Consider the following 55,491-nt stretch of genomic DNA (forward strand, 5'->3'; position numbering starts at 1 on the left):
TACCCGCGGGGGGCAATTATCGAGATCTCGCGGAGCACCTGCAGCGGCGTTACCTGACTGGCCAAAAGTGGGGTCCTTCCAACGGCACCGAGATGCTGTCTCGCAAGCATTACTACGCTTATCGCCGTCTGCACCCTGCGTTCTGGGCTTGGACGCTGAACACGAAGGCCGACGCTGTTTACCACTACTCCGAGCCGCGGGCGCTGAGCGTCCGCGAGTTCTGCCGGTTGCAGTCCTTTCCTGACGCCTTTGAAGTCACCACGGATCCCCGCCGCGGCGAACTGGAGGGCCGGCAGCCCAACGGCGCGACGCATAGCCGCTATCGTCAGATTGGAAACGCCGTCCCACCCCTGCTTGCAGCGGCGGTGGCGGGAAGCCTCAAGCGGGTGCTGGTGAATGAAAGAAGTCGTATTCAGGTGTAGGCATGCCTGAGCCGCGGGAGTCGGACGCGATCTCGCGTGCCTTCGGGGCAGAGAATCGGTATCGGCTTCTTGACCAGTACTTTCGCGATTCACTCGGGGAAATTGTCACTCCTGAGAGCGCGTGGCGGCATGTTTACCGCCTCCTGCTCTGGATCGATCGCACAACCGGGCTTGCCCATTGCTACGAGAGTGACAAGTGTCAGCCAGGGCGTCCGTGGTACGCGAGGTCACTGCAGTTCCATAGCTGGCTAAGTGAGCAGTATGAAATCTCGCCACGAGACCTGGGCGAACGAATAGATTGGCTCTTCTCGGCGGCTGTACGAGATCTGTCGATTGCTACCGAGGCAGCGCGGGCCCAACGGCTTGAACGTGCAGACTCTCAGCGGCGACCATTTGTGGGCAAAGACATGCCTCGCCCGGACGAGGATCTGGAGCTTGAGGCCATAGTTAGTGATGCGATCGAAAGTCACCTCGGCTCGGCGCCCGCCGAGGACTTCATTCGCGATCTCCTGGTTCGCATCAAGGGTCATATCGGCAGTGAGAATAAGCGAAAAAATCTTGTCGGCGAGGGGTTCGAAGATACTCTCGCTGGACTACTCCGTCGGTGGGAACCGACTGTTCGTAGCTACGACATCAGAGTCAGGCCAGCGTTACACGACTTGCCTGGCTTCTATGCGCCGCGCGGAAGTGACAAGACGAAGAAGGTGGATCTCGCGCTTGTGAATCGCGCCACAGGTCATCGTGTTCTGGTGAGTTGCAAGTGGAGCGTGAGAAGTGATCGCGAAGAGCAATTCATGACCGACTTCGACGCGTACTCCAAGCTGGAGAGCAGCGGTAAGAGCTTCGACTACGTCCTGGTGACGAATGAGTTTGATCCGGCACGGCTGGCGGCCGCCTGCGAAAACCGGAGCGGAAATGCCGAGATTTTCACTCGTGTAGTGCACGTCAACCCGGACGGTCCGCGAGAAGCATACGCGGCCCCGAACTCAGGATCGAGAGCTAGGGCTGGGGGTATGGAACGAGCCATTGGTCACATGGCCTCCGGGCGGCTGGAGTCTCTTCAAAGGTGGTTCGAGTCGTTGTCCGCTTAGAGCTACGAGTCGCCTATGCAGAACGCAGTGAACGCGACACGCGAAGCCGTGGTGCTCCATGCCTGATTCTGTCTCGTTGCGCCGTTGACTTCTTGATTCGGGAACCCACTGCCTGCGACAGCAGGTGAGCGCGGATCGCCGCCGCGCCCGCGACCGCATCCCTTACCCATCGCTTCACGTCTTCAGGATCGAGTTCCTCGGCAATTGCGGTGACTTTTGTGGAGAAGGGCGAAAGATGACTAGAGCTGCCCCGCTTCGTTCCGAAAGTCGAGAGGTCGGCGATCGCAGTCCCAAGCGCCTGCTCGAAAGCAGCCCAGTTCACACCGACGGCCTTCGCCAGCTTCGCTAGGTTTTCCTCCTTCAAGCCGTTGTTGGCTGCGATCGCTTTCTCGAGAACTTTGCGTCCGGGGCCCCGTATGAAAGCTGCCGTGTCACGCCTTCGGTGAGCGACCTTCAACTCATCGGGGATCTGCTCCGCGACGGCGAACGCAAGCGAAACGGCCGCCGACGGTACGACCTCTCCCGCAAGCTGAGGGCCGAGGAGGTCGAAGAACTCCTCAAAAACGCTCTCGATGTCCTCTTCGAGGACGGAGTGTGACAAGACGAGGTAGGCGTGCAGGTTGGCCTTCTCGGACTTGGTCAGCCGCCCGGGAAACTCCGTCGTGATGGAGGACAAGAACGCGACCTCGAGCGTCGAGATCTGCGTGCGTGCATCCATCTCAGGCCCTCAAGAGCGGTGCTGGCAGGTCGTACGTAACCCCAGTGACTCTTTGAACGGCGTCGCGCCACGCGCGGTGACGCGTGGTGAACGCGTCTGCGGTCTTGGTGGTTGCTGATATCGATCGAATGAATGCATCGTTTGTTCCAGAGAGCAACTTGAACTCCTGAAGTACGTCGTCCGCACGACTCACGATCGCATCTCGAACTCGCGGGATAGCGAACGAGAAACCCTGCACATCAAACACAGCTCTATTTAGCGCACGCTCGAACCGCGGGGGTTTTCCATCGCCGGTCGTCCATTTTCGAGCGAAAGCGTCGGCGCCAAATGCCGTCATTCCCGCGATGACGCCGTGCTCGAACTCCTGCAGTGCGATGTCGAGCTGGCGCTCTTGAACGTCCCAGTCGCGATTGAAGAGTCGCGACGTGTCGTCCAGGAAGGACTTCAGGTTTCCGCGGTACGTGACCGGCGACCTGGAAAACGCGAGGTGACGAAGGAGGAGCTCTGCGTCCACCATCCGACGGTCCGGGTTGCGGTTGTTCAACAGTTGCTGAAGCGCGAGTGAGTCGCCCGAGCTGCGATCAAGCCACTTGATGAAGTCGCCGTGGATGAGGGCTTGACGCAGCTCCTGCGGCGACAGCGGTACGCTTCCCGTATTGAGGCGCAGAAACAGTGACAAGAGCATGCGCTCGGAGTTCCAGTCTCCGAGTACGACGGTCCGGATACTGTGATTCTCGATAGTCGCGATCAGGTCTGGGCGCTTCTCTTCGAGCCCGGCGATCGTGAGGCGATTGAGTTCCGGCAACACCTCGAGGCCCGTCAGCCGTAAGCCTTCGAACTTCTCGTCGCGGTCTTCTTCTTTGCGCACGAAGAACTGGCGGAGGGCGAGCAGTCGTTGCTTTCCATCGAGCACGAAGAAGTGACCGGGTCGGTGCGGCTCCTCCGCGAGCACGATCTGCGGGATGGGGAACTGGAGCATGATGGACTCGATGAGCTTGCTCTTACGGCTCCCTAACCACGCATTACGTCGTTGAAACGATGGCGCCAGATCGATTCGACCCTTCCGCATTTGCGAGACAAGGGTTTCAACTGTCCAGTCCTTGCTGCTTACGGATGCGACGAAGGTAGAGGGTGGGTCGTCGAGGTCCGCTTCGTCCTCGCCCTGGCCCGGGACGAGAGGGATGCTCTCCTCAAGGAGAAAGTCCGAGTCCTGGGCATCGGCCATGGAGGTCTGTCCTTTCGCGCGGCCCGGTGGGTCCGGACTTTCGCGATCATATCGGCTGACTAGACTCGGTGCTCGCTTGCCGAGGAGCGCCCGGACCGCAGCGAAGCGAGGACCGGACGCACCGCAGGCTGGCGAGAGCCGCCGGCCGTTAGGCCGGCCTTGAACGAGTAGAGAAAGTTCTCACAGCTCGTCGTCCGCGAGGCTTTGCAGCACTCGGCTCGTGGCGCGAGCCTTGTCGGCCGACGGCAGCCACGGTCGGAAGTGCCGGTCGGTCTCCGCGGTGGCCATCGCTTGGTCGAGTGCGTCGGAGATGCCGCGAAGATCCTCGAAGCCTAGGGCGCGGATGCCTACACGGATCGCGTCGAGGTCCGGCTCAGGTGAGAGCAACGCCTCGATCGCCTCCACAGTCTTCGGTGTGTACCGCTTTGCGAAGGACTGAGTGATCGCTCCCTGCATTGCAGCGAGCTCGCCGATCGGCGGCTTCGGCTGGTGAAACTTGTGCGTGTAGGCGTTGAAGACGCTGCGATAGTCCCGTGTGGCGCGATCGGCGGCCTCCGCTGCCCACGACATCTGCAAGAACGCTTCGTCGTGGTTCTGGGGGGTCTCGCCGCTGATCTTCTGAGTGTCCATTGCCTCGACCCCGGCAGCCGCTCGCTCTTTGAGCCGCTGGAGGACGTTGCGAACCGGGTCGGGAACGACGCCCCACGTCGGCAGCGCCGGCAGTTCGTTCATGGTGACTCCTCCACGGCTCCGAGCTTACTCGTGTGCGGTTTTTCTGCTCGTAGAACACGAAGCCTCTTAAGTGAGAAAAAGGTTGACTACCTCAGCGCAAAGGGTGATGCTGTTTCTGTGAGCAAAAAGTTCACCAGTTGAGAGGAACTAGTAATGGCAATCCAGTCAGCAATCCCAGTCAGCTTCGACGCGTTCTTCCCGCGGGGTGCGTTCGTCGTCGGCGAGGTCGAGCCGATCGTCAAGTGGTCCGACGACGGCGAGCGGCAGGGGCAGGACCTCGACAAGAACTCCGGTCACCCGCTCTGGCAGGTGCGCGTGATCGACGCCGACCCCGACGCCAAGAAGGGCCAGGGCGAGGTCACCGTCAAGATCGCGAGCATCTCGGAGCCGCAACTGCCGCCGGAGCTGAACGGTCTGCCGTTCCGCCCGGCTGTCTTCGAGGGTCTCACGGTGACGCCGTACGTCAAGGAGGGGCAGGGGCGGCCGCGCGTCGCCTACTCGCTCCGCGCCCGTGAGATGAAGCCGGCACCGAAGCCGCGGGGTGCCGAGTAATGCGGATCACCGTGCCGCGCGGACTGCGTAGCTGGGGCGACGAGATCGGCATCCTCCTGCGTCGCTGGTGGTGGGCCGCGGCGATCGTCGTAGTCATCTCATGGTTGCCGCCGGTGCCGGCCGTGCAGCTTGCGTTCAACGCCGGATGCCTGGCGCTTGTCCTCCTGGCCGGCCTTTGGCTGACGGTGACGGCGCTCCGGATGCCGCGCAGTGCCGAGGACAAGTGGAGGCGCGATGTCTCGCGCAACATCCTCGCGAACTGGCCCGGGGTAGCGTCGCGCGTCGGCCTCGGTGTCCCCGGCTACGGCACGCGCGGCATGGTGGTCCCCGCAATCAGCACCCCCGTGTGGGAAGGGTGGACCTGCGCCGTCGGCGTTGTCCTCCCGCAAGGACTCGGCCGTGAGCACCTGCAGGCGCAGGCAGATTTACTCGCGCAGGCCTTCGGCGCACGCCGCGCGACGGTCCACGGTGAGCACATCGGCGCGATGGCGTTGCGGCTCGAGTTCGTGGATGCGCTTGAGTTCGCGTTCTCCCTCGACCTGCCCGTGGCGTGGGACGGCAAGACGGTCCCGATGGGCAGAGACGCAACAGGCGGACCTTGGTCGCTTCGCCTCGGTCCCCACACCCTCGTGGCCGGCGCATCGGGCAGCGGCAAAGCATCGCTTGTGTGGGGTCTGCTCCTCGGACTCGCCGAACCCATCCACAGCGGCCTCGTCGAGGTCTGGGGCATCGACCGCAAGGGCGGCATGGAACTCGCTCTCGGGCGCTCGCTGCTGACGAGATTTGCCGCCGACGCCGAGCGCTCGGTGATTCTGCTCGAGGATGCCGTCGCCGCGATGCAGCAGCGAGCGACGGATCTCGCGGGCAAGACCCGACAGCATGTCGCGACCCTCGACAGCCCGACGATCGTTGTGCTGATCGACGAGCTCGCGGCGCTCACCGCCTACGAGACCGATCGAGATCTGCTCCGCCGGGCAAACTCCGCGCTTGCGACTCTCGCCTCACAGGGCCGTGCTGTCGGGTTCATCGTGTTCGCCTGTCTCCAAGATCCGCGCAAGGAGACGTTGCCGGCGCGCGGCCTCTTCACTCAGACGGTCGGGCTCCGACTGCGTGACCGCATGGAGACCGCGATGGTTCTCGGCGACGGAGCCGTGGCGGCAGGTGCACGATGTCACGAGATCTCGCCGACCACTCCCGGCGTCGCATATGTCCTGCCCGAAGATGGCCGCCCTCCCGAGCGTGTCCGCGCGGGACTGATCACCGACGACATGATCCGCAACGTTTCGTCACGGTTTGCCGCACCGCGGCAGGTCCCCGTCGTCATCCCCGAAGCACCCGCCTCCGACGAGCGTCAGCCGCGCTCACACCGTGCGCCGCGACCCCCGCGCCGCACCTCACGAAAGGAAACCGCAACATGAACAGCATCCGTGGTCTCGCATCGCCCGCCATCGTCGCGGCGCTCGTCCTGTCGGGCTGTGCGGCACCGACTGGGAGCCCGTCACCCACCCCAAGCCGCCAGGCGACCGGGACAAGCCCCGCTGACGTTCTTGCGCCGTGCAACCTGGGGGAGAAGTGGGACCGCGCCGCCATGCTCAAGGTCGCACGATACGACGCGCCCGCCGTCGACGACAGTCTGCTCGACGACTTCGGACCGACCATCGCGAACAACTCCTGCTCGGACGCAGCGATCGTCAACTGGCAGGAGTTGCGCCGCGAGACCGGCGAGAGCGACGAGATCTGCCGCATCACCTGGTACGACGACCCGTTCATGGGCCTGACCTACCCGATCGGCTGCGCGGTGCCCGTGATGGTGGTAACCGATGCGTCTCGATGAGTCCGTCGCGCGGCGGCTCCGCAGTGAGGAGTACGACCGTTGGATGCACAACGTCGCCTCGACGGGCTACTGCCTCAACCCGGTGCGTCTCGTCGGATCCTCGGCGACGCTCCACGAGGCATCCGGCGAGATCCTCTCGGAGTACTCGTCGACGAGCGAACCGGACGGCGTCACCTTCACTCGCTGCGGCAATCGACGCGCCACACGCTGCGAGTCCTGCAGTCACGAGTACAAGGGCGACACCTGGCACATGATCATGGCCGGCGCTGCGGGTGGGATGAAGGAGGTGCCAGAGGAGGTCGCCGAGCACCCGATGGTCTTCCTCACACTCACCGCCCCGTCGTTCGGAGCCGTTCACACGACCGCCGTCGACCGTCGCACCGGAGTCTGCGAGCACGGCAAGCCGAGAGGATGCCGCTGCCACCATGACGACGACGATCCGCAGCGCGGTGATGCGGTGTGCGCCGAGTGCTACGACTACGTCGGTCACGTCGTCTGGCAGTACCACGCGCCCGAGTTGTGGCGTCGGTTCACGATCCGGCTGCGCCGCGAGCTGGCTCGATCGCTCGGCATGACGCAGCGCGCAGCGGCCCGCGTCGTACGGCTGCAGTTCGCGAAGGTCGCCGAGTTCCAACGTCGGGGAGTCGTCCACTTCCACGCCATCATCCGGCTCGACGGCATCCATCCCGAGCTCCCTTTCCCGGCGCCGCCGGCCGCAGTGACGACCGATCGCTTGGTGACCGCGATCCAGTCTGCCGTGAGGAAGACGAGCGTCGCTGCGGCTCCACTTCCTGGCGACGCCAGAACTCGCACGCTCACCTGGGGCAAGCAGTTCGACGTGCGGCCGATCGTGCGTCGCGAGGGTCTTGACGGTGCACTGTCCGACCGTGCTGTGGCCGCCTACATCGCGAAGTACGCCACCAAAGCGACCGAAGACCTCGAGCCGACGGGCGCCGGCCGTGATCACATCAAGCGCATCAAGTCGACCGTTCGCGAGTTGGCGACTGTCGTCGATCCCGAAGGACCGTACGAGCAGCTGCATCGCTGGGACGGGATGCTCGGCTTCCGAGGTCACTTCTCGACGAAGTCACGGCGCTACTCGGTGACGCTCGGATCGCTCCGTGGCGCACGACGGACCTGGCGTCTCAAGCACCTGCTCGCAAAGACGAAGCCGACCGAGGAGATCAGCCCCGACGAGGTACTCATCATCGGCTCGTGGTCATACGCGGGCATGGGCTGGCTCACCGACGGCGACAAAGCACTCGCGAGAGAGGCAGCGGATGCCGCGCGCCAATGGCGCCAGGACCGCGCACGAGACCCCAAGACCCCACCCAGCGAAAGGAGCATGACGTGAACACTCACACCCCCGTCGACGACCCCGAGACCGACGTCGCCGATCATTCCGAGCACAACGACTACCTGACTCGCCGCGAGGCGGCCGCGCTCTGCCGCGTACCGCTGTCGACCTTCGACTCGCTGCGGCGGCAGAACCGGTTCCCGTTCCCCGACGCGCACATGGGCAAGCACATGCTCTGGCGGGCGTCGACGGTCGCTGCGTTCCTCCAGGCCGGCGGTACCCGCGGTGTCGGCTGAACGGGGCGAGCGGATCGACCCGAAGACCCGGCGTCCGCTGCCCGAGGGCATCCGTTTCCGCAAGGACCGCGGCAAGTACCAGGTGCGCATCTGGGCGATTGGTCTGAACGGCGAGCAGCGCGAACGCTCGACCTACGTTGAGACGCTCGCCGAAGCCAAGAAGCTCCGCGCGGAGACGCTCACTCGCCGGTATCCCGATGGCGACATGACGCTGACCCAGTGGCACTCGCGCCACTGGCCGGTCATCGAGGGCAGCGTGCGGGCGGCGACGGCGCGTGCATACGAGCGCGGATGGCGGCTGCGGGTGAAGCCGTGGCTTGGTCACGTGAAGCTCGAGAAGCTCACGGCGGGCGTCATCGAAGAGGCGATCATCGGATGGGACGGAAGCACCTCCACGCGCATTGATGCGCTCTCGGTGCTGAGTCGCCTGCTCGATGGCGCTGTCCGCGCGCATCTCGTGCCGCTGAATCAGGCGCGTCTCGCTCGTCGTCCGAAGCCCGAGTCGACGACGAGCCTGCGCTCGCGCGCGCTCACGGCCGCGGAGGTGCCGACGCTGCTTTCAGCGATCGATGATGCGCACTATCGGCGCTACATCGCCGCTCTCGTCTACACCGGCATGCGCGCCAACGAGGCGACCGCATTGCGCATGGAAGACGTCGATCTTGCGCATCGGACGATCCACGTACGACGGGCATTCAGCATCGGCGCGGACGGGCGCGGCGTAGAGCTGACGCCGAAGAGCCACAAGGAACGGGACGTGCCGATCCCTACGCCGCTCGTCGCGCCGCTGACCGAGGCCATGGCCGGCAAGCACCGCGGCGACCTCGTCTTCACCGGTCCTCGCGGGGGACGGATCAATGCCTCAAATGTCCGTCGCGCGATCGATTGGAAGACGCTCCGAGCGAAGCTACACCGCAACGACCTCCGGCTCCACGATCTGCGCCACACGCTTGCCACGATGCTGTTCGATGCCGGCGCCTCGGCCAACGACGTCCAGGCCGTGCTCGGGCACTCCAGCATGCAGATGACCGAGCGATACAGCCGCGCCCGCTCCGACGTCGCCAAGCGGGCGGCCGCCGCAATCGACTCGCTGTTCGGCTCAGACCTCGGTCAAGCTGAGAGAGGCGGCGACTCATGATCGTCCGGAACGAAGACGGCACAATGACGCTCGGCGCTGACAGGCTGCCAGGCAGCGTATGGGGCTCCAACCTGCGAGCGGTCCTGCCGACATCCAGGTGGGTAGCGCTAAGCCGTAGGACTGCAGAGCGCGCCGGTCGAGTGTGCGAGGTGTGTGATCAGCCGTCGTTCTACGGCGAGGGCACGCGAAACCCGGACTGTCATGAGATGTGGGAGTTCGACGGAGACGGATCTCACCATGTCCAGCGGCTCGCCGGAGTGATCGCGCTGTGCGGCGCCTGCCATGAAACACAGCACTCCGGGCTGGCGGAGCTCAACGACCGGTGGGAGTCAGTTATCGCGACCCTGTGCCGAGTGAACGGGTGGGACCGAGCGGATGCCGAGGCCGACATCGAGCGCTCTCGCGAACGCTACCGCGAGCTGTCGAACATGGAATGGGATCTGGATTTAACGGTGCTCGCGGGATGGGTCACGCTCGACGAGTACCCCAGCCTCGTGATCCCGTCCGAGGGTCGTGCAACCCTAGGAAACACGCTCGACAAGACCAAGCGGAAGCTCTCGCTCATCGTTGGAGCCAAGCTCCCCGACGCGATCTGGAGGTGGTGATGTGAGCGAGTCGGAGTCGCGGTTCGCGACCGCAATGGATGTAGTCCGCGCCGCAGCGAGGGGCGGCATCTCGCGCGAAGAACTGGTGAGCACGCTTCGCTCATGGACGTACGAGCCGCAGTACAGGACGACCGGCCTCGCGGACGACTGGGAAGCGCGGCCGAACAGCTTCGACGCCATTGAGTACGCCTTCATCGTCGGCCTCATTGACGAGCACGACTACGAACTCATCCTTCGACGACTCGACAACGACTGAGAGGGTCTCCGATCGCATCGCGCCCGCGGCGTCCCAGTCCGGGCCAGCCATCAACGTCTACCCGCAGTGGCGGAAAGCTATCCTGGCAGGTTATGAAAAATCAGGATCTAGACCGCACTGTGGTGCTCGGCGGGATCGAGTACAACATCGTGTTCGCATCTGAGGTGAACGACGAGCAACGCCTCGAATTGAATCTCCCCGCGCGCGGCACCCGGTGCTCGTGCAAGGAGTGCGTGTGCGAGAACGATGCTGATGCCGGATCTGCTGCTTGCCCGATGTGTGGCTGCTGCCTCGCGGATTGTCCCGACGTGCACCCGTCTTAAACGGTTCGGTGCCAACCCACATCGAGCGCTTGTCGCTACTTCGCGAAATCGTTGCTGAACATATTCAGATGAGTCCGCTCCGATGCCACTAGCCACGAGTCGTGGCACGTGCGGAACGATCCCGAGATCCGGACGTTGTCTGTTGCATGCGTCACATTGAAGTGACGCTGCGGTTCGAGCGGGACGCCGAAGCGGAACATGCCGCGAATCGTGCACACGGAGGAGTGCTCGCCGCCTGTCTCAAACCAGGAGTGCTTCTCAGGGCCATATTGGTAGCAAGACGGCCGTTCGTCTTTGAAGTACTTAGTGGGGTACTTTGATCGCCGCCGCGGGCCACGAAGCTTCGTCACAGCTGTGAGGGCGGGGACCACGCGATCTTGGAAGTCCACCGCCATTGCTTGGGTCTGGCACAAGTCCATGAACCGCCTGAAGACTTCAGAGTCGAAGTTCTTCGCCGGCAGAATCGCGGCTTCCATTCGCGTCTTGTCGCTCATCGTGCGCATCAGAACCGCAAGGTTCGTGAGGAGACGCCCGAAGTGGCGAATCAGGAAACTCTCGCGATCCTCGATGTAGGTCGCGTCGACCTGGCCCGCAAAAACTCCATCGCGAATCCCGGTGACGTCCTGAACTGTGGTGCTGTCGAACAGGACCACCACTCCATCGAAGGCGGCTTCCCCTGGCCGGTTCTCCACCACGCCCATCGCGTTACTCAGGAAATCGACAAACGGAGTGCGCTGCTTTGCGGGGTTGAATGCAACCATCGTCAACTCATTGGAGCCGGGGAGCCTGGCATTACGAAGAGCCGCTGCGCTGATGTCCGTACGAGGCTTTTCGAGGGTCTTGACGAGAGCCTCGTTCGTCGCGAGGAGGACCGCGAGAAGGTGCACTCGTCGTGATTACCGCGTCGCGGCAAGGACGCGGGCAACGAAGCTGGCCGGAAACGTCACGGCTTGCTGCTCCTCTGCGGTCATGCTTTCGATCACCCTCGCGAACGCGCGAGCATCGTCAGGAGTGATGCCACTGGGGGGCGCGGCAGGGAGCGCGGGGAACTCGTACTCCTCGTTGAGAGGAATCAGGCCCACGCGAGCAGAGTGTGCTGGGTCTTGCACCAGACGCAGACCGGCTACAGCCGCGTTCTCCTGCAAGAAGCCCTTCAAGTTCTTGCCCCCGAGGGCTTCCTTGTAATCCTCGCCCGGCCACAACCTATCGATCCTCTTGGGGAGCTTGGAGAGCAGGACCGGGAACTTGGTCGTTGGCCAGTCCTCCTCGACGATCCGGCGGATCGCGTCGAGCAGCTCGGGTGACTCCATGCTTGCGCCCTCTCTCTGAGTACGTGACAGCTTAGTTGCGCCAGGTCGGCCGCGACTTACGGCGGGGCTGCGCGCGCTGGCGATCGTGGTATCATCCAAGGGAACTTCATACCGGGCCGTTCTACGAAGTAGAGAAGCGGGCTACCTCAGGTAGACGCAACTGTTGGCCGATACCGCGGAAAATATCCCCCTCGCGCAAGCGAGTGGAGTGATCACTTCTGGGAGTCGAGGCAGCGGGTGGGATCACTTGAAAGTTCGGGTAAACAGCGGGATCGCAATGTGCGCATCCCGCTTTTATTTTGCCCTCCGCAACCACGCTCGATCGGCGGCTCAGGGCCGCCCGAGGCAACGGCGAAGTCTGTCGAGCTATCACCCGCCGCCGTGTGCGCATAGAGCTCGAGCGCGTTGCCTTGTTCACACAACCGGCCCCAGACCGGCCCAGGTAGCTCGCGAGCTCGTGCCGATCAGTTCTCGGAAGTGGCTGGCTCGCGAGTCGAAGGCGTCAATCGGAGTCGTTGTCAACCTGCGGAGGCTACGAAAGAAACCGGCTTTCACCAGGGAAAAGCAAAACCCCCGCCATGTAGAAGCTAGGCGAGGGTTTCTGGGACCGTTGTAACGACGATCCTTGTGGCTCCGACGGGCGTCGATCCCGTGACCTCACGATTTTCAGTCGTGCGCTCTACCAACTGAGCTACAGAGCCGAGCGACATGTCTGCCGCTTCCTAGACGAAAGGCCTCCTCGAAAGAAGGCCCGTCGCTATGGAGCGACCCTGACGGGACTTGAACCCGCGACCTCCGCCGTGACAGGGCGGCACGCTAACCAACTGCGCTACAGGGCCATGCATTTTCAATTGTACTTCACCGGAGAGTGACCCCAACGGGATTCGAACCCGTGCTACCGCCGTGAAAGGGCGGCGTCCTAGGCCGCTAAACGATGGGGCCGGATGAGCCTGAAACCTTGCGATTTCATCCTCGCTTGCCGACGACCGAGCCTACTTCACAACCGTCGAGATTGCCAATTCGGGGCGTGGCATCCCGCGCCCGCGCGTGTCGGGAGCGCAAGATGAGCTGCTGCAGCGGGAACTCGCCCTGTTGTGTGTGTGACTCGTGTTGCTACTGTTAGCCGAGTTGCGACCCGGTGAGATGAGGTAGCCCGTGACGCTCGTGCCCCCAAATGAGACCGACGACTGCGGCTGCGCCCCCACGGCCAGTGAGCAGCGGCGTTTGTGGCCCACCTTCGACAGGCGCAGTGCGCTGAAGTACGGCGCTATCGGCGCGGCAGCTCTCGGCGCGTTCGGTGCTGCGACGTCGGGCTTCAGCTCTCCGGCCGTGGCCGCCGACTATCCCTCGTGGGACGACGTGCAGGCCGCCAAGGCGAACGAGGCCGCGAAGGCCGGCGAGATCTCGCGCATTCAGGGGCTGATCCAGGGTCTGCAGTCCGAGGTCGCCCGGACGCAGGCCGAGGTTCAGGCCCGGTCCGACGAGTACTACGCCGCGCAGCAGGCCTACCAGGACGCGGACTACCGCGCTCAGCTCATTCAGCAGCAGGCAGACGCCGAATCCGCGAAGGCGACGGATGCCGCCAGCAAGGCCGGCAAGGTCGCCGCCCAGCTGTACCGCTCCGGCGGTGACGACACCTCCCTCAACCTGTTCTTCTCCGGCTCGGCCGCATCGGCGGACGACCTGCTGGCCAAGCTCGGCACGATGGACAAGCTCCTCGAGCGCAACAAGTCGGTCTACTCGGCGGCGGTGGCGGCGCGCGACAGCGCGAAGAACCTCAGCAACCAGGCCAACGACGCCCGCGCCGAGCGCGACCGTCTGCAGAAGATCGCCGAAGACAAGATGGCCGCGGCCCAGCAGGCGGCCCAGGCCGCTCAGGAGGCCCTCGCCGCGCAGCAGGCCAACCAGGCCGTGCTCGAGGCGCAGCTCGCCGCGCTCCAGGACACCACCGCGAAGACGGTCGCCGAGTATCAGGCGGGCGTCGAGGCCGAGCGCAAGGCGCGCGAAGAGCGCGAGCGCAAGGCGCGGGAAGAGGCTGCCGCCCGTGACGTCGCCGAGCGCGCGCGCCGCGAGCAGGAGGCCCGCAACAACCAGAACAACAGCAATAACAACAACAGCGGCGGCGGCGGCGGCGGCGGCGGTGGCGGCAGCAGCAGCGGTGGTGGTGGCGGCGGCGGAGGCGGAAGCGTCGGCGGCTCCGGCTGGGCTCGTCCCTCGTCGGCGTACACCTCGTCGGGCTACGGCCCCCGCTCCGGGCAGTGCAACTCGAGCTACTGCGCGAGCACCTGGCACCTCGGGCTCGATTTCGGCGCCAGCTGCTGGTCGCCGATCTACGCGGCAGCGGCCGGTCGCGTGACCTACGCCGGCCGCAACGGCGGCTTCGGAAACTACATCCGCATCGCCCACGACGACGGATCGGGCACCGGTTACGGTCACATCGTCGACGGCGGGATCTACGTCTCGTACGGTCAGCGCGTCGAGGCGGGCCAGCAGATCGCCGCGACCGGTCAGACCGGCAACTCGTTCGGCTGCCACCTGCACTTCGAGGTCTACCCGCCGTGGGGCGGGACGACCGACCCCGCGCCCTGGCTGCGCTGGCGCGGCGTCGACGTCTGATCAGGCGCACGAGAAAACCCCCGGTCTTCGGACCGGGGGTTTTCTCGTGCGTGAAGCTGATCAGAGCGTGTTGGGAGCCTCGCCCGAACCCTGCGTCTTGGTCTGCGCGTCGTGCTCATCGAATCGAGTGAACGCCTCGCCCACCAGGCGCTCGGCCTCGGCGGCATCCGCCCACTCGTCGACCTTGACCCACTTGTTGGGCTCGAGGTCCTTGTAGTGCTCGAAGAAGTGGGTGATCTCCTTCTTGGTCCACTCGTCGATGTCGCCGACGTCCTGGATGTGGTCCCAGCGCGGGTCCTTTGCGAGCACGGCCACGACCTTGTCGTCGCCGCCGGCCTCGTCGCTCATCTTCAGCACGCCGACGGGGCGCACCTTCGCGAGGATGCCGGGGTGCAGCTCGCGGTCGAGCAGGACGAGCACGTCGAGGGGGTCGCCGTCTTCGCCGAGCGTGTTCTCGAAGAAGCCGTAGTTGGCGGGGTAGCCGAACACCGTGTAAAGGATGCGGTCGAGGTAGACACGGCCGGTGCCGTGGTCGACTTCGTACTTCACGCGGCTGCCGCGGGGGATCTCGATGACGGCGTCGTACGCGCCCATACTCGTGCTCCTTAGATCTGTGGATTTCCGCGGCCCAGCCTAGTCCGAGGCCGCCGCGGGCCGGAGTCGGACCCCCGCTAGCGTGGAGGGATGGATCATCGCCCAGGACTCGACCCGTCCGTCGCCGAGGTGCGCCGCGCCGTTCGTGCCGCCCTCGGCCGCGCGGACGGACCCGTCGTGGTGGCGTTGTCGGGCGGCCCGGATTCGCTGGCCCTCGCGGCGGCGACCGCCTTCGAGGCGGCGCGTGCCGGCATCCCGGCCGAGGCCGTGGTGATCGACCACGGTCTGCAGAAGGGGTCGGATGCCGTGGCGGCGGCCGCCGCGCAGAAGGCTCGCGACCTCGGTCTCGACGCCCGCGTCGTCCGCGTCGAGGTCGGTTCGACCGACGGCCCCGAGGCGGCGGCCCGGGAGGCGCGGTATGCGGGTCTCGCCGCGGCGGCCGCCGAGATCGGAGCCGGCGTCGTCCTGCTCGGGCACACGCTCGACGACCAGGCCGAGACCGTCCTGCTCGGTCTCGCCCGCGGTTCCGGCGGGTTGAGCCTCGCCGGAATGCCCGCGGAGAGAAGGGATGCCGAGGGCCCGGTCTGGGCGCGCCCCCTCCTGTCCGTGCGTCGGCGCACCACCGTGGCGGCGTGCATCGCCGAGGGGCTGGAGCCGTGGACCGACCCGCACAATGCCGACCCCGCGTACTCCCGCGTGCGTGTGCGCGACCGGGTGATGCCGCTGCTCGAGTCCGAGCTCGGTCCGGGGGTGGCCGAGGCCCTCGCCCGCACCGCCGAGCAGCTGCGAGAAGACGCCGAGGCGTTCCAGGACATGATCGACGAGACCATCGAGGACATCGTCGAGCACGCCGAGGCGGGGATCTCCATCTCGGTCGCGGCGCTCGCGGCGAACCCCGCGGCTCTGCGCAACAGGATCGTCCGGTACGTCGTCGACAGCGAGTTCGGTGTCTCGCTGTCTCGCGCGCAGACCCTCGAGGTCGCCCGTCTGGCCACGGACTGGAAGGGGCAGGGGCCCATCGATCTTCCCGGATGCCTCGCCCGTCGCGTCGGTGCGCGCATCGAGGTCGTCGCACGGACGGCATCCTGATTCCGCCGACGTAGACTTTCCCAATGCGCGCCGCCGACATCTCCGACGACATCAGCGAAGTCCTCCTCACCGAGGAGCAGATCCACGAAAAGCTCGCCGAACTCGCGACACAGGTGGCCGCCGACTACGAGGGCCGCGACGTCGTCCTCGTGGGCGTTCTGAAGGGCGCGGTCATGGTCATGGCCGATTTCGCCCGTCACCTCCCCATCCACGTGTCGATGGACTGGATGGCCGTGTCGTCGTACGGCGCGAGCACGCGCTCGAGCGGTGTGGTGCAGATCCGCAAAGACCTCGACACCGACATCACGGGCAAGCACGTGCTGATCGTCGAGGACATCATCGACTCGGGCCTCACCCTCAGCTGGCTGCTCGAGAACTTCGCCTCGCGCGGTGCCGAGTCCGTCGAGGTGCTCGCGCTGCTCCGCAAGCCCGACGCCATGAAGGTCGAGGTCGACTGCCGGTACGTCGGCTTCGACATCCCCAACGACTTCGTCATCGGTTACGGGCTCGACTACGCCGAGCGCTACCGCAACCTCCGCGACGTCGCGGTGCTCGCGCCCCACGTCTACTCCTGACAGCGCCGCATCGGCGCGCCGCCGGGCGGGTGGCATCCCGAGCCTTGTACGCCCATGACGAACGCACAGGCCCGGCATAGTCCGCGGGCGTTAGCCTGTTGCGACCGCATTTCTGCGGAGGATCACGAAAGGGCTGGGCTCGCCCACCATGAATTTCAAGAAGATCACGCGAAATCCGATCATCTACGTTCTGCTGGTCGGTCTGCTCCTGGTCATCGGCTTCTCGCTCATCTCCAACTTGAGCGGTGCCCGCCAGGTCTCCACCAAGGAGGGCTTGGACCTGCTCAAGGGCGGCACCGTGAGCCAGGTCGTGACGAACGATCCTGATCAGCGCGTCGACCTCAAGCTGTCGCAGCCCTTCGAGGGCGCGAACGACGTGCAGTTCTACTTCAGCCAGGCCCGTGCGAACGAGGTCGCCAGCGCGATCGACGCGGCGAACCCGTCCGACGGCTTCAACGACGTCGTGCCGAAACCCAGCTGGTTCGACAGCATCCTCGGCCTGATGCTGCCGCTCGTGATCCTGGGTCTGCTCTTCTGGTGGCTGCTCTCCAGCGCTCAGGGCGGTGGCAGCAAGGTCATGCAGTTCGGCAAGTCGCGGGCCAAGCTCGTGACGAAGGAGACCCCCACCGTCAAGTTCCAGGACGTCGCCGGCTCCGACGAGGCGATCGAAGAACTCGACGAGATCAAGGAATTCCTCAAGGACCCGAAGAAGTTCGAAGAGGTCGGCGCCCGCATCCCGAAGGGCGTGCTGCTCTACGGCCCTCCCGGAACCGGCAAGACCCTGCTCGCCCGCGCCGTCGCGGGTGAGGCGGGCGTGCCGTTCTACTCGATCTCGGGCTCTGACTTCGTCGAGATGTTCGTCGGTGTCGGCGCGAGCCGCGTCCGCGACCTCTTCAACCAGGCCAAGGAGAGCTCCCCGGCCATCATCTTCATCGACGAGATCGACGCCGTCGGTCGCCACCGCGGCGCCGGTATGGGCGGCGGTCACGACGAGCGCGAGCAGACGCTGAACCAGATGCTTGTCGAGATGGACGGCTTCGACCCCAAGGTCAACGTCATCGTCATCGCGGCGACCAACCGCCCCGACATCCTCGACCCCGCCCTGCTGCGCCCGGGCCGCTTCGACCGTCAGATCGGGGTGGACGCGCCCGATCTGAAGGGTCGTCAGCGCATCCTCGAGGTGCACGGTCGCGGCAAGCCCCTCTCGGACTCGGTCGACCTCGAGGTCGTCGCCCGCAAGACGCCCGGCTTCACCGGTGCCGACCTCGCGAACGTGCTGAACGAGGCGGCGCTGCTCACCGCCCGCTCGAACGCGCAGCTCATCGACAACCGCGCCCTCGACGAGGCCATCGACCGCGTGATCGCGGGGCCCCAGCGCCGCACTCGCGTGATGAAGGATAAAGAGAAGCTCATCACGGCGTACCACGAGGGCGGTCACGCCCTTGCCGCGGCGGCGATGAACCACACCGACCCCGTCACGAAGGTCACGATCCTTCCGCGCGGCAAGGCGCTCGGGTACACGATGGTGCTTCCCCTCGACGACAAGTACTCCGTCACCCGCAACGAGCTGCAGGACCAGCTGACGTACGCGATGGGCGGCCGTGTGGCCGAAGAGATCGTCTTCCACGACCCCACCACGGGTGCCTCGAACGACATCGAGAAGGCGACGAGCATCGCTCGCAAGATGGTCACCGAGTACGGCATGACCAACGAGGTCGGCCCGGTCAAGCTCGGCGGCTCCTCGGGCGAGGTCTTCATGGGCCGCGACATGGGCCACGGCCGCGACTTTTCGGAGCGCATCGCCGAGCGTGTCGATGCGCAGGTGCGCGCGCTCATCGAGCAGGCTCACAACGAGGCCTACCAGGTCATCAACGACAACCGCGAGGTGCTCGATCGTCTCGCGTTGGCGCTGCTCGAGAAGGAGACCCTCGACCACAACGAGCTGGCCGAGATCTTCACCGACGTCAAGCGTCTGACGCCGCGGCCGCAGTGGCTGTCGTCGGGCGACCGGCCGGTGTCGGACCAGCCTCCCATCGAGGTGCCCCGCCGTCAGCAGCCCGCCGGCATCGCGGCATCCACCGAGGCGGAGGCGCAGGCCGCGACGAAGGCGCAGCCCCGTCCGAGCGGACAGACGCGCCCGGCTACCGCCTGAGGCTCCGTGGCCGTCGATCGTGAACGCGTCGCCGTCCTGGTGCGAGAGCTCCTGGAGGCGATCGGGGAGGACCCCGATCGCCCCGGGCTCCGCCAGACCCCGACCCGCGTGGCCGACTCCTGGGCCGAGTTCTTCGGGGGAGTGAATCAGGATGCCGGCGCTCCGCTGCAGCACACCATCTCGGTGTCGCGCGGGCCGGCGCCCGATACCCTCCCCTCGGGTGCCGTGATGCTGCGCGACATCGCTTTCCGGTCGATGTGCGAGCACCACCTGTTGCCGTTCCGCGGCCGCGCACACGTCGCCTACCTGCCCGGTGAAGAAGTGGTCGGCCTGGGAGCGCTGCCGCGCGTCATCGACATCCTCGCCGCCCGCCCGCAGGTGCAGGAGCGGCTGGGCGAGCAGGTCGCCGACACGATCGCCTCGGCCCTCGACGCGCGCGGTGTGCTCGTCGTCCTCGATGCCGTGCACGAGTGCGTCACGATGCGGGGCGGTCGGCAGCTCGACGCGTCGACCGTGACGATCGCCGCTCGCGGGGTGTACGGCGATCCGGTGGCCCGGGCCGAGCTCGTTGCGCTGATCGGGGCGCGCGCGTGACCCTCATCATGGGGATCGTCAATGTCACCCCCGACTCCTTCAGCGACGGCGGACGCTACCTCGACCCCGATGCGGCCCTCGCCCATGCCCGGCTCCTCCGCGAGCAGGGCGCCGAGATCCTCGACGTCGGCGGGGAGTCGACCCGGCCGGGCGCGGAGCGGGTCGCGCCGCGTGTGGAGCAGCAGCGCGTGCTGCCGGTCGTCGAGGCGCTGGCATCCGAGGGCTCGTTCGTGAGCATCGACACCATGAACGCCGCCACGGCGGTCGCCGCGGTGCGAGCCGGGGCCCGCCTGGTGAACGACGTCTCGGGAGGTCTCGCCGACCCCGACATGCTCGCCGCCGTCGCCGAGACCGAGGCGGAGATCGCGCTCGGTCACTGGCGTGGCCCGTCGACCGAGATGTACGCCCGAGCCGACTACGCGGACGTCGCCCGAGAGGTGTCGGACGAACTCGCCGAACGGGTCGAGGCGGCCCGTGCCGCGGGGATTGACCGGTCGCGACTGATCCTCGATCCGGGTATCGGCTTCGGCAAACGGGGGGTGCAGAACTGGCAGACGCTGCGCGCGCTGCCGCAGATCGCCGAGCTCGGGATCCGGGTGCTCGTAGGCACGAGTCGCAAGAGATTCCTCGCCGAGGTGATCGGCGACGACGCCGACCTGGCCCGCCGCGACCTCGCGACCGCCGTCACGAGCGCGCTGTCCGCCCGTTCCGGCGCGTGGGCCGTCCGCGTGCACGATGTACCGACCACCCGCGACGCGCTCGCCGTCGCCCGCGCTTGGGAGGCCTGATGGATGCCGATCGGATCACGCTGACGGGGGTGCGTGCCGTGGGGCACCACGGTGTCTACCCTGACGAGAAGCGCGACGGGCAGGAGTTCGTCGTCGACGCGACCCTGTTCCTCTCGCTTCGACGGGCGGCCGAGACCGACGACGTCGTCGACACGGTGCACTACGGCGAACTCGCCGAGCGTCTCGTCGAGATCGTCGAGGGCGACCCGGTCGACCTGCTCGAGACACTGGCGCAGCGGTTGGCGGACGCGGTCCTCACCGACGAGCGGGTGGATGCCGTCACCATCACCGTGCACAAACCGCAGGCGCCCATCACCGTGCCCTTCGGCGATGTGTCCGTGACCATCTCGAGGTCGCGGTCGTGAACGTGCGGTTGGCCCACGGGATCGACGGGGCCCCGCGCCCCACGCCCGCGCACGCGGTCGTCGCGCTGGGAGCCAACCTCGGCGACCGGCGCGAGACTCTCGAGGCCGCGGTGGAGGAGCTGCGGCGATTGACTCTCACGACGGACGTCCGCGTGTCCGAGCCGATCGACACGGTGGCCGTGACGCTGCAGGGCGAGGACGAGGACGCTCCCCGGTACCTGAACGCGGTGGCTGTCCTTGAGACGCGCCTGTCGCCGGAGGAGCTGCTGGCATCCCTCCACCGGATCGAGGCGCGGCACGGCCGCGTGCGCCGCGAGCGCTGGGGTGACCGCACCCTCGATCTCGACCTGATCGCCTATGGGGACGAGCGCATCGACCGGGACGATCTCGTCGTTCCGCACCCCCGCGCGCACGAACGCGAGTTCGTGCTCGCGCCGTGGCTCGACGTGGATCCGGATGCCGAGATCCCCGGGCGCGGACGCGTCGCCGACCTGCTCGACAGGCTGCGGGGAGGTGCCGAATGAAGCGCACGGGAGCCGGCATCCTCACGATCGCCGTCATCGTCGGCCTCGTCGTCGGGTTCTTGCTCGACACGTCGCTCACGGCGATGGGCCGGTCGACGTTCGTTCCGGCGGCGAGCCTGCCCACGATCCTGGCTTTGCTCGCCGCGGTCATCGTCGTGCTCGCCATCCCCGTGTTCCGGGCGACGCGGGGCCGGAACACGCGGCCGATCGATCCGTTCCGGGCGGTGCGCGTCGCGATGCTGGCGAAGGCGTCGTCCCTTCTCGGCGCGGCCGCGGCCGGATTCGCGGCGGGGTTGATCGCGTTCCTGGTGACCCGCCCCGTGGTGCCCTCGATAGGCTCGATGGGATCGATCATCGCGACGCTCGTGTGCGCGGTCATCCTCGTCGTCGCGGGACTCGTGGCCGAGCAGCTCTGCACCATCCGGAAGGACGACGATGACGACGCCCCAGGGAACACCCCCGCAGGACCCGTCGGGATCTGAGGGGCCCGAGACGGGGGCTTTGGCGGAAACCGGAGCGGAGCGTTCCGGCGCTCTTCGCGCGGATCGTCGCCCCGTCGCAGCTCATCCGGCCGCCGCTCTTCCTGATGGGGCCGATCCGGCTAATGCTGCTTCAGGTGACTCTGCTCCGGCTGACTCCGCTCCGGACGGCGCCGCTCCGGACGGCGCCGCTCCGGGTGAGATTGCTCCGGCTGACGCTGCTGCCACCGACGCTGCTCCCACCGACGCAGCTCCCACCGATGCTTCTGCTCAGGCAGACGGCGGTCGAGCGATCGATGCGAACGTGCGCGTCGACGGCACGTACGATCGCATCCTCGAACCCCGCTCGCCGCGCCGCTTGCCGCTCGGCGAGGGCACGTGGCATCAGCTGGCCCGCGCGTACGTCCGGGTGCAGCTCATCTCCCAGGGGGCGGTGTTCGCCCTGGTGCTGGTTGCAGCGGTCGCCGTTCAGGCGCTCACCGGTTTCGCGTGGCTGTGGATCCCCGCGGGGGTCATCCTGCTGGTCACCGCGATCGGGCTCGTCATCACCCCGCGCCAAGCGCGTTCCTTCGGTTATCAACTGCGTCGCGACGACCTCGTGTTCCGGCGAGGCATCCTCTGGCAGCGGGTGGTCGCCGTGCCGTACGGCCGGATGCAGCTCGTCGACATTACTCACGGTCCCCTCGACCGGGGCTTCGGCATCGCTCAACTCAAGCTCGTGACCGCGGCGGCGTCGACGGGTGTGACCATCCCCGGGCTCACCCAGGAGGCGGCCGAGAACCTGCGTGACACGCTGGTGGCCGTCGCGGAAACCCGCCGGACCGGACTGTGACCGATCCGGACACCGCGGGCTCTGTCCCCGCCCCGCCGCCTCCGCAGCGGACGGTCGTCCGCTCGCCGTACAGCGACGGAGAGTGGCATCGGCTCCATCCTCTGACGCCGTTGTTGCGCGGCGGACTGACGCTCCTCGTGATCATCGGCGTCATCGTGGCGAACCTGCGGGAGCGGCTCGTCGAGTGGGTCTTCCCGGTGTTCACCGATCTGCCCCCGGGGGCGATTCCTCCCGACCCGGTCGACTTCCTTCTCGCGAACAATCTGATCCTGATCGCCGCCGCTGCCGCGCTTGTCGTGCTCATCGTGCTGCTCGTGCTGTTCCGACTGTCGTGGCGCTTCCACACCCTGCGCATCGGCGAGGACGACGTCGAGGTGCGTTCGGGCGTGCTGTTCCGCACGCACCGTCGCGCACCTCTCGACCGCGTGCAGGGTGTGAACCTGACACGCCCGATGCTCGCGCGCCTGCTGGGGCTCGCCAAACTCGAGGTCGTCGGTGCGGGGCTCGATGCCAACGTGAAGCTGGAGTACCTCTCCGGCAAGGATGCTGAAGCCATCCGCGGCGACATCCTCCGTCTCGCATCGGGTCGGCGTCTCGCGGAAGCGCGGGCGGACTCCGGCGGGCGCTCCTCGCTCGCACGGCAGGCGGCGGCGGCCGTGGGCTCGGGCCTGCAGGGGTTCGTCGAGGGGGAGGACCTCTCCGACGCCGAGCCGGAGAGCATCGTGCGTCTTCCGTTCGGTCGGCTCGTGGCATCCCGTGTCCTGAGTGGATCGACGCTTGTCCTGATCGCGTTCGTCGTCGGCATCGTCGTTGCGGCGTCGGTGTCGACGCTGTGGCTGCTGTTCACGGTCGTTCCGATGTTCCTCGCCTTCGGGGCGTACTACGTGCGGTCTATCGCCCGGGGACTGCGGTACTCCATCGCCCCGACGGTCGACGGTGTCCGCGTGACCTTCGGTTTGTTCACGACGGTGTCCGAGGTCGTGCCGCCGGGCCGCGTGCACGCGATCGAGGTGCGACAGCCCCTGATGTGGCGTCCCTTCGGATGGTGGACGATCTCGGTCAACCGTCTCTCGGGGCGGTCCTCGACCGACACGAGCAACGATCAGCTGGCAGCGGTGCTGCCGATCGGCACGCGTGACGACGTCGAACGCGTTCTGCGCATCCTCGCCCCCGGTCTGTCGGTCGACGAATGGACACTGCTGTTCCGCGACGGCATCCTGGGTCCGGTGGACGATGACCCGTACGTGACGACCCCGAAGCGCGCCCGGTGGCTGCGCCCCCTGTCCTGGCGCCGCAACGGGGCGCTGCTGACCACCGACGCGCTGCTCCTGCGCCGCGGATGGGTGTGGCGTTCGCTGAGCGTCGTCCCCCTCGCGCGATTGCAGTCGATCGGATTGCACCAAGGGCCGCTCGCCCGCGCCACGGGCACCGCCACCCTCGTCGCCCACGTGATCGCCGGCACCGTGCAGACGTCGGTCGGCGTTCTCGACCGCGACGACGCGCTCACGCTGTTCGAGCGGACGGCTCGAGCAGGCGTCGACGCGGCGGCGATCGACCGCACCCACCGGTGGGCCGGATGAGCGCCGGGCGCGACGGACGCCTCGGCGTCGGCGTGATCGGGGCCGGACGCGTCGGACCTGTCGTCGCGGCGGCGCTGGCCGGCGCGGGCCACGCTCTGACGGGGATCACGTCGGGGTCCGATGACGACCGCGTCGAGGCCATTCTCCCGGGGCTGCCGGTGCTCGCGCCCGACGAGGTCGTCCGACGCAGCGAGCTCGTGGTCGTGGCCGTACCCCACGACCAGCTTCCGGGTCTGGTCGCGGGCCTCGCCGAGGTCGGCGCGTGGCAGCCCGGCCAACTGGTGCTGCACACCGACGCCGCGTACGGGGCGCGGGTGCTGGATCCCGCCGCCCGCAGCGGCGCCATTCCGTTGGCCATCCATCCCGCCATGGCCTTCACGGGGGTGTCGTCGATCGACCTGCGCCAGCTGGCCCAGTCGTATGCGGCCGTCACGGCCCCCGCTCCGGTGTTGCCGATCGCGCAGGCCCTCGCCGTCGAACTCGGGTGTGAACCGATCGTGGTCGCGGAGGACGATCGGGCGACGTACGCCGAGGCCATCGCGACGGCGACGGAGTTCTCGCGCTCGATCGTGCGCCAGTCTTCTGCTCTGCTCGCTCGCATCGGGGTCGACAACCCCGGCGCGTACCTGTCCGCGCTCGTCCGGTCGAGCGTCGACCAGGCGCTGGTCGAGGGCGGGCGCCGTGACGACCTCGACGGCACCGCTACGATCGACGGATGATCCGCACCCTCGAGGATCTGCGCACCCGACTCGGCGAGATCCGAGGCGCAGATCGATCGGTCCCCGGCCCGCGCGTCGCCCTGGTATCGACCCTGGGCGCCTTGCACGACGGTCACGTCGACCTCATCCGCGAAGCCCGTGACCTCGCCGACGTGGTCGTGGTGTCGACCTTCGTCAATCCGCTGCGCTTCCGCGCGGCCGCCGACACGGCGGCCTATCCCCGCTCGCCGGAGTCCGATGCGCGCGTGCTCGCCGACCTCGGCGTGGACGTCGTCTTCGCGCCCGAGGTCGAAGAGTTCCTTCCGGCGGGCACGGCCACGACGCGCGTCTCGGCGGGGGACATCGGGCTGCGCTACGAGGGGCGCGTGCGCCCGTTCTACTTCGACGGGGTGCTCACCGTCGAAGCGAAGCTCTTCCACCTCGTTCGCCCTGACGTCGCGGTGTACGGCGAGCGCGACCTCCAGCGGATCTTCCTCGTGCGTCGGATGGTGCGCGACCTCGACTTCTCGGTCGACATCGCGACGGTGCCGACCGTGCGCACCGACGACGGCCTGCCCGTATCGAGCCGCGTGGCTCTGCTCGACGCAGCGGATCGTCGCGCGGCGGCGGCTCTTCCGCGTGCGCTGGAGGCGGCGGCATCGAACTCCGACCTCGGGGTCGACGCGTGCATCGCGGCGGCCCAGTCGGCGCTCATGGGGGAGCAGCGCATCACGCTCGAATACCTCAGCGTGGTCGATCCCGAGACGTTCCTGCCCGTCGACGATGGGCACCGCGGTCGCGCGTTCGCACTCATCGCCGCCACCGTGGGCGGCCACCGCTTCATCGACAACGCCGAGATCTCGCTGCGCTGACGCCGGCCCGACGGGCGGCGACTCCGGGGCGGCCGGGGACGACGAATAGACTGGGGGAGACCCCGAGGAGCCTTCCTGATGACCGACGCGCCCGCGAACGACGCCGCCGAACCGACCGAAGACGAGGTCTTCGAACAGAAGGCGGTGCGTCTGGCCAAGCGCGAGCGCCTGCTCGCGGAACGCTCCGACGCCGCGGGCGGTCCGTATCCGGTCGCCGTCCCCGTCACCACGACGATTCCCGAGCTGCGCGCACGTTTCGGCGAACTCGAAGCCGGCGCCGAGACCGGTGAGACGGCCGGGGTGGCCGGCCGCGTGGTGTTCAGCCGCAACACCGGCAAGCTCTGCTTCGCGTCTCTGCAGTCCGGCGACGGCAGCCGCATCCAGGCCATGGTCTCGCTCGCGAGTGTGGGTGAGGAGTCGCTGCAGGCGTGGAAGGAGCTCGTCGACCTCGGCGATCACGTCTTCGTCTCGGGCGAGGTCATCTCGAGCCGCCGCGGCGAGCTGTCGATCATGGTCTCCGAGTGGACGATCGCGGCGAAGGCCGTACTGCCCCTGCCGAACCTCCACACCGAGCTCAGCGAAGAGAGCCGCGTCCGCAGTCGCTTCCTCGACCTGATCGTCCGCGACCGCGCGCGCGAGACGGTACTGGCGCGCGCGAAGGTGAACGCGAGCCTGCGTCGCACCTTCACCGAGCGCGATTTCGTCGAGGTCGAGACCCCCATGCTGCAGGTGCAGCACGGCGGCGCGAGTGCGCGTCCGTTCACGACGCACTCGAACGCCTTCGACACCGAGCTGTTCCTGCGCATCGCGCCCGAGCTCTATCTCAAGCGCGCCGTCGTGGGCGGTATCGACCGGGTCTACGAGATCAACCGCAACTTCCGCAACGAGGGGGCCGACACCACGCACAGCCCCGAGTTCGCGATGCTCGAGGCGTACCAGGCCTACACGGATTACAACGGCATCGCCGATCTGACCCAGACCCTGATCCAGGATGCCGCCATCGCGGTGGCCGGTTCGACCACGGTCACGTGGGCCGACGGCACGGAGTACGACCTGGGCGGCGAGTGGGACCGCATCTCGATGTACGACTCGTTGTCGGCGGCATCCGGTCGTCGGATCACCCCCGAGACCTCGCTCGACGAACTGCGAGCCCTCGGTGACGAGGCCGGCGTCGACGCCCCGCCCCAGGACACCCACGGCAAGTGGGTCGAAGAGCTGTGGGAGCACTTCGTCAAGGGCGGCCTGACACGGCCGACCTTCGTCATGGACTTCCCCGTCGACACCAGCCCCCTCGTCCGCGAGCACCGCTCGATCGCGGGGGTCGTCGAGAAGTGGGACCTCTACGTGCGCGGCTTCGAACTCGCGACCGGCTACTCCGAGCTCGTCGACCCCGTGATCCAGCGTCACCGCTTCACCGAGCAGGCGAAGCTCGCGGCGCGGGGCGACGTGGAGGCCATGCCGATCGACGAGGAGTTCCTGCGAGCCCTCGAGCACGGCATGCCCCCCACCGGCGGCATGGGCATGGGCATCGACCGCCTGCTCATGGCGATCACCGGACTGGGCATTCGCGAGACGATCCTGTTCCCGCTGGTGAAGTAGGACGCTCGAACACCCACTCCGGTAGGTGTCCGGCCTCGATGATGTCGAGCACGATGGCGCTCAGGCCGTGGTCCGCGTCGATCTCGATGGCCGTCTCGGCATAGAGGGCGGCGTGAGACGAGCGACCCGTCGCCCACGCGAGCCAGGCGCACGCCGACAGCGCACCGGGGCGACGCTCTCGGGGGAGGGCTGCGGCCACGAACCGGCAGAGTTCGAGCGCACGGCGCAGCCGGTCGGGGTCGGGATGGGCCCCCTCGCCCCACATCGGACGGGCGAGGCCCTCGGGAAACGGCGTGCCGCGGTGGTACGCCGTCTGCGCGTGCAGAGTGGCGTCCCCCGTGGCGAGGTCGGACGCCCACTGCATGAGCGCCACGTCGCGCAGTGCCGGGCGGGCGAGGCAGAAGGCGACGGCCGCGATCTGAGCGATATCGAGCTCGGATGGCGCCGTCGCCAGCGCATCTTCGAGGAGTACGGGCGGATCCGCGATCGCAGCGGCAGCGGGATGGGCCGCCGCGGCACGTGTGAGCACGGGGAGCGGGCGCCGTTCGTGAGCGCCGCCGAGCACGCGCTCGACCTTCCGCAGCGCGGAGAGCACGCGTCGCGAGAGCGCGGGATCGATTGGCGGCAGCTGGGCCGCGGCGAACTGGTCTTCGTCGAGGGAGGACCGGGGCTCGGCGGCCGGCGACGAGGTGATCTCGTCCAGCGGATGCGGATCGGAGGCCGAGGGGGACAGGTAGCTGTCCCATCCGTCCGTTCCGACGACGAGGGCGTCGACGACGCGAAGCCCGCAGATATCCGCCCGGGCGATGGCAGCGTCGACGAGCGGCCGGTGCGGCAGGGCCGGCACGTCGGCGAGGGCGTCATCGGTGTAGACGACGAGCGCCACGGCATCCGTCCGCGCGATCTTGCAGGCCATGCCGATGACCGTCGACGCGATGCTCTCGACCGATGCCGGTCGGGCGGCGGTGGGGAGATCGACGCGCATCGCGCCGAGCGAGCGGGACTCGGCGAACGGCACGAGCACGAGGCTCTCGCTCGGGGTGCATTCGAGCAGGCGCGGGACGAGGGCGAGGAACGACGCGGACGAGGTGACGGAGACGACGGTGGATGTCATGGCTCGAGGGTGGCGAAACGGGACGCCCGCGCGCGGGGCTCTATAGCTCGATCGTGGAGGAATGTCCGCATCGGCGGCCTGGGGAGGAGCCCCCGCAGACCGTGCGCTCAGCCAGCACGGGTATCCTCGACACCATGGACGAGACCTGGACCGCGATGTTGTGGGCGATTCTGCCGACCCTCGTGGTGTCGGTGGTCTTCTTCTTCATCCTCCGCAACGTCATCCGGATGGATCGCACCGAGCGCAAGGCCTACGCCCGCATCGAAGCGGAGGAGCGCGCCAAGCGCGGTCTGCCTCCCGTCGCGCGCACCGGCGACGGTCCCGCCGCCTGACAACCCTCCGGGCTCTGTCCGAGGCCGTCGCTACGCTGGGTCCACAACCCGTCCAGGAGGACCCGTGCTCAACGCCACGTTCGACGCGAGCTGGCTCGTCATCACGCTCTTCGTCGTCGACCTGGTGGTGCGCATCGCGGCGATCATCGTCGTCCCGCGCAACCGACGGCCTACCGCGGCGATGGCGTGGTTGCTCGCGATCTACTTCATCCCGTTCGTGGGTGTCTTCCTCTTCCTGCTGATCGGCAACCCGCGGCTGCCGCGCAAGCGTCGCCGCAAGCAGACGGCGATCAACCACTACATCCACGACACCAGTGCCTCTCTCGAGTTCGGCACCCTGCGCCCCAACGCCCCGCAGTGGTTCCGTGCGCTCGTCCAGCTCAACCGCAATCTGGGTGCCATGCCGATCGCGGGCGACAACGCCGCCACCCTGATCTCCGACTATCAGCGGAGCCTGGATGCCATGGCCGAGGCCATCCGGCGGGCTCAGCGCTACGTCCACGTCGAGTTCTACATCCTGCAGACCGACGACTCGACCGACAACTTCTTCCGCGCCCTCGAGGAAGCCGCGGAGCGCGGCGTCGTGGTGCGGGTCCTGCTCGATCACTGGGCGAACCGCGGCAAGCCGTTCTACAAGCAGACGCTTCGCCGCCTCGACGCGATGGGGGCCCACTGGCACCTCATGCTGCCCGTCCAGCCGCTGCGCGGCAGGTACCAGCGGCCCGACCTGCGCAACCACCGCAAGCTCCTCGTGATCGACGGCGACGTCGCGTACATGGGCTCGCAGAACGTCACGGACTCGTCGTACAACCTGCGCAAGAACATCCGCCGCGGTCTGCACTGGGTCGACCTCATGGTCCGCGTCGAAGGGCCCGTCGTCGCGAGCATCAACGCGGTCTTCCTCTCCGACTGGTACAGCGAGACCGACGAGACCCTCCGTGACGAGATCGACCTGTTCAGCGTGACGTCCGGCCCGGGCGATCTCGACTGCCAGGTCGTGCCCTCGGGCCCCGGGTTCGACTTCCAGAACAACCTCAAGTTGTTCCTCGGTCTGCTGTTCGCGGCGAAGGAACGCATCATCATCGTCAGTCCGTACTTCGTGCCCGACGAGGCGCTGCTGCTCGCGATCACGACCGCCTGTCAGCGCGGCGTCCACGTCGAGCTCTTCGTCTCTGAGGAGGGGGACCAGGCGATGGTCTATCACGCGCAGCGCAGCTACTACGAGGCCCTGCTGCACGCCGGCGTCACGATCTGGATGTACCGGAAGCCCTACATCCTGCACAGCAAGAGCGTCACGATCGACGACGAGGTCGCGGTCATCGGGTCGAGCAACATGGACATGCGATCGTTCGGTCTGAACCTCGAGGTGTCGCTCCTCGTGCGTGGCGAGGAGTTCGTGCGCGACATGCGCGGCGTCGAGGACGCCTACCGCACCCTGAGTCGCCAGCTGACGATCGAGGAGTGGCGCCGTCAACCGCTGCGCTCGACGATCCTCGACAACCTGGCCCGTCTCACCTCCGCGCTGCAGTGACGTGCCGCGGCATTCGCCGCCGGGATCCAGGATTCTCCGACATCATGAGTCAGAACTCGCCCCGGAGGTTCTCATGTCACGTCATCGTTTGTCCCTGATCGGAATGGTCGGCGCCGGCCTCGTCGTCGCCGGCGCTCTCGCCGGATGCGCCACAGGTGCGTCGTCGCCCTCGATGTCGGAGGGGATGACCTCGAGCCCGGATGCCGAGACCTCGGCGCCCTCCGTCGAGGTCGGGGCCGCCTGGGTCGACGGCGGTCGCTCGATCGCCGTCGTCACGACCGGAAGCTCCTCGTGCCCGCCGGTGCTCAGCGGTCAGCCGAGCGTCGCCGGAGACGCGGTCACGGTGCAGCTCGCGGAGTCGGCGCAACAGGAGTGCACCCGCGACATGGCTCCGCGGGCGACGCTCGTCGCCCTGCCCGCGGGTGTCGACCCGAGCAAGAACCTCGCCGTCACGGTGACGGGGGCGGCACAGGGGGAGGCGAACCTGGCGGGACTCGCGACCGCACCCGCCGCCCCGGCTGAGTTCTCGCCGTCCGCCGGGTGGGTCGATGATTCCCTGGTCGCGATCGTCACCTATGGCAGTTCGACGTGCGTCCCCTCCGTCGAGGCGGTCACCGCCGCGGGCTCCGATGTCGCCGTCCGATTCGCGACGCCGCCGGCCGACCAGATCTGCACGATGGATATCGCGCCGCGGGTGACTCTCGCCGACATCGGCCGTGAGGCCGGCTCGGGCGCCGTGTCGCTCGTCCTCTCCGGCGGCGGGGTCGAGGCGAGCACGCCCATCCCGGTGCTCGGCACGCGCTGACACCGGCGATCGGAACCGGCGTCACCGCTCCACGACGAGCAGGTCGCCGACCTCGCACTGCAGCACGCGGCAGATGGCGGACAGCGTCGAGTAGCGGATCGCGCGGGCGCGGTCGTTCTTCAGCACCGACAGGTTCACCACCGAGACGCCGACGAGCTCGCTGAGGCGCGTCAGCGTCATGCCCCGGGCCTCGAGGAGTTCGTCGAGGCGACAGTGGATGCCGGTGGGCCCGTCGTCGGAGGCGGCCGGGGTCATACAAGGCCTTCGGTGTCGCGCTGGAGGCGGTCGCCGACCGCGAACACCGTCCCCGCCAGGGCGACGACGAAAGCGACCGCGAAGAGGGCGAAGACGTCGACGGTGCCGACGACCGCGCGGTCGTAGGTGCCGTCGGACACCCGGGCGAGCGCGCCGTTCACGGCCATGTTGTGGAAGAACGGGACGAGGGACATCCCCGCGATGGCGACGATGCCGGCGGCCGTGACGAGGGCGGTGTGGCGGCGCGAGAAGATCCGCCCGCGAAGGATTCCGAAGCACAGGGCCAGCAGGAGCGTCACGACGGTCACCATCGCGGCGGCGAACACCACGTGGCTGATGATGAGGGCCGTCAAGGCCGCGGGCTGCAAGCTCGCCACCGTCACCGACGCGGAATCGAGCTGGACCGTCACCGACGCCCCGTCGGGGCCGATCGGTGCCTGCGCCTCGGTCGCCGCGAAGGGCGCGAGCAGGGTGATGTCGCGGTTGGGGAGGACCGCTGCGATATCGACCACCGCCTGCACGACGGAAGCGACCGCGAGGGCCACGCCTCCCAGGAGGAAGAGCACGAAGCCGACGGTATCGCCGCGCGAAAGGGCGCGCGCCTGGGCTCGAGGGGCTGTCATGGGTTGCTCCTTATCGAAGATCGTTGTTATTGATTTTCGATACGCTAACGAATATCGATGGGTTTGGCAACGCCGGGCGAACGGGCGGTATGCCCACGGCGAACACGGGGCTCTGGCATCCGACCGCTGGTTACTCTCGATGTACGGCGCGCGGAGGCGTGCCTGTCAGCCCATTTTTGGAGGGACTGAGGATGTTCGAAAGATTCACCGATCGTGCTCGTCGTGTGGTCGTGCTCGCCCAAGAAGAGGCGAAGATGCTGAACCACAACTACATCGGCACGGAGCACATCCTTCTGGGCCTCATCCACGAGGGTGAGGGCGTGGCTGCCAAGGCGCTGGAGTCGCTGGGCATCTCGCTCGATGCCGTCCGCGAGCAGGTGCAGGACATCATCGGCCAGGGTCAGCAGCAGCCGACCGGCCACATCCCCTTCACGCCCCGTGCGAAGAAGGTCCTCGAGCTGTCGTTGCGCGAAGCGCTGCAGCTCGGCCACAACTACATCGGAACCGAGCACATCCTGCTCGGTCTCATCCGCGAGGGCGAGGGCGTAGCCGCCCAGGTGCTCGTCAAGCTCGGCGCCGACCTCAACAAGGTGCGCCAGCAGGTCATCCAGCTGCTGTCGGGCTACCAGGGCAAGGAGCCCGCGGGTGTCGCCACCGGCGCCGGCGAGCAGCAGTCCTCGGCGGCGCAGGGCGGATCGGCCGTCCTCGACCAGTTCGGACGCAACCTCACCCAGGCCGCGCGCGACAACAAGCTCGACCCCGTGATCGGGCGCGAGAAAGAGATCGAGCGCGTGATGCAGATCCTCTCGCGTCGTTCGAAGAACAACCCGGTCCTCATCGGTGAGCCCGGCGTCGGCAAGACCGCCGTCGTCGAGGGTCTCGCGCAGGCGATCGTCAAGGGCGATGTCCCCGAGACGCTGAAGGACAAGCAGGTCTACTCGCTCGACCTCGGCTCGCTCATCGCCGGTTCCCGCTACCGCGGTGACTTCGAGGAGCGCCTGAAGAAGGTCACCAAGGAGATCCGCACGCGCGGCGACATCATCGTCTTCATCGACGAGATCCACACCCTCGTGGGTGCGGGTGCCGCCGAGGGCGCGATCGACGCGGCATCCATCCTCAAGCCGCTCCTCGCGCGCGGTGAGCTCCAGACCATCGGTGCCACCACTCTCGACGAGTACCGCAAGCACTTCGAGAAGGACGCCGCTCTCGAGCGCCGCTTCCAGCCGATCCAGGTCGCCGAGCCGAGCCTGCCCCACGCGATCAACATCCTGAAGGGGCTGCGCGACCGCTACGAGGCGCACCACAAGGTGCAGATCACCGACGGCGCGATCGTCGCCGCGGCGAACCTCGCCGACCGCTACATCAGCGATCGGTTCCTGCCCGACAAGGCCATCGACCTGATCGACGAGGCCGGCGCTCGCCTGCGTCTGTCGATTCTGTCGTCGCCCCCGGAGCTGCGGGAGTTCGACGAGAAGATCGCCAAGGTCCGCGAGCAGAAGGAGCTGGCCTCCGAGGAGCAGGACTTCGAGAAGGCCGCCTCGCTGCGCGACGAGGAGAAGTCCCTCCTCGCGGAGCGTCTGCGCCTCGAGAAGCAGTGGCGCTCGGGCGACGTCGCCTCGCACGCGGTGGTCGACGAGGGCCTGATCGCCGAGGTGCTCGCCCAGGCGACCGGCATCCCGGTCTTCAAGCTCACCGAAGAAGAGTCCAGCCGCCTCATGTTCATGGAGAAGGCGCTGCACCAGCGCGTCATCGGCCAGGAAGAGGCGATCGCGGCTCTTTCGCGGACGATCCGTCGTCAGCGTGCGGGACTGAAGGACCCGAAGCGCCCCTCGGGCTCGTTCATCTTCGCCGGCCCCACGGGTGTCGGAAAGACCGAGCTCGCCAAGGCGCTCGCCGAGTTCCTCTTCGACGACGAGGGCGCGCTGATCTCGCTCGACATGTCGGAGTTCGGTGAGAAGCACACCGTCTCGCGTCTGTTCGGTGCCCCTCCCGGATTCGTCGGCTTCGAAGAGGGCGGCCAGCTCACCGAGAAGGTGCGCCGCAAGCCGTTCTCGGTCGTGCTCTTCGACGAGATCGAGAAGGCCCACCCCGACATCTTCAACTCGCTGCTGCAGATCCTCGAAGAGGGGCGTCTGACCGATGGTCAGGGCCGCGTCATCGACTTCAAGAACACCGTGATCATCATGACCACGAACCTCGGTTCGTCGGCGATCGCCGGTGGCCCGGTCGGCTTCCAGGTCGAGGGCAGCGCGCAGACCTCGTACGAGCGGATGAAGGGCAAGGTCGACGAAGAGCTCAAGCGCCACTTCAAGCCCGAGTTCCTCAACCGCGTCGACGACGTCATCGTCTTCCCGCAGCTGAACAAGGAAGAGCTCCGTCAGATCGTCGGCCTCTTCGTCAAACGCCTGGCCGACCGTCTGCTCGACCGCGACATGACAGTGGAGCTGTCGGACGACGCGAAGGACAAGCTCATCGAGATCGGCTTCGACCCGACGCTCGGTGCCCGTCCCCTCCGCCGCGCCATGCAGCGTGAGGTCGAGGACCGCCTCAGCGAGAAGATCCTGCACGGCGAGCTCGAGTCGGGCGACCACGTCAAGGTCGGCGTCGAGAACGGACAGTTCTCGTTCGAGACCAGCCCCCGCGGCGAGAAGGTCGCGATCGGCGTCGGGACGGCGGGCGAGATCGCCGCCACCCCCGACACCCTCGCCGGCAACTGACACAGCGACGAAGAAGGGGCCCGGATGCCATGGCATCCGGGCCCCTTCTCTGTTCGCTCCAGCGGGGTCAGAACAGCTGGCGCGCGTTGGTCGCGGCGAGGTCGATGAGCTCATCGCCCCGGCCGGACAGGATCGTCCGAATCGCGTACAGGGTGAAGCCCTTGGCCTGTTCGAGGGTCACGGACGGGGGCATCGACAGCTCCTGCCGGGCCGTCTTCACCGACACGAGCGCCGGACCGGGGTGAGCGAGGGCCGCGGTGAGCGAGGTCTCGAGGTCCGCCGACTCGTCGACACGGAACGACCGGATGCCGATCGCCTCGGCGACCGCCGCGAAATCGGGGTTCCGCAGATCGGTGCCGTAGGTGACGAAGCCGGCGGCCTTCATCTCGAGCTCGACGAAGTTGAGCGAGGAGTTGTCGAAGACGACGGTCTTCACGGGGAGGTCGTTCTGGACGATCGTGATCAGTTCGCCGAGCAGCATCGCCAGACCGCCGTCGCCGGCCAGAGCCACGATCTGCCGGTCGGGGAAGGCCGCTTGCGCGCCGATCGCGTGCGACACGGCGTTCGCCATGGTCCCGTGCGCGAACGACCCGATGAGACGGCGCTCTCTCGTCATGGTGAGGTAGCGCGACGCCCACACCACGGGAGAGCCCACGTCGGGAATGAAGACCGCGTCGTCGGCGGCGAGACGGTCGAGCGTCCGTGCGACGAACTGGGGGTGCAGCGGCTTGCCGGCGGCGCTCGGCACCGCGAGATCGTCGAGCTTGGACCGGGTTGTCCGGTAGTGCGAACGCGCGTCGTCGGCGTGCCGCGTCGATCGTCCCTCGTTCAGCAGGGGAAGGAGTGCGCGGGCGGTGTCGCGCACGGTGCCGACCAGGCCGATGTCGACCGGGTGACGGCGTCCGAGCTGCTCGCCCCGGATATCGACCTGGATGTGCTTCGCACGGCTCGGGTAGAACTGCTGGTACGGGAAGTCCGTCCCGAGCATGAGGACGACATCAGCATCCTCCATCGCCCGGTACCCCGACGAGAACCCGAGCAGACCGGTCATTCCGACGTCGAACGGGTTCTCCCACTCGATGTGCTCCTTGCCACGCAGGGCGTGCACGACCGGGGCCTGCAGGCGGCGAGCCAGCTCGACCACCTCGTCGTGCGCGTCCGCGACACCCGCGCCGGCCAGGATGGTCACCTTCTCGGCCGCGTTCAGCACCTCGGCGGTGCGCCGCAACTCGTCGTCGGAGGGGGTGATGCGGGGAGTCGTGCGCGCGATCGTCGCGACGCGGTCGTTCTTGGCCTTGGCCAGCAGCACGTCGCCGGGGATCACGAGCACGGCGACGCCGCGCTTCTCGATCGCCTCGCGCATCGCGATCTCGAGCAGTCGAGGCATCTGCACGGGGTCGGCGACGTATTCGACGTACACGGAGCACTCGCGGAACAGCTCCTGCGGGTGCGTCTCTTGGAAGTACGTCGATCCGATCTCGGCGGTCGGGATGTGGGCGGCGATCGCGAGGACCGGCACCCTCGAGCGGTTCGCGTCGTAGAGGCCGTTGATGAGGTGCAGGTTGCCCGGGCCGCAGCTTCCCGCGCAGACGGTCAGCTCTCCCGTCAGCTCCGCCTCGGCCGAGGCGGCGAACGCGGCAGCCTCTTCGTGTCGCACGTGCATCCAGCGGATGTCGCCGTCTCGGCGGATGGCGTCGGTGAACCCGTTGAGCGAATCGCCGGGGAGGCCGTAGACACGCTGCACGCCGTGGTGGCGGAGGACGGAGACGATGTTTTCGGCAACAGTAGGCACGAAGCAGTCCTTTCATCGGAGATGGGGACGAATCGCGCGACCGCTCGTGACGATCGCGCGTCACCACGAATCACGCTACTCCCGTGCGTGTGGACTTCGCCTGCCGCGGCTGTGACCCGGCTATGGCGTCGAACGGTCCGGACACCCCGCAGGGATGCCGAGCCGAGCGGCGTACGCTGGGACGATGACTTCATCCGCGCCGTTCGTCGTCCGCCCCGCCGGAACCGCCGACGTCCGACGCATCCACGAACTGCTCGAGCCGTTCGTGCAGAAGCGCATCCTCCTGGGCAAAGACCTGGTCGTGCTCTACGGCTCGGTGCAGCAATTCGTCGTGGCCGAGGCCGACGGTGTCGTCATCGGGTGCGGCGCGCTGCACGTGATGTGGGAGGACCTCGGCGAGATCCGTACGCTCATCGTCCACGACGACTGGCTGCACCACGGCGTGGGTCGCGCCATCGTCGAGACGCTCGAGGACCGCGCGCGCGAGCTCGGCGTCTCGCGGCTGTTCTGCCTCACGTTCGAAGTGGACTTCTTCACCCGTCGCGGCTTCGCCGAGATCGGAGAGCAGGTCGTGGACCCCGACGTGTACTCGCAGCTCGTCCGCAGCCCCGACGAGGGCGTCGCGGAGTTCCTCGACCTCGCACACGTCAAGCCGAACACCCTGGGCAACACCCGGATGCTGAAGCAGCTGTGAGCCTGTACTCCTGAGCGTGCCGTGGCGCGAGCGCCCAGCCGCGCCGCCTACCCTGGAAGCATGACCGATGCCCCCCGTAGGCGGAGGCAGTCCCCGGCGGTCTACCGTCGTCGTCGTCTCGCCGCAGGGCTTCTCGCTCTGCTCGTGATCGGCCTCGTCGTGTGGCTCGTCGCGGCTCCCCCGTGGCGTGCCGCCCCCACCGCCGAGGCGACCTCCGCTCCCGCCGCGAGCACCCCCGCCGCCGCTGCGACGACGACCGCGCCGGTGGCATCCGACGCGCCCTCCGCGTCACCCTCCACTTCGCCCACTTCCACCGCGCCGGCGGGGCCCGTGGAGTGCACGGCGGCCGACATCACGGTCGCGGCGCTGTCGGACAAGAGCGAGTACGGCCAGGGCGAGAACCCGCAGCTGTCGATCAAGCTCACGAACACGAGCGCGAACCCCTGCACGATGAACGTCGGGACGAGCGCGCAATCGTTCACCGTGACGAGCGGTTCGGACGTGTGGTGGCGTTCGACGGACTGCCAGGCCGAGCCGAGCGACATGGAGGTGACGCTCGCGGCCGGTCAGGTCGTCACGAGCTCCGCACCCCTCACCTGGGACCGCACCCGCTCCTCGGTGAACTCCTGCGGCGGGGAGCGGCCCTACGCTCCCGGCGGGGGAGCGACGTACCACTTGAGCGTGTCCATCGGCGGCATCCCGTCGTCCGGCACGGCGTCGTTCATCCTGCGCTGAACATCACGAGGGGCGGATGCCGGTCGGCATCCGCCCCTCGTCGTTCCCGCGCTCAGGAGCCGGGGTTGTTCTTGAACACCTCGTCCTCCATGGCGTCATAGCCCTCTCGCTGCGGGTCGCCGTGCAGACCTCCGGACAGGGCGTACTCCTCCTCGGGGGAGAGCACGAGCCGGTGGCGACCGTAGAGCGCGAAGGCGATGAAGATCACGGCGTACACGACGATGATCGCCACGATCGCGAGCAGGTAGGTCGGGTTGAAGAGCAGGCCGAAGAACACGACCGCGGCGATGACGGCCGCCGAGTAGGCCCCGAACAGCCCCCACGGGCTCTTGTAGGGGCGCACCGCGTTCGGGAACTTCCGGCGCAGGATGATGAACGACACCATCTGCAGGAAGTAGGCCACCACCGCGCCCCACACGGCGATGTTCAGCACGATCGCGCCGGCGGGGCTGGCATCGCCACCGGCCGCCTGCACGACGACGAGCGCCACGAAACCCAGTGCCGCGCCGAACACGAGGGCGACCCAGGGCGTCTTGCGGGCACCGGTGAGCGACAACCAGCGCGGGTAGTATCCGGCCCGCGAGAGCGAGTACATGTTGCGGCCGTAGGCGAACATGATGCCCATGAGCGATGCCAGGAGCCCGACCAGGGCGAGCAGCGAGAGAAGGGCCGCGGCCTGATCTCCGACCATGGCGCGGAACCCGTCGAGCAGGGGTTCGAGCGAGCTTCCGGTGGCGTCGGCACCGAGGACGCCGGTGTTGAGGAACAGCACGATGAGGCCGGTCACGATGAGCGTGCCGCGCGCCCAGAGCCCGGCGCGGGGGATGTCGCGAGCGGGGTCGTGCGACTCCTCGGCCGCGAGGGGGAGCTCTTCGATACCCAGGAAGAACCACATCGCGAAGGGGAGTGCCAGCAGGATGGACCCGACGCCGAAGGGCAGGAACTCGGAGTTGCCGTCGGTGGGGGCGATGTTCCAGAGCGAGCTCCAGTCGAAGGCTCCGGTCATCAGCGACATCGCGCCGAAGACCACGATGATGCCGATCGAGATGACCGAGACGACGATCGCGAAGCCGAACGAGATGTTCGCGCCGGCGGCGTTCAGGGCGATGAACAGCGCGTAGAGGATGATCCACCACACGAACGAGGGGAGGCTGACCCCGGTCAACAGCTCGAGCGCCGAGTCGGCGTACTGCCCCGAGAAGTACACGACGACGGCGGTCGTGGCGACGTACTCGATGGTCTCGGCGAGGCCCGTCGCGAGGCCGCCCCACGGCCCCATCGCCGCCCGGGCGAACGAGTAGGCACCGCCGGTGTGCGGCATGGCGGCTGCCATCTCGCCGATCGAGAACGTCAGGCCGTAGTACATCACCACGAGGATGACGAAGGCGATGAGCATGCCGCCGAACCCGGCGAAGCCGATGCCGAAGTTCCAGCCCGAGAAGTCGCCCGAGATGACGGCGGCCACGGCGAGACCCCACAGGCCCCAGACGCCGGCCGAGCGTTTCAGCGTGCGTTTCTCGAAGTACGAGGCGTCGGTGGCCGTATAGGTGGCTCCGGCGACCTTTTTACGGGAATTGCTCGAGGTGGACATGGGACCTCCAGACGGATACGGACAGGCTTCGGGGTCGCCTTGCCCGAAATCATGGCCTTCTATTGGTCGACCTGTCTACCTTTGACGTGTAAGTTCCTCGTTACGTCCTTCGCACGAAGAGGCGCCGACACCGCGAGAGGGAGACCATGGCGGGCAATCTCAGCAGCGAAGAACTGGATGCCGCGATCGAGGCGGGCGAGATCGACACCGTCGTCGTGGCCTTCCCCGACGCGCAGGGTCGGCTCGTCGGCAAGCGGGTCGCCGCGCGTTTCTGGCGCGACGAGGTACGAGGGCACGGCGCCGAGGCGTGCAACTACCTGCTCTCGGTCGACGTCGACCTGAACACCGTCGACGGGTACGCGATGTCGAGCTGGGAGAAGGGCTACGGCGACATGCTGCTCGTGCCCGACCTCGAGACCCTTCGCACGATCCCGTGGCAGCCCGGAACGGCGCTCGTGTTCGCCGACCTCGCGTGGGGCGACCGTGCGCACGTGGCGCAGTCGCCGCGGGGCATCCTGAACGCTCAGCGCGCGCGCCTCGCCGAGCGCGGGCTCACCGCGTACGCCGGGACGGAGCTGGAGTTCATCGTCTTCGACGACTCGTTCCGCGACGCCTGGGCAAAGGGATACACGGGGCTCACCCCCTCGACCGACTACAACGTCGACTACAACCTGCTCGCCACGACGCGTCTCGAGCCGCTGCTGCGCGACATCCGTCTCGGCATGGACGGCGCCGGCATGTACTGCGAGGGCGTGAAGGGTGAGTGCAACTTCGGCCAGCAGGAGATCGCGTTCCGCTACGCCGAGGCGCTCGAGACCGCGGACAACCACACCCTGTACAAGAACGGCGCGAAAGAGATCGCCGACCGCCACGGCAAGTCGCTCACGTTCATGGCCAAGTTCAACGAGCGCGAGGGCAACAGCTGCCACATCCACCTCTCCGTGCGCGGTGACGACGGCTCTGCCGTGATGGCCGGCGAGCAGGAGCACGGGTTCAGCCCCCTGATGGGGCACTGGATCGCCGGCATCCTGGCCACCCTCCGCGAATTCACGCTGCTGTACGCCCCCACGATCAACTCGTACAAGCGGTACGCCAAGGGCTCCTTCGCCCCGACCGGGGTGGCCTGGGGCGTCGACAACCGCACGTGCGCCCTGCGCGTGGTCGGCCGCGGCTCGTCGCTGCGCGTGGAGAACCGCGTGCCCGGGGGAGACGTGAACCCCTACCTCGCGATCTCGGCGATCATCGCGGGCGGTCTGTACGGCATCGAGAACGAGCTGGAGCTTCCCGCGCCGCTCACCGGCAATGCGTACGACGCCGGCGTCGACACGCTCCCCACGACTCTGCGCGAGGCCGCGCGGCTCTTCAGCGAGTCGACGATCGCCCGCGCAGCCTTCGGCGACGATGTCGTCGAGCACTATCTGAACCAGGCGCGCATCGAGGTGGAAGCCTTCGACGCCGCCGTGACCGATTGGGAGCGGGTGCGTGGTTTCGAGCGCCTCTGATCCGAGCAGGACCCCCGTCGTCGGGCTGACGACCTATCTGGAGCGGGCGAAGCAGGGCGTCTGGGACGTCCGGGCATCCTTTCTGCCCCAGCAGTACTTCGACGCGGTGACCGCGTCGGGAGCCAGCGCGGTGCTGCTGCCCCCGCAGCCGCGTCCGGAGCAGGCCGCTGCGGCGGTGCTCGACGGGCTCGACGGTCTCATCCTCACCGGCGGCCTCGACGTGCAGCCCGAGCTGTACGGCGCCGAGCGCCACCCACTCACCGACCCCGCGCGCGCCGACCGCGACGCGTGGGAGCTCGCGCTGCTCGCGGGGGCGCGGGAGCGCGGCATCCCGGTCTTCGGCATCTGTCGGGGGCTCCAGCTGCTCAACGTCGCCCTCGGCGGCACGCTGCATCAGCACCTACCCGAGGCGCTCGGCACAGAGCGCTACCGGATCGGCGGCGGCGTCTTCGCCGAGAACGTCGTCGAGGTGGATGCCGGCACCCGGCTCGCCGGCCTCGTCGGCGCCGGAGCTCTCACCGTTCACAGCTACCACCACCAGGGCGTCGACCGGGTCGGTGACGGGCTTCGCGTGACCGCTCGCACCGACGACGGCCTTGTGCAGGCCGTCGAGACCGAGGGCGACGACTACCTCGTCGCCGTGCAGTGGCATCCCGAGGAGAACGCCGAGGATCGGCGGCTGTTCCTCGGGCTCGTCGCCGCGGCGGCCCGCTACCGGGCCACCCGCTTCGGGGCCGAGGCCTCCGTGGCCGAATCGCCGGCCCCCACCTCCGAGTTCCAGGGAGCCCCCGCATGAGCACCTTCACCGTCATCGACCCCTCGACCGGATCGGCCATCACTACGCTCGAACGGGCCGAGATCGACCAGGTGGATGCCGCCGTCGCCGACGCCGTGCGCGCGCAGCGCTCCTGGGCGGCACGAGCCCCCGTCGCCCGCGCCGACGCCCTGCGCGCGTTCGCCCGCGTCGTCGAGGCGCACGTCGAGGAGCTCGCCGCGCTCGAGGTGAAGAACTCCGGCCACCCGATCGGGTCGGCCCGGTGGGAGGCGCAACACGTCGCCCAGGTGCTCAACTACTACGCCGGTGCCCCCGAACGCCTGATCGGGTCGCAGATCCCCGTGGCCGGCGGGCTCGACGTCACCTACCACGAGCCCTACGGCGTGGTCGGCATCATCGTGCCGTGGAACTTCCCCATGACGATCGCCGCGTGGGGCTTCGCTCCGGCGCTCGCCGCGGGCAACGCGGTGGTGCTCAAGCCCGCCGAGCTGACCCCGCTCACCGCCATCCGCCTGGGAGAACTCGCCCTCGAGGCGGGGCTGCCCGAGGGGCTGTTCCAGGTCGTCGTCGGCTCGGGGTCGGTGGTCGGCCAGCGGTTCGTGTCGCACCCCGACGTGCACAAGGTCGTGTTCACCGGGTCGACCGAGGTCGGCACCGAGGTGGCCGCGGGGTGCGCGCGGATGCTCAAACCCGTGACGCTCGAGCTCGGCGGCAAGAGCGCGAACATCGTCTTCGCCGACGCCGACCTCGAGAAGGCCGCCGCGGGCGTCCCCGGCTCGGTGTTCGACAACGCCGGGCAGGACTGCTGCGCGCGCAGCCGCCTGCTCGTGCAGCGGAGCGTCTTCGACCGCTTCCTCGAGATGCTCGAACCCGCCGTCGCGGCGTGGAAGGTCGGCGACCCCGCGAGCGAGGACACGCAGATGGGGCCGCTCATCTCGGCATCCCACCGCTCCTCCGTCCAGGGGTTCCTCGACGGGGTCGACGTCGCATTCCGGGGGTCGGCGCCCGAGGGTGAGGGCTTCTGGTTCGCACCCGCCGTCGTGCTCGCGCAGCCCGGCGACCGGATCGCGCGCGACGAGGTCTTCGGTCCGGTCCTCGCCGTGCTGCCGTTCGACGACGAAGCGGATGCCATCCGCCTCGCCAACGACACCGCCTACGGTCTCGCCGGCTCGATCTGGACAGAGAGCCTGGGGCGCGGCATCCGGGTCTCCCGCGGCGTGCGCAGCGGCGTGCTATCGGTCAACTCGCACTCGTCGGTGCGGTACTCGACTCCGTTCGGCGGCATGAAGGCCTCGGGCCTCGGCCGCGAACTGGGCCCGGATGCCGCTGAGCACTTCACCGAGACGAAGAACGTCTTCTACGCCACCGAGTGACGCCCGCCCTTCACCCCTTGTCCCAGTTGTGACGCTCCTTCTCCCACCTCTGGCTGCTTCAGCGGCTCTGAACCAGCCATAAGAGGGACAAGGGTCAGCTCGAAAGGAACCACCGCCCATGACCATCGACCTCACCCAGCGCCTGCGCGACCGCGTCGCCATCGTCACCGGCGGTGCGAGCGGCATCGGCCTCGCCACCGCCCGCCGCTTCGCCGCCGAGGGAGCGCGCGTCGTGATCGCCGACCTCGACGAGACCACCGGTACGGCCGCCGCCGCCGAAGTCGGGGGTGTCTTCCGGCAGGTGAACGTCGCCGACGAGGCATCCGTCGACGCTCTTTTCGACGGCGTCGCCGCCGACCTCGGCAGCGTCGACATCGCGTTCAACAATGCCGGGATCTCGCCCGCCGACGACGATTCAATCGAGACGACCGAACTGCCCGCGTGGGACAGGGTGCAGGACGTCAACCTGAAGAGCGTGTACCTCTGCTCGCGCGCGGCCCTGCGGCACATGGTGCCCGCGGGCAGGGGCTCGATCATCAACACGGCGTCGTTCGTCGCGCTGCTCGGCTCGGCCACCTCGCAGATCTCGTACACCGCGTCGAAGGGCGGCGTGCTCGCGATGACCCGCGAGCTCGGCGTGCAGTTCGCGCGTCAGGGCATCCGCGTGAACGCCCTCTGCCCGGGACCGGTGAACACCCCGCTCCTGCAGGAACTGTTCGCGAAAGACCCCGAGCGCGCGCAGCGTCGACTCGTGCACGTGCCGATGGGCCGCTTCGCGGAGCCGGAAGAGATGGCCGCGAGCGTGGCGTTCCTGGCATCCGATGACGCCTCCTTCATCACCGCGACCGCCTTCGTGGTCGACGGGGGGATCACCAACGCCTACGTCACGCCCCTGTGAACCGGTGACGTGACAGGCTGAGAGGGTGACAGACGCGCCGCTCGACGACCTGCGCCGGGCCGTGTACCGGCCCGTGCGCAGCGGCAACGCGCTCGAGGACACCACGGCGCGCATCGTGCAGACCGTGCGGCTCGGGCTCGTCGCGCCGGGGGAGTCGCTCCCCGCGGAGCGCGAGCTCGCCGCGCTCTACGGGGTGAGCCGTGACACGGTCCGCGAGGCTCTGAAAGAGCTGTCGGATGCCGGGTGGCTCGAGACACGGCGAGGTCGCTACGGCGGCACGTTCGTCGTCGACCCCGTGCCCCGGCCGTCGCAGCCGGCGGTCGTGTCGGCCGCCGAGCTCGCCGACGTCATCGCCCTCCGGGGCGTCCTCGAACCGGGAGCGGCGTGGGCGGCGGCGGGGCGATCGCTGTCGGCCGAGGAACGGGACGTGCTGTGGGCGCGGCACGAAGCGGCCGCGCTCGCCGACGGGGAGGACTACCGCCGGCTCGACACGCTCCTGCACCTGACGATCGCGGAGTTTGCCGGCATCCCGTCTCTCGTCCCCCTCGTCGCCGACAACCGCGCGCGCGTGAATGCGTGGCTCGACACCTTCCCCCTGCTGCCGCGCAACATCGAGCACTCCACCTCGCAGCACGCCGCGGTGGTCTCGGCGATCCTGGCCGGCCGGCCGGATGCCGCCCACGCGGCCATGCGCGATCACCTCGCGGGGTCGGAGGCGCTGCTGCGGGGGTTCTTGGCGTAGGGCCTCGCGCGGGCTTCTCAGCGGAGGCGATTCGGTGAGCGGAGGATGCGTCCCGCGGCTTCCGTCCTCCGATCGGCGGATCCCCTCCCGTCGCGCAGTGCCGCGGGGGCGGGCTCGGCGCCGCGCGGATAGGCTCGGAGGATGGCCGCAGGCAAGAAGCGCAAGGGGAAGAAGCTCGACGTGGACTTCAAGAACACCGCGCTCACCGACGCCCTCCAGACCCAGGACATGGCGGCGATCGCCTTCGCCCTGCGCCACGGCCCCACGGTCGTGCCGCTCATGACCCCGGGCGACGCCGACAACCCCCTCAGCGTCGGAGAGGTGTGGACCTACCGCGACCCGAACACGGGGCAGGTCGCGCTGCTGCTCTTCAGCGACGCCGCGCACAAGCCCGAGACGCTGCCGCCCCACGTGGCCCTGCAATCGCCGCAGTGGCTGCGGACGTTCCTCGGAACGCACCAGGATGCCATCACCACGGTGTTCATCGACATCGCCGGGCCCCACCCGATCCAGGCATCGCCGGCCGACCTGATCGCCGCTCTCGACGCCTGAGACGCCCCCACGCGCGGGCTCGGTCCGCCCACGCCGAGACGGGATGTCTGGTCTGTCGTCGAGTGTCCAAAACACCCGGAGTGTTTCGAATTTTGTCCGGGTGTTTTGGACACTCGAACGACGGATGGGGCGCTCGCGCGGGGCGAATGGCCCGGGGTGAGGGGCGGAACTCGCGCGGGTGAAGAACGCGTGCAAGACTCGGGACCATGGAGTACCTGATCGCCGGTGCCGTGTGCGCCGCCGGACTAGTCATCCCCGCTGTGCTCGGCATGACGTCGCCGCACCGTCGTCGCCGGTCGGCGCCTCCCGGTCGCTGAGCCCCGCTCCACGTCTGAGGCGCTCGCGCCCGCATTCTGGGCCCGTGCCGACGAGCCCCGGTATGGATGCGCTGACGATCCTCGGTTCTGAGCGGGCGGACGAGCCCTGGTATGGGTGCGCCGGCGGGCGTCCGTTCTGGGCGGGCTGAAGAGCCCCGGGTACGGGTGCGCCCACGAGCGCCCGTTCTGGGCGGGCTGAAGAGCCCCGGTATGAGTGCGCCGCCGAGCCCCCGTTCTGAGCGAACTGACGAGGCTGTAGTCGAGCCCTGGTCGCGTCACGCCGACGAGTCTGTGTCAGAACCCCGGTTCGCTGTCGTCACGCGGGATGCCGCGCACCTGCAGTTCGTTGAGGGCCTGCGCGAGCTTGCGGGAGGAGGCGTCGAGGACGGTGTGGTACCCGAGTCGCTGGGCCTCGGACGCGCGCTGCGCGGCCTGCGTGACGTTGCGGATCTCGCCCGTCAGGGTGAGTTCGCCGATCGCGGCGAGGCGCTTCGAGACCTTGCGGTTCTTGACGGCGTTGGCCACGGCGATCGCGATCGCGAGGTCGGCGGCCGGCTCGACCAGGCGCACACCGCCGACGGTGGAGACGTAGACGTCGCGGTCGGAGAGCGTGAGGCCCATGCGGCTCTCGAGGACGGCGAGCACCATCGCCACGCGCGACGAGTCGACGCCGTTCACGATGCGCCGGGGGTTCGGTGCCGTCTGGCGTACCGCCAGCGCCTGGATCTCGACGGGGAGGGCGCGGCGGCCCTCCATCGCGATGGTCACGCACGTGCCCGGCTCTGGTTCGCCATGGCCGAGGAACAGGGCGCTCGGGTCGGCCACCTCGGCGATGCCGGTGCCCGTCATGTCGAAGCAGCCGACTTCGTCGGTGGGGCCGAAGCGGTTCTTGAGGGCCCGCACGAACCGGAGTGACGTCTGTCGGTCGCCCTCGAAGTGGCAGACGACATCGACCAGGTGCTCGAGGATGCGCGGTCCTGCGATAGAGCCGTCTTTCGTGACATGACCGACGAGGATCACCGGCAGCCCGCGTTCTTTGGCCACCCGGATGAGCGCCGAGGCGACCTCGCGCACCTGAGCCGGCTGGCCCGCCGCGCCGTCGCTGTGGGCGGACGACACCGTCTGTACGGAGTCGACGATGAGCAGCCCCGGTTCGACCTGGTCGATGTGTCCGAGGATGGTGGCCAGGTCGGTCTCGGCGGCGAGGAAGAGCTCGTCGTGCAGGGCGCCGGTGCGCTCGGCGCGGAGGCGCACCTGGGCCGCGGACTCCTCGCCGCTGGCGTACAGCACGCGTCGTCCCGCGCGGGCGCTCTGCGCGGCCACCTCGAGCAGCAGGGTGGACTTGCCGACACCGGGCTCTCCGCTCAGCAGGATCGCCGCGCCGGGCACGATGCCCCCGCCGAGCACGCGGTCGAATTCGCCGACGCCGCTCGTGCGACGTGGGGCGTCTTGCGTGTCGATCTCGGTGATGCGCCGTGCCGCCCGCGCGGCCCCGGGAGCGACGGGAACGATCGACCGGACGATCCCGGTCTGCTCCGCGGCCTCGACCACCGTGCCCCACGACTGGCACTCGCCGCAGCGACCGACCCACTTCAGCGTCGTCCACCCGCACTCGGTGCACCGGTAGGGAGCGGGGGCTGCAGCGGGACGACGGGATGCCATGTGCTCAGGCTACGCGGGGCCTCCGACATCGCTGCGTCGGGGTGCCGGCATCCGGGATCCGTTCAGTCGCGGAGAGACTCGGTGACTGTCGTCAGGGCGTCGGCGGAGCGGCGCAGCAGAGACAGCTCGGCGTCGGAGAAGGGCGTGCCCGCCAGGGGGACGGCGCCGCGGGCCGACACGATCGAGGGGACCGACAGGGCCATGCCGTCGATGCCGTGGAAGCCCTGCAACACGGTGCTGACTGGCAGGATCGCGTGCTCGTCGCGCAGGATCGCCTCGACGATGCGGGCGCTCGAGAGGCCGATCGCGTAATTCGTTGCTCCCTTGCCCTTGATCACCTTGTACGCGGCGTCGCGGACGTCGATGGCGATGGCATCCAACTGCTCCCGGTCGAAGCGCGTGCCGTCGGGAAGCTCGAACTCCGTGATCGGCACGGAGCCGATCGTCGCGGTCGACCACAGCGGGAACTCGGTGTCGCCGTGCTCGCCGACGATCCAGGCGTGCACGCTCGAGGTGGCGACCCCCGCACGCTGGGCGAGCTTCCACCGCAGGCGGGACGTGTCGAGCACCGTGCCCGAGGCGAAGATGCGGCGGCTGGGCAGGCCCGTCGCCTCTTGCGCGAGCACCGTCAACACATCGCACGGGTTCGTCACGACGACGTAGACCGCGTTCGGGGCGACCTCGAGCAGCTTCGGCATCATGTCGCGGATGATCGCGGCGTTCGTCGCGGCGAGCTCGGTGCGCGTCTGACCCGGGTTCTGCTTGGCGCCGGCGGTGATGACGACCACGTGCGAGCCCTCAGCCACCGACACGTCACTGCCGCCGGTGATGTCGCTCGACCCGGTGAACTGCGTGCCGTGCGCGAGGTCGAGCACCTCGGCCTCGACCTTCTCGGCAGCGATGTCGTAGAGCGCGACGTGCCGAGCCGACCCGCGGATCAGGGCGGCGTACGCGACGCTCGCGCCCACGCTGCCTGCGCCCACGACCGTCAGCTTCGAGTTCTCGATCACGCTCATGGCTCGATCCTGGCAGCGGGGGAGGGCGGCTTCCAGCGGGGTCGTTCGACGGTGGATGAACGGATGCCGGGGGTCGCGGTTCGCGGCTCGCGGCGGGCGCGGAGAGGCGTGCGCGGAGGGGCGTACGTATCTCCTGAGTTCTCGGGTGGAGCGGTGCGGTGGCCGGTGTGCCGCGCTCCGGAGATCCGGGGTGGGGTGGCCCGCGTCGGGACAGGGATCAGGGCGAGGCGCCCGGATCTCCGGAGTTCGGTACGCCCGGTGGCGGCCGCGGCGACTGCTGACGGCCGCCGATTCGCGGCATCCGGGGTTCTGTCGTAAGCTATTCGGCGGTGACGTGTCCGAGCGGCCGAAGGTGCAACACTCGAAATGTTGTGTAGGTTCACCCCTACCGTGGGTTCAAATCCCACCGTCACCGCCATGGAAGCCCCCGAGAAATCGGGGGTTTTTCCGTTTCCGGAGCGTGGTGCAGAGCATCGGGGTACGCACACCCCGGGCCCGTTCGTCGCCCAGGTGAAACCGGTTCGTTTTCGGTACAGTCCGTGTATGACCCTCGCACGGCGCCCCTCACTCGACGAGATCGCCGAGTGGGTCAAAGATTTCGAGGCGCAGGGGATTCCCGCTCTGGGACGCCCTCGCGTCCTGCCGCAGGATGACGCCGACGACGAAGACGCGTTCGTCGTCATCGTCCACCTCGAGCACGTCGCGGCTGCCGTCTATCTGCAGCTCGACGACGATCTGCGATGGATTGCCACACTCACTCAGCGCCCCACCGATTTCACCGGAACCTCCCTCGATCTCATCGGGCTCGGGGCCGAAGTCGAAGCCGCGGGACACCTCTGCGCCTACCTCCAGCGACGCACCCACGCGGGATCAGTCCAACCCAGATAGTTATCTCGGACCGCGCTGTTCCGCATCCCGGTCGAGCGATGAACGCCCTCCCCGGCGCAGGGCGGACGGGGTTACAGGATCGGCTTGCCGCCGGTCACCGCGACGCGGGCGCCGGAGACGTAGCTGGCCTCATCCGAGGCGAGCAGAACGTAAACCGGGCGAGCTCGGCCGGCTGCCCCGGTCGTCCCAGCGGAACCTGTTCGCCGAAGCTCTCGACCTTCTCGGCGGGCATCGTCGCGGGGATGAGCGGAGTCCACACCAGACCCGGCGCCACGCTGTTGGCCCGGATGTCCCGTTCTCCGAGCAACGGGGCCAGAGAAGCGGTCATGTCGGCGATCGCCGCCTTCGTCGCAGCGTAGGGGAGCAGCTGCGGTGACGGCATGTTGGAGTTGACCGAGCTGTCGGTGCACCTCCCGCGCCGGCCTGCCACGATGAGTCCATGCCCGTCATCGAGTCCCGCTGCGTCGTTCCCGTCGAGGTCGACGTCGCGTTCGCCGTGTCCCAGACCACCGGCGAGGCCCGCAAGCGCTGGGATCCGTTCATCCGTCGGCAGCATTTCGTCGACGGTGCGACCGCACCGGGCAAAGGTGTGCGGACCTTCACGGTGCAGCGCTTCGGATTTCGGATGGAGAGCGAATACGTCTCGTACAACCCGCCGTCGAACGTCGGCATGAAGATGACGAAGGGTTCCTGGTTCTTCGAGCGTCTCGCGGGCGGATGGAAGTTCACCCCCGTCGCCGACGACCCGAGCAGCACCCTCGCCGTGTGGCGGTACAACTTCGCGTGCCGCCCGCGGTGGCTGGCGCCGCTCGCCGAACGAATCGGCGTCGTCGTGCTGCAGCGCGACATGGACCGGCGCATCCGGGGCTTCGCGAGAGGATGCTCCGACCCTTTCGTCCTCGCGGCGGTGCGCTGAGCGGCTCCTCGCACGGCGCCCCCGGGGGGCGCTCCGTGACGCCGAGGACGAAGACGGAGATCGACGCCGCGAGACACGTCGCCGGCTGCTCGTTACACAGCCGCGCCCGCGCCCCGATAGTAGGGGCGCGCCCCTGTGGTGCATGAGCCACTGACCCGTGACGTCCTCGCCTCGTTCGATCGGAGCTTCCGCATGACCGCCCCCGCGCGCCGGACGCACCCGGTCTCGACCCTCCCGGTCTTCGACCTGCGAACCGGTGATGTCGTGGTCGGCACCGATTCGGAGATCGTCGAGATAGAGGCGGAGACCCCGTGGACGCGCCGTATCGCGGAGCGTCACCCCTCAGGACAGATCACCCGCTTCACCTACGACTGCGCGGACGAACTGACGGTGTACCGACGACCGGTGGTCCCGCCCCCGGTGCCCACCGCGGCCGTCGAAGCCGTCGCCCCGCACCCTGCCGCTCTCCGTTGCCCACGCTGCGCGAGCGAACGCGCCTTCGTGGTCCAGGTCACCGTCGAGGTGGTGCTCGGCGGCGATCTCGACATCATCGAGCCGGCGAGCTCACCCGCCGATCATGCCCTCGGCCGCATCATCGACCCGCGGGACGGGCTGCGCGGAGACGAATCCGTGCAGTGTCAACAAGACCGGGGCGGCTGCGGGCACCGCGGCTCCGTCGGACAGTTCCGCGTCCCCGCGGAGGGTGCGGCGCGGAAAGGCTGACGCAGCCGCCTGGCTACGCTCGATCCATGGACGACGACGCGCCCCCGGCCGCGCGGTCGCGCGAGATCCTCCGCCACCCGGCTTTCGCGTTCTTCTGGACCGCGACGACGCTCCGCGCCTTCGGTTCGACGATCGCCGGGGTCGCCTTCCAGGTGCTCATCGTCACGGTGGTCGAGGCGACGCCGGTGCAGGTCGGCATCCTGAATGCCCTCAGCGTCGTGCCGTACCTGTTCCTCGGCCTCGTCGTCGGGGCGTGGATGGACCGCTGGCGACGGCAGCGGGCGCTCGTGGTCACCACGATCGGCCGGGCGCTGGTGCTCGCGCTCGTTCCCATCCTCGTGGTGACGGGCGTCCTCGACTTCTGGGCGTTGGCGGCCGTCACCCTCGTACTGGGCGTGCTCACCCTGTTCGGGGATTCCGCCGCGCAACCTCTGCTGCCCCGCCTCGTGCCGAGAGCGTCGCTCCCTGCGGCGAACGCACGGCTCGGCCAAAGTCAGACCGTCGCGCAGACGGCGGGACCGGCCATCGGCGGTGCCCTCCTCTCGCTCGTCGGGGTGCCGATCCTCTTCGTGATCGATGCCGTCATCGCCGCGATCGCGGCTGTGCTGCAGTCGCGGATCGTGGTGTCCGAGGCGAAGGCGCCGTCCCGGGCCGCCGGTCGACACGTGGGGCACGAGATCGCGCAGGGCCTGCGCTACACCTATCGCCATCCGACGCTGCGGCCGCTCGCGATCTCGATCCACGTCTGGTTCCTGGGCAACAGCATGGTGGCGACCGCCTTCGTCGTCTTCGTGCTGCGCGAACTCGCGCTCCCCGCGTGGGCGTACGGTGTCGCTCTGGGCCTCGGGGGAGTGGGCGGTTTCACCGGCGCGGTGGTCGCCCCACGTCTCGGCGTTCGGTTCGGGGCGGGCCGCGCCATCCTGCTCGGGCGCGTTCTCGTCGTCCTGCCCTGGGCCGCTCTGGCCCTCGTCCCGCTCAGCCCCGGAAGCGGCGTCGGGGTGGTCCTCGTCGTCGTCTCGGCCGCGCAGTTCGTCTACGGACTCGCCATGGGAATCGAGGATACGAACGACATCTCCTACCGGCAGGCCGTCGCGCCCGATCGCATCCAGGGGCGGATGAACGCGACCATCCGTACCGTGAACCGCAGTGTCTTCTTCGTCGGAGCGTTGATGGCGGGCGTGCTCATGACCCCGCTCGGTCTTCCGGCGACGCTCGGCATCGGCGCGGGACTGTTCGTGCTCGCTGCGCTGGTCATCGCCCTCTCACCGCTGCGCAGCGCGCGCCACGGCGGCGCTTCGCGCGGCTGATCACCGCGAACCCGCCGCCCGGGCGGATCACACCCGCGGCTGCTGCTGCGTGATGCAGTGGATGCCGCCGCCTCGGTCGAAGATGGGGCGCGAGTCGACCGTGACCACACGCCGACCGGGGTAGGCGTCGGCGATGAGCTCGCGAGCGCGCGCATCGGCCAGGTCGTCGCCGAAGCCGCACAGCACGACGCCGTCGTTGGTGACGAGGTGGTTGATGTAACTCCAGTCGAGCCATCCCTCGTCGTCGCGAAGGGCGGAGGGAGCCGGGATGCCGGTGATGGCGACGTTGCGGCCTCGCTCGGCGAACGCGGTCTCGAGTTCGCGCCGCACGAGACGCGACACCTCGAAGTCGGGGTGGGAGGCGTCCGTCTGCTCGTGGATCAGAACGTGCTCGGGTGAGGCGAAAGTCGCCACGATGTCGACGTGCCCGTTCGTGCCGAGGTCGTCGTAGTCGCGGGTCAGACCGCGCGAGAGCCAGATGGCATCCGTCGCTCCGATCGTCCGGGTCATCTCGGCCTCGACGCGGGCGCGGTCGGCGAAGGGATTGCGGCGCGGGTCGAGCTGCACGGTCTCGGTGAGCAAGACGGTGCCGGTGCCGTCGACGTGCAGGCCGCCGCCCTCGGCGACCAGGAGCGACTCGATGCGCTCGGAGCCCGCGTGTTCCGCGACGACGCGGGCGATGCCGGCGGACTTCTGCCACTCGGCCCAGTCCGGCGCCCCCCACCCGTTGAAGATCCAGTCGACGGCGCCGAGGACACCCGGGCGGTCGGGGTCGACGACGAAGGTGGGGCCGACGTCGCGCATCCAGAACTCGTCGAGCGGGGCTTCGACGATGTCGATCGCGGAGTCGAGCATGCGCCGAGCGCGGGTCATCTCGGTGGGGTCGACGACCATCGTGACCGGCTCGAACTGCTGCACCGCGTGAGCGACGTCGGTCCAGGCCTGATATCCCTGCTCGCGGAACTCCGCGCCCTCGCCGAGGGTGATGCCTTCGCGGGGGAACGCCATCCAGGTGCGCTCGTGCGGGGCGGATTCTGCGGGCATGCGCCACATGTCGTGTTCCTTCGGGAGTGGGGTCTCAGAGCGGGGAGCCGGCGGTGGTAGCGAGGTCTCCGGCGACCACACCGTCGTCATCGCGGACGACCACGACGACGAGGGGTCCATAGGGGGCGATCCACGGGCTCACCGCGGTCCGGTGGGGCGCGCTCGCGACACGGGCCGTGCCGCTGAGGCTGTCGCCGTTCACGGTGGTCTCGACGCGGACTCCGTCGACGTACGCGGCATGGTCGTGTGCCGGGCCCCCGCTGACCGTCGCGGCAAACCGCACCACGATCTCGTCGCCGTCGTTCCGAGCCTCGACGGTGTCGATGGCCACGCGCAGTTCACCCGCGCCGACGGGGCGTGGCGCGGCGAAGACGGTCTCGTCCGGCAGCGCCGGGGTGCGGGGCGGCATTGTGCGGCGCTCGCCGAGGGCGGTGATGGCGCTGCCCAGCTGCACGAGCCGCGCATCGCTGTACGCCGGCCCGGCGATGGTCAAGCCCACCGGCATCCCGGTGTCGTCCATCGTGCCCATCGGGACGGTGACGGTCGGGATGCCGAGATGGCGGGGTATGAGGTTGCCGTTGGACACCCAGACGCCGTTGCGCCACGCGACATCGGCCGAGGCGGGGTTCACGTCGGCGTCGGCGGGACCCACGTCGGACTGCGTGGGGAAGAGGACAGCGTCGAAGCCCTCGGCCTCGAGCCAGTCCTCGAAGTCGACCTTCCGCGTGTGCTCGAGCCCGCGCAGACCCGCTTCGAGACTGGGGACGGCGCGCCAATCGGGCTCCCACTCGCGCGCCCGGGTCACGTACTCGCCGATGTCGTACGAGATGTCGTAGTGGTGGATGCCGTAACGATCGGTGAGGGCGCCCGGGGGGTGCGGGAAGATGCGTGCGGCCTCCACGTCGGCGAGACGGTTCAGCGCGGGATCGCCGTTCTGGCGCAGGAAGGCGTCCATGGCCCACACCGCGAGGTCTCCCACCTCGTCGTCGAGGAACTCGCGCGAAACGAAGCCGCGGTCGACGAAATCCTCGTCGCCCGGGTGGAGCTTCTCGTAGCGGTCGACGACGGGGAAGTCGGTCTCGACGATCTCGGCGCCCGCGGCCTCGAGGTCGGCCCGCAGCCCGGTCCAGAGTCGCAGGATGCTGTCACGCGTGACGATGGGCGAGGCGTTGTCGGGGTCGCCGTTGACGTAGATGCGCGGAACGGCCAGGCGGAGTCCCGCGAGGGGCAGCGCTTCGAGCCCGGCGAAGGACGCGGGGCGCACCTCGGACGGGCGGGGCATCTCGATCCACGGCTGCGAGTGCCACAGGTCTCCCTCGGTCACCGGGTCGTCGGCGACGACGGCATCGAGCACGACGCGAAGATCGTCCATCGACCGCGTGTGCGGCACGACCACGTCCATCGTCGGGACGAGCGGCCAGTTCCCTCGGACGGAGATGACCCCGCGCGACGGGGTGTAGGCGACGAGCGCGTTGTGCGAGGCGGGCGCGCGGCCCGACGACCACGTCTCTTCGCCGAGCCCGAAGGCGGCGAAGCTGGCCGCGGTGGCGGTACCCGATCCGTTCGAGGAGCCCGATCCGAACGCCGACGACAGGAAAGCGGCGTTGTACGGCGATTCGGCGCGCCCGTACACGCCGCGCTGCATGCCGCCGGCGGCCATCGGCGGCATGTTGGTCAGGCCGAGGAACACCGCCCCTGCGGCGCGGAGCCGCTCGATCGCGAAGGCGTCGTCGCCCGCGACCAGGTCGACGAACGCGGGGGAGCCCGCGGCCACGGTCAGTCCGGTGACGCGGTAGCTGTCCTTCGCGGTGAACGGGATGCCGTCGAGCGGGCCGCGTGCCTGACCTCGGGCACGGCGCTGGTCGGCGTCGCGGGCTTCGGCGAAGGCGCCCGGGTTGAGGACGGGAACGGCGTTGAGGCGGATGCCGGCGCGGTCGTACGCCGCGATGCGGTTGAGGTAGCGGGCCACGAGCTCGACGCTCGTGACGGTTGCGGAGGCGAGGGCGGCGCGCAGGGCGGCGACGTCGGCTTCGACGACGGTGAAGTCCTCGGTGGTCATGGCGGTAAACATACACCGTTTGTTTTACGTGTGCGAGAGTGGGTTCCGAGCTTGCACCCGTAGGCTCTCACCGACCCGGGAGGCCGCCATCGCGAGACCGCACACGCCGCTGTTGAGCCGCGAACTGATCGCGCGCACGGCCCTCGCCCTGGTCGATCGGCACGGCCCGGACGGCGCCAGCATCCGCCGTGTCGCCGCGCGCCTCGGCGTCAACCCGGCATCGCTGTACAACCACGTCCCCCACCGCGCGGCGATGATCGAGGACGTCCGCGCGCTCGTCTCGGCGCCCATCGACTCGCAACCGCTCCGGGATCTGCCGTGGGAGGACGCGCTCCGCGCGTGGGGGCGGTCGTATCGTCGCGCGTTCGCCCG

55 protein-coding genes, 4 tRNA genes and 2 pseudogenes (2 of these 61 cut by a window edge) are annotated in these 55,491 nt (G+C 68.4%); 42 read left to right on the plus strand and 19 right to left on the minus strand.

The features are described from left to right. Both J2X55_RS04375 and J2X55_RS04380 read left to right on the plus strand, forming a co-directional pair. Positions 1 to 422 carry the 3' end of a DNA cytosine methyltransferase gene (locus tag J2X55_RS04375; RefSeq protein WP_309822060.1) on the plus strand. Its footprint begins 892 nt before the window's first position, so the window shows 422 of its 1,314 coding nt (coding positions 893–1,314); the start codon falls outside the window, past its left edge; it ends in the stop codon at positions 420 to 422. Between the two features lie 407 nt (positions 423 to 829). Then, the gene (locus J2X55_RS04380; RefSeq protein ID WP_309822061.1) at positions 830 to 1,513 is read left to right on the plus strand and encodes a hypothetical protein; all 684 of its coding nucleotides are present in this window, start codon (positions 830 to 832) and stop codon (positions 1,511 to 1,513) included. Between the two features lie 13 nt (positions 1,514 to 1,526). On the opposite strand, the gene J2X55_RS04385 is transcribed toward J2X55_RS04380, so the two are convergent. The 3 genes from J2X55_RS04385 to J2X55_RS04395 all read right to left on the minus strand — a co-directional run bounded on the left by J2X55_RS04385 (position 1,527) and on the right by J2X55_RS04395 (position 4,188). Then, complete coding sequence (locus J2X55_RS04385) at positions 1,527 to 2,231, minus strand: HEPN domain-containing protein (protein ID WP_309822062.1); 705 nt, start codon at positions 2,229 to 2,231, stop codon at positions 1,527 to 1,529. A 1-nt stretch (position 2,232) separates the two neighbouring features. Beyond that, on the minus strand, positions 2,233 to 3,456 hold the full coding sequence (locus tag J2X55_RS04390; RefSeq protein ID WP_309822063.1) for a DUF262 domain-containing protein: 1,224 nt from the start codon (positions 3,454 to 3,456) through the stop codon (positions 2,233 to 2,235). A gap of 180 nt (positions 3,457 to 3,636) precedes the next feature. After that, positions 3,637 to 4,188, minus strand: coding sequence for a hypothetical protein (locus J2X55_RS04395; RefSeq protein ID WP_309822064.1), 552 nt, complete (start codon positions 4,186 to 4,188; stop codon positions 3,637 to 3,639). A gap of 153 nt (positions 4,189 to 4,341) precedes the next feature. On the opposite strand from J2X55_RS04395, the gene J2X55_RS04400 reads away from it, so the two are divergent. From J2X55_RS04400 to J2X55_RS04435, 8 genes are all read left to right on the plus strand, one after another. Continuing rightward, the gene (locus J2X55_RS04400) at positions 4,342 to 4,740 is read left to right on the plus strand and encodes a hypothetical protein (RefSeq protein WP_058623021.1); all 399 of its coding nucleotides are present in this window, start codon (positions 4,342 to 4,344) and stop codon (positions 4,738 to 4,740) included. Next, positions 4,740 to 6,158, plus strand: a complete 1,419-nt coding sequence (locus J2X55_RS04405; protein WP_309822065.1) for an FtsK/SpoIIIE domain-containing protein — start codon at positions 4,740 to 4,742, stop codon at positions 6,156 to 6,158. The genes J2X55_RS04400 and J2X55_RS04405 overlap by 1 nt, the downstream gene beginning before the upstream one ends. Continuing rightward, positions 6,155 to 6,574 (plus strand): hypothetical protein, encoded by a 420-nt coding sequence (locus J2X55_RS04410; RefSeq protein WP_309822066.1) that lies wholly within the window; start codon positions 6,155 to 6,157, stop codon positions 6,572 to 6,574. The genes J2X55_RS04405 and J2X55_RS04410 overlap by 4 nt, the downstream gene beginning before the upstream one ends. Next, a complete protein-coding gene (locus J2X55_RS04415) occupies positions 6,561 to 7,928 on the plus strand; it encodes a replication initiator (protein WP_309822067.1) in 1,368 nt (455 codons plus the stop codon). The genes J2X55_RS04410 and J2X55_RS04415 overlap by 14 nt, the downstream gene beginning before the upstream one ends. Then, positions 7,925 to 8,167, plus strand: a complete 243-nt coding sequence (locus J2X55_RS04420; protein ID WP_309822068.1) for a hypothetical protein — start codon at positions 7,925 to 7,927, stop codon at positions 8,165 to 8,167. Before J2X55_RS04415 ends, J2X55_RS04420 begins: the two co-directional genes overlap by 4 nt. Before the next feature lie 82 nt (positions 8,168 to 8,249). Continuing rightward, entirely contained in the window at positions 8,250 to 9,305 is a 1,056-nt protein-coding gene (locus tag J2X55_RS04425) for a site-specific integrase (protein WP_309822069.1), read from the plus strand. A 206-nt stretch (positions 9,306 to 9,511) separates the two neighbouring features. Beyond that, positions 9,512 to 9,910, plus strand: a complete 399-nt coding sequence (locus J2X55_RS04430) for a hypothetical protein (RefSeq protein ID WP_309822070.1) — start codon at positions 9,512 to 9,514, stop codon at positions 9,908 to 9,910. A 34-nt stretch (positions 9,911 to 9,944) separates the two neighbouring features. After that, on the plus strand, positions 9,945 to 10,166 hold the full coding sequence (locus J2X55_RS04435; protein WP_309822071.1) for a hypothetical protein: 222 nt from the start codon (positions 9,945 to 9,947) through the stop codon (positions 10,164 to 10,166). A gap of 358 nt (positions 10,167 to 10,524) precedes the next feature. On the opposite strand, the gene J2X55_RS04440 is transcribed toward J2X55_RS04435, so the two are convergent. From J2X55_RS04440 to J2X55_RS04460, 5 genes are all read right to left on the minus strand, one after another. After that, the gene (locus J2X55_RS04440; protein WP_309822072.1) at positions 10,525 to 11,376 is read right to left on the minus strand and encodes a hypothetical protein; all 852 of its coding nucleotides are present in this window, start codon (positions 11,374 to 11,376) and stop codon (positions 10,525 to 10,527) included. A 9-nt stretch (positions 11,377 to 11,385) separates the two neighbouring features. Further along, complete coding sequence (locus tag J2X55_RS04445) at positions 11,386 to 11,799, minus strand: hypothetical protein (protein ID WP_309822073.1); 414 nt, start codon at positions 11,797 to 11,799, stop codon at positions 11,386 to 11,388. A 628-nt stretch (positions 11,800 to 12,427) separates the two neighbouring features. Next, positions 12,428 to 12,500: transfer RNA gene (locus tag J2X55_RS04450), tRNA-Phe, on the minus strand. 64 nt (positions 12,501 to 12,564) lie between these two features. Further along, positions 12,565 to 12,638 (minus strand) — tRNA-Asp (locus J2X55_RS04455). 30 nt (positions 12,639 to 12,668) lie between these two features. Then, a tRNA-Glu gene (locus tag J2X55_RS04460) sits at positions 12,669 to 12,741 on the minus strand. A gap of 213 nt (positions 12,742 to 12,954) precedes the next feature. Here J2X55_RS04460 and J2X55_RS04465 point away from each other — a divergent pair. Then, positions 12,955 to 14,415: a M23 family metallopeptidase gene (locus J2X55_RS04465; RefSeq protein ID WP_309822074.1), complete on the plus strand. Its 1,461-nt coding sequence runs from the start codon at positions 12,955 to 12,957 to the stop codon at positions 14,413 to 14,415. Between the two features lie 60 nt (positions 14,416 to 14,475). Here the strand turns inward: J2X55_RS04465 and J2X55_RS04470 are convergent, their stop codons facing one another. Further along, positions 14,476 to 15,009, minus strand: a complete 534-nt coding sequence (locus tag J2X55_RS04470; protein WP_013584174.1) for an inorganic diphosphatase — start codon at positions 15,007 to 15,009, stop codon at positions 14,476 to 14,478. Positions 15,010 to 15,099: 90 nt separating this feature from the next. Between J2X55_RS04470 and tilS the strand changes: the two genes are divergently transcribed. From tilS to lysS, 13 genes are all read left to right on the plus strand, one after another. Then, positions 15,100 to 16,098 (plus strand): tRNA lysidine(34) synthetase TilS, encoded by a 999-nt coding sequence (gene tilS / locus J2X55_RS04475; RefSeq protein WP_309822076.1) that lies wholly within the window; start codon positions 15,100 to 15,102, stop codon positions 16,096 to 16,098. A gap of 23 nt (positions 16,099 to 16,121) precedes the next feature. Beyond that, positions 16,122 to 16,673, plus strand: coding sequence for a hypoxanthine phosphoribosyltransferase (gene hpt / locus J2X55_RS04480; RefSeq protein ID WP_115916008.1), 552 nt, complete (start codon positions 16,122 to 16,124; stop codon positions 16,671 to 16,673). A gap of 148 nt (positions 16,674 to 16,821) precedes the next feature. Continuing rightward, positions 16,822 to 18,825 carry an ATP-dependent zinc metalloprotease FtsH gene (gene ftsH / locus J2X55_RS04485; protein WP_309822079.1) on the plus strand — a complete coding sequence of 668 codons (2,004 nt, stop codon included), beginning with the start codon at positions 16,822 to 16,824 and terminating at the stop codon, positions 18,823 to 18,825. Between the two features lie 6 nt (positions 18,826 to 18,831). Beyond that, positions 18,832 to 19,419 (plus strand): GTP cyclohydrolase I, encoded by a 588-nt coding sequence (gene folE, locus J2X55_RS04490; RefSeq protein WP_115916006.1) that lies wholly within the window; start codon positions 18,832 to 18,834, stop codon positions 19,417 to 19,419. Continuing rightward, a complete protein-coding gene (folP, locus tag J2X55_RS04495; RefSeq protein ID WP_115916005.1) occupies positions 19,416 to 20,207 on the plus strand; it encodes a dihydropteroate synthase in 792 nt (263 codons plus the stop codon). Before folE ends, folP begins: the two co-directional genes overlap by 4 nt. After that, positions 20,207 to 20,572, plus strand: coding sequence for a dihydroneopterin aldolase (folB, locus tag J2X55_RS04500; RefSeq protein WP_115916004.1), 366 nt, complete (start codon positions 20,207 to 20,209; stop codon positions 20,570 to 20,572). Before folP ends, folB begins: the two co-directional genes overlap by 1 nt. After that, complete coding sequence (gene folK, locus J2X55_RS04505; RefSeq protein ID WP_309822080.1) at positions 20,569 to 21,096, plus strand: 2-amino-4-hydroxy-6-hydroxymethyldihydropteridine diphosphokinase; 528 nt, start codon at positions 20,569 to 20,571, stop codon at positions 21,094 to 21,096. The genes folB and folK overlap by 4 nt, the downstream gene beginning before the upstream one ends. Next, positions 21,093 to 21,578: a DUF3180 domain-containing protein gene (locus J2X55_RS04510; RefSeq protein ID WP_115916002.1), complete on the plus strand. Its 486-nt coding sequence runs from the start codon at positions 21,093 to 21,095 to the stop codon at positions 21,576 to 21,578. Before folK ends, J2X55_RS04510 begins: the two co-directional genes overlap by 4 nt. A gap of 301 nt (positions 21,579 to 21,879) precedes the next feature. Continuing rightward, the gene (locus tag J2X55_RS04515; protein ID WP_309822082.1) at positions 21,880 to 22,407 is read left to right on the plus strand and encodes a PH domain-containing protein; all 528 of its coding nucleotides are present in this window, start codon (positions 21,880 to 21,882) and stop codon (positions 22,405 to 22,407) included. After that, positions 22,404 to 23,987: a PH domain-containing protein gene (locus J2X55_RS04520; protein WP_309822083.1), complete on the plus strand. Its 1,584-nt coding sequence runs from the start codon at positions 22,404 to 22,406 to the stop codon at positions 23,985 to 23,987. The genes J2X55_RS04515 and J2X55_RS04520 overlap by 4 nt, the downstream gene beginning before the upstream one ends. Beyond that, complete coding sequence (locus J2X55_RS04525; protein WP_115916000.1) at positions 23,984 to 24,706, plus strand: DUF2520 domain-containing protein; 723 nt, start codon at positions 23,984 to 23,986, stop codon at positions 24,704 to 24,706. Before J2X55_RS04520 ends, J2X55_RS04525 begins: the two co-directional genes overlap by 4 nt. Beyond that, positions 24,703 to 25,557 carry a pantoate--beta-alanine ligase gene (panC, locus tag J2X55_RS04530; protein ID WP_115915999.1) on the plus strand — a complete coding sequence of 285 codons (855 nt, stop codon included), beginning with the start codon at positions 24,703 to 24,705 and terminating at the stop codon, positions 25,555 to 25,557. The genes J2X55_RS04525 and panC overlap by 4 nt, the downstream gene beginning before the upstream one ends. A gap of 78 nt (positions 25,558 to 25,635) precedes the next feature. Continuing rightward, positions 25,636 to 27,156 carry a lysine--tRNA ligase gene (gene lysS, locus J2X55_RS04535; protein WP_115915998.1) on the plus strand — a complete coding sequence of 507 codons (1,521 nt, stop codon included), beginning with the start codon at positions 25,636 to 25,638 and terminating at the stop codon, positions 27,154 to 27,156. Here lysS and J2X55_RS04540 read toward each other — a convergent pair. Then, positions 27,107 to 28,270: a DUF4192 family protein gene (locus J2X55_RS04540; RefSeq protein WP_309822086.1), complete on the minus strand. Its 1,164-nt coding sequence runs from the start codon at positions 28,268 to 28,270 to the stop codon at positions 27,107 to 27,109. The two genes, lysS and J2X55_RS04540, sit on opposite strands and share 50 nt — an antisense overlap. A 134-nt stretch (positions 28,271 to 28,404) precedes the next feature. Between J2X55_RS04540 and J2X55_RS04545 the strand changes: the two genes are divergently transcribed. From J2X55_RS04545 to J2X55_RS04555, 3 genes are all read left to right on the plus strand, one after another. Beyond that, positions 28,405 to 28,602 carry a hypothetical protein gene (locus J2X55_RS04545; protein WP_115915996.1) on the plus strand — a complete coding sequence of 66 codons (198 nt, stop codon included), beginning with the start codon at positions 28,405 to 28,407 and terminating at the stop codon, positions 28,600 to 28,602. Between the two features lie 100 nt (positions 28,603 to 28,702). After that, the gene (gene cls, locus J2X55_RS04550; RefSeq protein ID WP_396653254.1) at positions 28,703 to 30,133 is read left to right on the plus strand and encodes a cardiolipin synthase; all 1,431 of its coding nucleotides are present in this window, start codon (positions 28,703 to 28,705) and stop codon (positions 30,131 to 30,133) included. Positions 30,134 to 30,206: 73 nt separating this feature from the next. Beyond that, complete coding sequence (locus J2X55_RS04555; protein WP_309822089.1) at positions 30,207 to 30,938, plus strand: hypothetical protein; 732 nt, start codon at positions 30,207 to 30,209, stop codon at positions 30,936 to 30,938. A 21-nt stretch (positions 30,939 to 30,959) separates the two neighbouring features. Here J2X55_RS04555 and J2X55_RS04560 read toward each other — a convergent pair whose 3' ends face one another. Both J2X55_RS04560 and J2X55_RS04565 read right to left on the minus strand, forming a co-directional pair. Beyond that, positions 30,960 to 31,193 (minus strand): helix-turn-helix transcriptional regulator, encoded by a 234-nt coding sequence (locus J2X55_RS04560; protein ID WP_115915993.1) that lies wholly within the window; start codon positions 31,191 to 31,193, stop codon positions 30,960 to 30,962. Continuing rightward, on the minus strand, positions 31,190 to 31,816 hold the full coding sequence (locus J2X55_RS04565; protein WP_309822090.1) for a hypothetical protein: 627 nt from the start codon (positions 31,814 to 31,816) through the stop codon (positions 31,190 to 31,192). The genes J2X55_RS04560 and J2X55_RS04565 overlap by 4 nt, the downstream gene beginning before the upstream one ends. A 191-nt stretch (positions 31,817 to 32,007) precedes the next feature. On the opposite strand from J2X55_RS04565, the gene J2X55_RS04570 reads away from it, so the two are divergent. Continuing rightward, a complete protein-coding gene (locus J2X55_RS04570) occupies positions 32,008 to 34,533 on the plus strand; it encodes an ATP-dependent Clp protease ATP-binding subunit (protein WP_115915991.1) in 2,526 nt (841 codons plus the stop codon). A gap of 67 nt (positions 34,534 to 34,600) precedes the next feature. Here J2X55_RS04570 and poxB read toward each other — a convergent pair whose 3' ends face one another. Continuing rightward, on the minus strand, positions 34,601 to 36,325 hold the full coding sequence (gene poxB / locus J2X55_RS04575; protein ID WP_309822092.1) for a ubiquinone-dependent pyruvate dehydrogenase: 1,725 nt from the start codon (positions 36,323 to 36,325) through the stop codon (positions 34,601 to 34,603). Between the two features lie 184 nt (positions 36,326 to 36,509). Between poxB and J2X55_RS04580 the strand changes: the two genes are divergently transcribed. Both J2X55_RS04580 and J2X55_RS04585 read left to right on the plus strand, forming a co-directional pair. After that, positions 36,510 to 37,019, plus strand: coding sequence for an amino-acid N-acetyltransferase (locus tag J2X55_RS04580; RefSeq protein ID WP_115915989.1), 510 nt, complete (start codon positions 36,510 to 36,512; stop codon positions 37,017 to 37,019). Between the two features lie 60 nt (positions 37,020 to 37,079). Next, complete coding sequence (locus J2X55_RS04585; RefSeq protein WP_181906362.1) at positions 37,080 to 37,754, plus strand: hypothetical protein; 675 nt, start codon at positions 37,080 to 37,082, stop codon at positions 37,752 to 37,754. 52 nt (positions 37,755 to 37,806) lie between these two features. On the opposite strand, the gene J2X55_RS04590 is transcribed toward J2X55_RS04585, so the two are convergent. After that, positions 37,807 to 39,345 carry an amino acid permease gene (locus J2X55_RS04590; RefSeq protein WP_309822094.1) on the minus strand — a complete coding sequence of 513 codons (1,539 nt, stop codon included), beginning with the start codon at positions 39,343 to 39,345 and terminating at the stop codon, positions 37,807 to 37,809. A gap of 146 nt (positions 39,346 to 39,491) precedes the next feature. Between J2X55_RS04590 and J2X55_RS04595 the strand changes: the two genes are divergently transcribed. The 6 genes from J2X55_RS04595 to J2X55_RS04620 all read left to right on the plus strand — a co-directional run bounded on the left by J2X55_RS04595 (position 39,492) and on the right by J2X55_RS04620 (position 45,187). Next, a complete protein-coding gene (locus tag J2X55_RS04595) occupies positions 39,492 to 40,847 on the plus strand; it encodes a glutamine synthetase family protein (RefSeq protein WP_115915987.1) in 1,356 nt (451 codons plus the stop codon). Then, positions 40,828 to 41,643 carry a gamma-glutamyl-gamma-aminobutyrate hydrolase family protein gene (locus J2X55_RS04600; protein ID WP_115915986.1) on the plus strand — a complete coding sequence of 272 codons (816 nt, stop codon included), beginning with the start codon at positions 40,828 to 40,830 and terminating at the stop codon, positions 41,641 to 41,643. Before J2X55_RS04595 ends, J2X55_RS04600 begins: the two co-directional genes overlap by 20 nt. Further along, on the plus strand, positions 41,640 to 42,995 hold the full coding sequence (locus J2X55_RS04605) for an aldehyde dehydrogenase family protein (protein WP_309822095.1): 1,356 nt from the start codon (positions 41,640 to 41,642) through the stop codon (positions 42,993 to 42,995). The genes J2X55_RS04600 and J2X55_RS04605 overlap by 4 nt, the downstream gene beginning before the upstream one ends. A 118-nt stretch (positions 42,996 to 43,113) precedes the next feature. Next, entirely contained in the window at positions 43,114 to 43,893 is a 780-nt protein-coding gene (locus J2X55_RS04610; protein ID WP_309822096.1) for a 3-oxoacyl-ACP reductase, read from the plus strand. Between the two features lie 25 nt (positions 43,894 to 43,918). Further along, the gene (locus tag J2X55_RS04615) at positions 43,919 to 44,635 is read left to right on the plus strand and encodes a FadR/GntR family transcriptional regulator (protein WP_210110672.1); all 717 of its coding nucleotides are present in this window, start codon (positions 43,919 to 43,921) and stop codon (positions 44,633 to 44,635) included. A gap of 141 nt (positions 44,636 to 44,776) precedes the next feature. Beyond that, the gene (locus J2X55_RS04620) at positions 44,777 to 45,187 is read left to right on the plus strand and encodes a dehydrogenase (RefSeq protein ID WP_115915982.1); all 411 of its coding nucleotides are present in this window, start codon (positions 44,777 to 44,779) and stop codon (positions 45,185 to 45,187) included. A gap of 611 nt (positions 45,188 to 45,798) precedes the next feature. On the opposite strand, the gene radA is transcribed toward J2X55_RS04620, so the two are convergent. Both radA and J2X55_RS04630 read right to left on the minus strand, forming a co-directional pair. After that, positions 45,799 to 47,166: a DNA repair protein RadA gene (radA, locus tag J2X55_RS04625; RefSeq protein ID WP_115915981.1), complete on the minus strand. Its 1,368-nt coding sequence runs from the start codon at positions 47,164 to 47,166 to the stop codon at positions 45,799 to 45,801. A 62-nt stretch (positions 47,167 to 47,228) separates the two neighbouring features. Next, complete coding sequence (locus J2X55_RS04630) at positions 47,229 to 48,182, minus strand: L-lactate dehydrogenase (protein WP_309822099.1); 954 nt, start codon at positions 48,180 to 48,182, stop codon at positions 47,229 to 47,231. Between the two features lie 328 nt (positions 48,183 to 48,510). Here J2X55_RS04630 and J2X55_RS04635 point away from each other — a divergent pair. Together J2X55_RS04635 and J2X55_RS04640 are read left to right on the plus strand one after the other, a co-directional pair. Then, positions 48,511 to 48,600, plus strand: a tRNA-Ser gene (locus J2X55_RS04635). Between the two features lie 125 nt (positions 48,601 to 48,725). After that, the gene (locus J2X55_RS04640; RefSeq protein ID WP_309822102.1) at positions 48,726 to 49,070 is read left to right on the plus strand and encodes a hypothetical protein; all 345 of its coding nucleotides are present in this window, start codon (positions 48,726 to 48,728) and stop codon (positions 49,068 to 49,070) included. Positions 49,071 to 49,141: 71 nt separating this feature from the next. On the opposite strand, the pseudogene J2X55_RS04645 reads toward J2X55_RS04640, so the two are convergent. Beyond that, a pseudogene (locus J2X55_RS04645) lies at positions 49,142 to 49,470 on the minus strand (SDR family oxidoreductase); the annotation flags it as partial. 39 nt (positions 49,471 to 49,509) lie between these two features. On the opposite strand from J2X55_RS04645, the gene J2X55_RS04650 reads away from it, so the two are divergent. The 3 genes from J2X55_RS04650 (at position 49,510) to J2X55_RS04660 (ending at position 52,016) form a co-directional block, all read left to right on the plus strand. Continuing rightward, the gene (locus J2X55_RS04650) at positions 49,510 to 49,986 is read left to right on the plus strand and encodes an SRPBCC family protein (protein WP_309822103.1); all 477 of its coding nucleotides are present in this window, start codon (positions 49,510 to 49,512) and stop codon (positions 49,984 to 49,986) included. Positions 49,987 to 50,178: 192 nt separating this feature from the next. Then, positions 50,179 to 50,709, plus strand: coding sequence for a hypothetical protein (locus J2X55_RS04655; protein WP_309822105.1), 531 nt, complete (start codon positions 50,179 to 50,181; stop codon positions 50,707 to 50,709). A gap of 26 nt (positions 50,710 to 50,735) precedes the next feature. Continuing rightward, positions 50,736 to 52,016 carry an MFS transporter gene (locus J2X55_RS04660; protein ID WP_309822106.1) on the plus strand — a complete coding sequence of 427 codons (1,281 nt, stop codon included), beginning with the start codon at positions 50,736 to 50,738 and terminating at the stop codon, positions 52,014 to 52,016. Positions 52,017 to 52,043: 27 nt separating this feature from the next. On the opposite strand, the gene J2X55_RS04665 is transcribed toward J2X55_RS04660, so the two are convergent. Both J2X55_RS04665 and J2X55_RS04670 read right to left on the minus strand, forming a co-directional pair. After that, positions 52,044 to 53,069, minus strand: coding sequence for an agmatine deiminase family protein (locus J2X55_RS04665; protein ID WP_309822108.1), 1,026 nt, complete (start codon positions 53,067 to 53,069; stop codon positions 52,044 to 52,046). Between the two features lie 376 nt (positions 53,070 to 53,445). After that, positions 53,446 to 55,119 (minus strand): annotated as a pseudogene (locus tag J2X55_RS04670) (amidase); the annotation flags it as partial. Between the two features lie 112 nt (positions 55,120 to 55,231). Here J2X55_RS04670 and J2X55_RS04675 point away from each other — a divergent pair. Further along, positions 55,232 to 55,491 carry the 5' portion of a TetR/AcrR family transcriptional regulator C-terminal domain-containing protein gene (locus tag J2X55_RS04675; protein ID WP_309822109.1) on the plus strand. Its footprint extends 337 nt past the window's final position, so only the first 260 of its 597 coding nucleotides appear in the window; its start codon is at positions 55,232 to 55,234; its stop codon lies beyond the right edge, outside the window.

Origin of the sequence: Microbacterium sp. 1154, assembly GCF_031455375.1 — a bacterium.
In the GTDB taxonomy this organism is placed as follows: Bacteria; Actinomycetota; Actinomycetes; order Actinomycetales; family Microbacteriaceae; genus Microbacterium.

Coding starts and splice junctions, on each gene's coding strand:
- J2X55_RS04410 (WP_309822066.1), top strand. CDS start 6,155: ATGAACAGCATCCGTGGTCTCGCATCGCCCGCCATCGTCGCGGCGCTC.
- J2X55_RS04650 (WP_309822103.1), top strand. CDS start 49,510: ATGCCCGTCATCGAGTCCCGCTGCGTCGTTCCCGTCGAGGTCGACGTC.
- J2X55_RS04430 (WP_309822070.1), top strand. CDS start 9,512: ATGTGGGAGTTCGACGGAGACGGATCTCACCATGTCCAGCGGCTCGCC.
- J2X55_RS04590 (WP_309822094.1), bottom strand. CDS start 39,345: ATGTCCACCTCGAGCAATTCCCGTAAAAAGGTCGCCGGAGCCACCTAT.
- J2X55_RS04665 (WP_309822108.1), bottom strand. CDS start 53,069: ATGTGGCGCATGCCCGCAGAATCCGCCCCGCACGAGCGCACCTGGATG.
- J2X55_RS04545 (WP_115915996.1), top strand. CDS start 28,405: ATGGACGAGACCTGGACCGCGATGTTGTGGGCGATTCTGCCGACCCTC.
- J2X55_RS04605 (WP_309822095.1), top strand. CDS start 41,640: ATGAGCACCTTCACCGTCATCGACCCCTCGACCGGATCGGCCATCACT.
- J2X55_RS04405 (WP_309822065.1), top strand. CDS start 4,740: ATGCGGATCACCGTGCCGCGCGGACTGCGTAGCTGGGGCGACGAGATC.
- J2X55_RS04525 (WP_115916000.1), top strand. CDS start 23,984: ATGAGCGCCGGGCGCGACGGACGCCTCGGCGTCGGCGTGATCGGGGCC.
- radA (WP_115915981.1), bottom strand. CDS start 47,166: ATGGCATCCCGTCGTCCCGCTGCAGCCCCCGCTCCCTACCGGTGCACC.
- J2X55_RS04385 (WP_309822062.1), bottom strand. CDS start 2,231: ATGGATGCACGCACGCAGATCTCGACGCTCGAGGTCGCGTTCTTGTCC.
- J2X55_RS04570 (WP_115915991.1), top strand. CDS start 32,008: ATGTTCGAAAGATTCACCGATCGTGCTCGTCGTGTGGTCGTGCTCGCC.
- folB (WP_115916004.1), top strand. CDS start 20,207: ATGGATGCCGATCGGATCACGCTGACGGGGGTGCGTGCCGTGGGGCAC.
- J2X55_RS04445 (WP_309822073.1), bottom strand. CDS start 11,799: ATGGAGTCACCCGAGCTGCTCGACGCGATCCGCCGGATCGTCGAGGAG.
- J2X55_RS04435 (WP_309822071.1), top strand. CDS start 9,945: ATGGATGTAGTCCGCGCCGCAGCGAGGGGCGGCATCTCGCGCGAAGAA.
- J2X55_RS04470 (WP_013584174.1), bottom strand. CDS start 15,009: ATGGGCGCGTACGACGCCGTCATCGAGATCCCCCGCGGCAGCCGCGTG.
- J2X55_RS04610 (WP_309822096.1), top strand. CDS start 43,114: ATGACCATCGACCTCACCCAGCGCCTGCGCGACCGCGTCGCCATCGTC.
- J2X55_RS04595 (WP_115915987.1), top strand. CDS start 39,492: ATGGCGGGCAATCTCAGCAGCGAAGAACTGGATGCCGCGATCGAGGCG.
- lysS (WP_115915998.1), top strand. CDS start 25,636: ATGACCGACGCGCCCGCGAACGACGCCGCCGAACCGACCGAAGACGAG.
- J2X55_RS04415 (WP_309822067.1), top strand. CDS start 6,561: ATGCGTCTCGATGAGTCCGTCGCGCGGCGGCTCCGCAGTGAGGAGTAC.
- J2X55_RS04630 (WP_309822099.1), bottom strand. CDS start 48,182: ATGAGCGTGATCGAGAACTCGAAGCTGACGGTCGTGGGCGCAGGCAGC.
- J2X55_RS04390 (WP_309822063.1), bottom strand. CDS start 3,456: ATGGCCGATGCCCAGGACTCGGACTTTCTCCTTGAGGAGAGCATCCCT.
- J2X55_RS04580 (WP_115915989.1), top strand. CDS start 36,510: ATGACTTCATCCGCGCCGTTCGTCGTCCGCCCCGCCGGAACCGCCGAC.
- J2X55_RS04400 (WP_058623021.1), top strand. CDS start 4,342: ATGGCAATCCAGTCAGCAATCCCAGTCAGCTTCGACGCGTTCTTCCCG.
- J2X55_RS04395 (WP_309822064.1), bottom strand. CDS start 4,188: ATGAACGAACTGCCGGCGCTGCCGACGTGGGGCGTCGTTCCCGACCCG.
- J2X55_RS04380 (WP_309822061.1), top strand. CDS start 830: ATGCCTCGCCCGGACGAGGATCTGGAGCTTGAGGCCATAGTTAGTGAT.
- ftsH (WP_309822079.1), top strand. CDS start 16,822: ATGAATTTCAAGAAGATCACGCGAAATCCGATCATCTACGTTCTGCTG.
- J2X55_RS04555 (WP_309822089.1), top strand. CDS start 30,207: ATGTCACGTCATCGTTTGTCCCTGATCGGAATGGTCGGCGCCGGCCTC.
- J2X55_RS04565 (WP_309822090.1), bottom strand. CDS start 31,816: ATGACAGCCCCTCGAGCCCAGGCGCGCGCCCTTTCGCGCGGCGATACC.
- J2X55_RS04540 (WP_309822086.1), bottom strand. CDS start 28,270: ATGACATCCACCGTCGTCTCCGTCACCTCGTCCGCGTCGTTCCTCGCC.
- panC (WP_115915999.1), top strand. CDS start 24,703: ATGATCCGCACCCTCGAGGATCTGCGCACCCGACTCGGCGAGATCCGA.
- tilS (WP_309822076.1), top strand. CDS start 15,100: ATGGATCATCGCCCAGGACTCGACCCGTCCGTCGCCGAGGTGCGCCGC.
- J2X55_RS04655 (WP_309822105.1), top strand. CDS start 50,179: ATGACCGCCCCCGCGCGCCGGACGCACCCGGTCTCGACCCTCCCGGTC.
- hpt (WP_115916008.1), top strand. CDS start 16,122: ATGCGCGCCGCCGACATCTCCGACGACATCAGCGAAGTCCTCCTCACC.
- J2X55_RS04560 (WP_115915993.1), bottom strand. CDS start 31,193: ATGACCCCGGCCGCCTCCGACGACGGGCCCACCGGCATCCACTGTCGC.
- J2X55_RS04660 (WP_309822106.1), top strand. CDS start 50,736: ATGGACGACGACGCGCCCCCGGCCGCGCGGTCGCGCGAGATCCTCCGC.
- J2X55_RS04585 (WP_181906362.1), top strand. CDS start 37,080: ATGACCGATGCCCCCCGTAGGCGGAGGCAGTCCCCGGCGGTCTACCGT.
- J2X55_RS04640 (WP_309822102.1), top strand. CDS start 48,726: ATGACCCTCGCACGGCGCCCCTCACTCGACGAGATCGCCGAGTGGGTC.
- J2X55_RS04620 (WP_115915982.1), top strand. CDS start 44,777: ATGGCCGCAGGCAAGAAGCGCAAGGGGAAGAAGCTCGACGTGGACTTC.
- J2X55_RS04510 (WP_115916002.1), top strand. CDS start 21,093: ATGAAGCGCACGGGAGCCGGCATCCTCACGATCGCCGTCATCGTCGGC.